Source organism: Mesorhizobium sp. B4-1-4 (assembly GCF_006439395.2).
GTDB lineage: Bacteria > Pseudomonadota > Alphaproteobacteria > Rhizobiales > Rhizobiaceae > Mesorhizobium.
The window spans coordinates 3,111,689-3,169,359 of the sequence record NZ_CP083950.1 but is presented as its reverse complement, the minus strand read 5'-3'; the positions used below and the strand labels follow the sequence as shown (position 1 = coordinate 3,169,359).

Annotated in this window: 49 protein-coding genes and 1 pseudogene (2 of these 50 running past the window's edge); 35 read left to right on the top strand and 15 right to left on the bottom strand. The window is 62.0% G+C overall.

Features of this window, described 5'->3' with window-relative positions; genetic code table 11:
* Nucleotides 1-674 carry the 5' portion of a FadR/GntR family transcriptional regulator gene (locus tag FJW03_RS15220; protein WP_140766235.1) on the bottom strand. 130 nt of this gene lie to the left of the window's left edge, so only the first 674 of its 804 coding nucleotides appear in the window; the start codon lies at nucleotides 672-674; the stop codon falls past the left edge of the window.
* A 209-nt stretch (nucleotides 675-883) separates the two neighbouring features.
* Here FJW03_RS15220 and FJW03_RS15215 point away from each other — a divergent pair, with 209 nt between their 5' ends.
* From FJW03_RS15215 to glcF, 5 genes are all read left to right on the top strand, one after another.
* Nucleotides 884-2,206, top strand: a complete 1,323-nt coding sequence (locus FJW03_RS15215) for a DUF3422 family protein (RefSeq protein WP_140610931.1) — start codon at nucleotides 884-886, stop codon at nucleotides 2,204-2,206.
* Nucleotides 2,207-2,491: 285 nt separating this feature from the next.
* Entirely contained in the window at nucleotides 2,492-3,988 is a 1,497-nt protein-coding gene (locus tag FJW03_RS15210; RefSeq protein WP_140766234.1) for an FAD-linked oxidase C-terminal domain-containing protein, read from the top strand.
* Nucleotides 3,989-4,040: 52 nt separating this feature from the next.
* A complete protein-coding gene (locus tag FJW03_RS15205) occupies nucleotides 4,041-4,502 on the top strand; it encodes an endonuclease domain-containing protein (RefSeq protein ID WP_226890360.1) in 462 nt (153 codons plus the stop codon).
* Between the two features lie 185 nt (nucleotides 4,503-4,687).
* Nucleotides 4,688-5,893 (top strand): glycolate oxidase subunit GlcE, encoded by a 1,206-nt coding sequence (gene glcE / locus FJW03_RS15200; protein ID WP_140766232.1) that lies wholly within the window; start codon nucleotides 4,688-4,690, stop codon nucleotides 5,891-5,893.
* Between the two features lie 10 nt (nucleotides 5,894-5,903).
* Entirely contained in the window at nucleotides 5,904-7,229 is a 1,326-nt protein-coding gene (glcF, locus tag FJW03_RS15195) for a glycolate oxidase subunit GlcF (protein WP_140766231.1), read from the top strand.
* Between the two features lie 11 nt (nucleotides 7,230-7,240).
* Here glcF and FJW03_RS15190 read toward each other — a convergent pair whose 3' ends face one another.
* Nucleotides 7,241-8,161 (bottom strand): bifunctional 5,10-methylenetetrahydrofolate dehydrogenase/5,10-methenyltetrahydrofolate cyclohydrolase, encoded by a 921-nt coding sequence (locus tag FJW03_RS15190; RefSeq protein WP_140766230.1) that lies wholly within the window; start codon nucleotides 8,159-8,161, stop codon nucleotides 7,241-7,243.
* 249 nt (nucleotides 8,162-8,410) lie between these two features.
* Nucleotides 8,411-9,160 carry a L,D-transpeptidase gene (locus FJW03_RS15185; protein ID WP_140766229.1) on the bottom strand — a complete coding sequence of 250 codons (750 nt, stop codon included), beginning with the start codon at nucleotides 9,158-9,160 and terminating at the stop codon, nucleotides 8,411-8,413.
* Nucleotides 9,161-9,372: 212 nt separating this feature from the next.
* On the opposite strand from FJW03_RS15185, the gene FJW03_RS15180 reads away from it, so the two are divergent.
* Entirely contained in the window at nucleotides 9,373-10,011 is a 639-nt protein-coding gene (locus FJW03_RS15180) for a DNA-3-methyladenine glycosylase I (RefSeq protein WP_140766228.1), read from the top strand.
* A gap of 30 nt (nucleotides 10,012-10,041) precedes the next feature.
* Here the strand turns inward: FJW03_RS15180 and FJW03_RS15175 are convergent, their stop codons facing one another.
* Complete coding sequence (locus tag FJW03_RS15175) at nucleotides 10,042-10,329, bottom strand: hypothetical protein (protein WP_140766227.1); 288 nt, start codon at nucleotides 10,327-10,329, stop codon at nucleotides 10,042-10,044.
* A gap of 24 nt (nucleotides 10,330-10,353) precedes the next feature.
* Between FJW03_RS15175 and hisS the strand changes: the two genes are divergently transcribed.
* The 3 genes from hisS to hisG all read left to right on the top strand — a co-directional run bounded on the left by hisS (nucleotide 10,354) and on the right by hisG (nucleotide 13,854).
* Nucleotides 10,354-11,856 (top strand): histidine--tRNA ligase, encoded by a 1,503-nt coding sequence (hisS, locus tag FJW03_RS15170; RefSeq protein ID WP_140766226.1) that lies wholly within the window; start codon nucleotides 10,354-10,356, stop codon nucleotides 11,854-11,856.
* Between the two features lie 178 nt (nucleotides 11,857-12,034).
* Nucleotides 12,035-13,156 carry an ATP phosphoribosyltransferase regulatory subunit gene (locus tag FJW03_RS15165; RefSeq protein WP_140767515.1) on the top strand — a complete coding sequence of 374 codons (1,122 nt, stop codon included), beginning with the start codon at nucleotides 12,035-12,037 and terminating at the stop codon, nucleotides 13,154-13,156.
* Complete coding sequence (gene hisG / locus FJW03_RS15160; protein ID WP_140767516.1) at nucleotides 13,153-13,854, top strand: ATP phosphoribosyltransferase; 702 nt, start codon at nucleotides 13,153-13,155, stop codon at nucleotides 13,852-13,854. The genes FJW03_RS15165 and hisG overlap by 4 nt, the downstream gene beginning before the upstream one ends.
* Nucleotides 13,855-13,888: 34 nt before the next feature.
* Here hisG and FJW03_RS15155 read toward each other — a convergent pair whose 3' ends face one another.
* Nucleotides 13,889-15,172, bottom strand: coding sequence for an IS4 family transposase (locus FJW03_RS15155; protein ID WP_181168954.1), 1,284 nt, complete (start codon nucleotides 15,170-15,172; stop codon nucleotides 13,889-13,891).
* Between the two features lie 384 nt (nucleotides 15,173-15,556).
* Here FJW03_RS15155 and FJW03_RS15150 point away from each other — a divergent pair, with 384 nt between their 5' ends.
* A complete protein-coding gene (locus tag FJW03_RS15150; protein WP_140761838.1) occupies nucleotides 15,557-17,329 on the top strand; it encodes an AMP-binding protein in 1,773 nt (590 codons plus the stop codon).
* A 27-nt stretch (nucleotides 17,330-17,356) separates the two neighbouring features.
* Here the strand turns inward: FJW03_RS15150 and FJW03_RS15145 are convergent, their stop codons facing one another.
* The 3 genes from FJW03_RS15145 to FJW03_RS15135 form a co-directional block, all read right to left on the bottom strand.
* The gene (locus tag FJW03_RS15145; RefSeq protein ID WP_140761835.1) at nucleotides 17,357-17,587 is read right to left on the bottom strand and encodes a hypothetical protein; all 231 of its coding nucleotides are present in this window, start codon (nucleotides 17,585-17,587) and stop codon (nucleotides 17,357-17,359) included.
* A gap of 179 nt (nucleotides 17,588-17,766) precedes the next feature.
* Nucleotides 17,767-18,441, bottom strand: coding sequence for a TetR/AcrR family transcriptional regulator (locus FJW03_RS15140; RefSeq protein WP_140761880.1), 675 nt, complete (start codon nucleotides 18,439-18,441; stop codon nucleotides 17,767-17,769).
* Between the two features lie 166 nt (nucleotides 18,442-18,607).
* A complete protein-coding gene (locus tag FJW03_RS15135) occupies nucleotides 18,608-19,552 on the bottom strand; it encodes a nucleoside hydrolase (protein ID WP_140761832.1) in 945 nt (314 codons plus the stop codon).
* Between the two features lie 103 nt (nucleotides 19,553-19,655).
* Here FJW03_RS15135 and FJW03_RS15130 point away from each other — a divergent pair, with 103 nt between their 5' ends.
* The 4 genes from FJW03_RS15130 (at nucleotide 19,656) to FJW03_RS15115 (ending at nucleotide 23,431) form a co-directional block, all read left to right on the top strand.
* Nucleotides 19,656-20,669, top strand: coding sequence for an isopenicillin N synthase family dioxygenase (locus tag FJW03_RS15130; RefSeq protein WP_140761829.1), 1,014 nt, complete (start codon nucleotides 19,656-19,658; stop codon nucleotides 20,667-20,669).
* Nucleotides 20,670-20,771: 102 nt separating this feature from the next.
* Complete coding sequence (locus tag FJW03_RS15125; RefSeq protein ID WP_140699486.1) at nucleotides 20,772-21,629, top strand: ABC transporter substrate-binding protein; 858 nt, start codon at nucleotides 20,772-20,774, stop codon at nucleotides 21,627-21,629.
* Between the two features lie 57 nt (nucleotides 21,630-21,686).
* Complete coding sequence (locus tag FJW03_RS15120; RefSeq protein WP_140761826.1) at nucleotides 21,687-22,628, top strand: amino acid ABC transporter permease; 942 nt, start codon at nucleotides 21,687-21,689, stop codon at nucleotides 22,626-22,628.
* Entirely contained in the window at nucleotides 22,625-23,431 is an 807-nt protein-coding gene (locus FJW03_RS15115) for an amino acid ABC transporter ATP-binding protein (protein WP_140699492.1), read from the top strand. Before FJW03_RS15120 ends, FJW03_RS15115 begins: the two co-directional genes overlap by 4 nt.
* A 19-nt stretch (nucleotides 23,432-23,450) precedes the next feature.
* On the opposite strand, the gene FJW03_RS15110 is transcribed toward FJW03_RS15115, so the two are convergent.
* On the bottom strand, nucleotides 23,451-24,359 hold the full coding sequence (locus tag FJW03_RS15110) for a hydrogen peroxide-inducible genes activator (RefSeq protein ID WP_140761823.1): 909 nt from the start codon (nucleotides 24,357-24,359) through the stop codon (nucleotides 23,451-23,453).
* A gap of 127 nt (nucleotides 24,360-24,486) precedes the next feature.
* Here FJW03_RS15110 and katG point away from each other — a divergent pair, with 127 nt between their 5' ends.
* Nucleotides 24,487-26,688 (top strand): catalase/peroxidase HPI, encoded by a 2,202-nt coding sequence (gene katG / locus FJW03_RS15105; RefSeq protein WP_140761820.1) that lies wholly within the window; start codon nucleotides 24,487-24,489, stop codon nucleotides 26,686-26,688.
* Nucleotides 26,689-26,760: 72 nt separating this feature from the next.
* On the opposite strand, the gene FJW03_RS15100 is transcribed toward katG, so the two are convergent.
* Nucleotides 26,761-27,438 carry an MIP family channel protein gene (locus FJW03_RS15100; RefSeq protein WP_140761817.1) on the bottom strand — a complete coding sequence of 226 codons (678 nt, stop codon included), beginning with the start codon at nucleotides 27,436-27,438 and terminating at the stop codon, nucleotides 26,761-26,763.
* A gap of 325 nt (nucleotides 27,439-27,763) precedes the next feature.
* On the opposite strand from FJW03_RS15100, the gene FJW03_RS15095 reads away from it, so the two are divergent.
* From FJW03_RS15095 to FJW03_RS15075, 5 genes are all read left to right on the top strand, one after another.
* Nucleotides 27,764-29,053 (top strand): RsmB/NOP family class I SAM-dependent RNA methyltransferase, encoded by a 1,290-nt coding sequence (locus tag FJW03_RS15095; RefSeq protein WP_140761814.1) that lies wholly within the window; start codon nucleotides 27,764-27,766, stop codon nucleotides 29,051-29,053.
* 134 nt (nucleotides 29,054-29,187) lie between these two features.
* The gene (locus tag FJW03_RS15090) at nucleotides 29,188-29,646 is read left to right on the top strand and encodes a PaaI family thioesterase (RefSeq protein ID WP_027146613.1); all 459 of its coding nucleotides are present in this window, start codon (nucleotides 29,188-29,190) and stop codon (nucleotides 29,644-29,646) included.
* 4 nt (nucleotides 29,647-29,650) lie between these two features.
* Nucleotides 29,651-30,316: a 5'-methylthioadenosine/S-adenosylhomocysteine nucleosidase gene (locus FJW03_RS15085; RefSeq protein WP_140761811.1), complete on the top strand. Its 666-nt coding sequence runs from the start codon at nucleotides 29,651-29,653 to the stop codon at nucleotides 30,314-30,316.
* Between the two features lie 55 nt (nucleotides 30,317-30,371).
* Nucleotides 30,372-31,934, top strand: a complete 1,563-nt coding sequence (guaA, locus tag FJW03_RS15080) for a glutamine-hydrolyzing GMP synthase (RefSeq protein ID WP_140761808.1) — start codon at nucleotides 30,372-30,374, stop codon at nucleotides 31,932-31,934.
* A 307-nt stretch (nucleotides 31,935-32,241) separates the two neighbouring features.
* Entirely contained in the window at nucleotides 32,242-33,495 is a 1,254-nt protein-coding gene (locus FJW03_RS15075; RefSeq protein WP_140761805.1) for a tyrosine-type recombinase/integrase, read from the top strand.
* Here the strand turns inward: FJW03_RS15075 and FJW03_RS15070 are convergent.
* Nucleotides 33,476-33,730: a helix-turn-helix transcriptional regulator gene (locus FJW03_RS15070; RefSeq protein WP_140761877.1), complete on the bottom strand. Its 255-nt coding sequence runs from the start codon at nucleotides 33,728-33,730 to the stop codon at nucleotides 33,476-33,478. The genes FJW03_RS15075 and FJW03_RS15070 overlap by 20 nt on opposite strands.
* Before the next feature lie 514 nt (nucleotides 33,731-34,244).
* Entirely contained in the window at nucleotides 34,245-35,147 is a 903-nt protein-coding gene (locus FJW03_RS15065) for a LysR family transcriptional regulator (RefSeq protein WP_140761802.1), read from the bottom strand.
* Nucleotides 35,148-35,256: 109 nt separating this feature from the next.
* On the opposite strand from FJW03_RS15065, the gene FJW03_RS15060 reads away from it, so the two are divergent.
* The 5 genes from FJW03_RS15060 to FJW03_RS15040 are packed head-to-tail and all read left to right on the top strand — an operon-like array spanning nucleotide 35,257 to nucleotide 42,203.
* Nucleotides 35,257-36,657 (top strand): VOC family protein, encoded by a 1,401-nt coding sequence (locus FJW03_RS15060; protein ID WP_140761799.1) that lies wholly within the window; start codon nucleotides 35,257-35,259, stop codon nucleotides 36,655-36,657.
* Between the two features lie 9 nt (nucleotides 36,658-36,666).
* Nucleotides 36,667-38,082 carry an FAD-binding oxidoreductase gene (locus FJW03_RS15055; RefSeq protein WP_140761796.1) on the top strand — a complete coding sequence of 472 codons (1,416 nt, stop codon included), beginning with the start codon at nucleotides 36,667-36,669 and terminating at the stop codon, nucleotides 38,080-38,082.
* 21 nt (nucleotides 38,083-38,103) lie between these two features.
* Nucleotides 38,104-39,639, top strand: coding sequence for an aldehyde dehydrogenase family protein (locus FJW03_RS15050; protein ID WP_140761793.1), 1,536 nt, complete (start codon nucleotides 38,104-38,106; stop codon nucleotides 39,637-39,639).
* Between the two features lie 10 nt (nucleotides 39,640-39,649).
* Nucleotides 39,650-40,882 (top strand): pyridoxal phosphate-dependent aminotransferase, encoded by a 1,233-nt coding sequence (locus tag FJW03_RS15045; RefSeq protein WP_140761791.1) that lies wholly within the window; start codon nucleotides 39,650-39,652, stop codon nucleotides 40,880-40,882.
* Between the two features lie 37 nt (nucleotides 40,883-40,919).
* Complete coding sequence (locus tag FJW03_RS15040) at nucleotides 40,920-42,203, top strand: NAD(P)/FAD-dependent oxidoreductase (RefSeq protein WP_140761788.1); 1,284 nt, start codon at nucleotides 40,920-40,922, stop codon at nucleotides 42,201-42,203.
* 124 nt (nucleotides 42,204-42,327) lie between these two features.
* Here FJW03_RS15040 and FJW03_RS15035 read toward each other — a convergent pair.
* Nucleotides 42,328-43,051 (bottom strand): annotated as a pseudogene (locus FJW03_RS15035) (pyrroline-5-carboxylate reductase).
* Nucleotides 43,052-43,107: 56 nt separating this feature from the next.
* Nucleotides 43,108-43,827: a GntR family transcriptional regulator gene (locus tag FJW03_RS15030; RefSeq protein ID WP_140761785.1), complete on the bottom strand. Its 720-nt coding sequence runs from the start codon at nucleotides 43,825-43,827 to the stop codon at nucleotides 43,108-43,110.
* Nucleotides 43,828-44,265: 438 nt separating this feature from the next.
* Here FJW03_RS15030 and FJW03_RS15025 point away from each other — a divergent pair, with 438 nt between their 5' ends.
* From FJW03_RS15025 to FJW03_RS15015, 3 genes are all read left to right on the top strand, one after another.
* Nucleotides 44,266-45,300, top strand: a complete 1,035-nt coding sequence (locus tag FJW03_RS15025) for a transporter substrate-binding domain-containing protein (protein WP_140761782.1) — start codon at nucleotides 44,266-44,268, stop codon at nucleotides 45,298-45,300.
* A gap of 79 nt (nucleotides 45,301-45,379) precedes the next feature.
* Nucleotides 45,380-46,516, top strand: coding sequence for an ABC transporter permease subunit (locus FJW03_RS15020; RefSeq protein ID WP_181173186.1), 1,137 nt, complete (start codon nucleotides 45,380-45,382; stop codon nucleotides 46,514-46,516).
* The gene (locus tag FJW03_RS15015; protein WP_226890676.1) at nucleotides 46,513-47,610 is read left to right on the top strand and encodes an amino acid ABC transporter permease; all 1,098 of its coding nucleotides are present in this window, start codon (nucleotides 46,513-46,515) and stop codon (nucleotides 47,608-47,610) included. Before FJW03_RS15020 ends, FJW03_RS15015 begins: the two co-directional genes overlap by 4 nt.
* Before the next feature lie 26 nt (nucleotides 47,611-47,636).
* Here the strand turns inward: FJW03_RS15015 and FJW03_RS15010 are convergent, their stop codons facing one another.
* Nucleotides 47,637-48,161: a hypothetical protein gene (locus tag FJW03_RS15010; protein WP_226890675.1), complete on the bottom strand. Its 525-nt coding sequence runs from the start codon at nucleotides 48,159-48,161 to the stop codon at nucleotides 47,637-47,639.
* 72 nt (nucleotides 48,162-48,233) lie between these two features.
* Here FJW03_RS15010 and FJW03_RS15005 point away from each other — a divergent pair, with 72 nt between their 5' ends.
* The 7 genes from FJW03_RS15005 to FJW03_RS14975 all read left to right on the top strand — a co-directional run.
* Nucleotides 48,234-49,799 carry a N,N-dimethylformamidase beta subunit family domain-containing protein gene (locus tag FJW03_RS15005; RefSeq protein WP_226890674.1) on the top strand — a complete coding sequence of 522 codons (1,566 nt, stop codon included), beginning with the start codon at nucleotides 48,234-48,236 and terminating at the stop codon, nucleotides 49,797-49,799.
* A gap of 100 nt (nucleotides 49,800-49,899) precedes the next feature.
* Nucleotides 49,900-51,279, top strand: coding sequence for an aspartate aminotransferase family protein (locus FJW03_RS15000; RefSeq protein ID WP_140761774.1), 1,380 nt, complete (start codon nucleotides 49,900-49,902; stop codon nucleotides 51,277-51,279).
* Between the two features lie 130 nt (nucleotides 51,280-51,409).
* Entirely contained in the window at nucleotides 51,410-52,156 is a 747-nt protein-coding gene (locus FJW03_RS14995; protein WP_140761771.1) for an amino acid ABC transporter ATP-binding protein, read from the top strand.
* 9 nt (nucleotides 52,157-52,165) lie between these two features.
* Nucleotides 52,166-53,722 (top strand): choline-sulfatase, encoded by a 1,557-nt coding sequence (gene betC / locus FJW03_RS14990; protein WP_140761768.1) that lies wholly within the window; start codon nucleotides 52,166-52,168, stop codon nucleotides 53,720-53,722.
* 191 nt (nucleotides 53,723-53,913) lie between these two features.
* Nucleotides 53,914-54,792 (top strand): 4-hydroxy-tetrahydrodipicolinate synthase, encoded by an 879-nt coding sequence (gene dapA / locus FJW03_RS14985; protein ID WP_140761765.1) that lies wholly within the window; start codon nucleotides 53,914-53,916, stop codon nucleotides 54,790-54,792.
* A gap of 255 nt (nucleotides 54,793-55,047) precedes the next feature.
* Nucleotides 55,048-56,568: an aldehyde dehydrogenase family protein gene (locus FJW03_RS14980; RefSeq protein WP_140761763.1), complete on the top strand. Its 1,521-nt coding sequence runs from the start codon at nucleotides 55,048-55,050 to the stop codon at nucleotides 56,566-56,568.
* Between the two features lie 14 nt (nucleotides 56,569-56,582).
* Nucleotides 56,583-57,671: the 5' portion of an NAD(P)/FAD-dependent oxidoreductase gene (locus FJW03_RS14975; RefSeq protein ID WP_140761760.1), read on the top strand. It continues 165 nt past the right edge of the window; 1,089 of the gene's 1,254 nt are visible here — the first part of the coding sequence; it begins with the start codon at nucleotides 56,583-56,585; its stop codon lies off the right edge, out of view.

Genomic DNA, 57,671 nt, shown 5'->3' with positions numbered 1-57,671 from the left:
TCCATCGCCGCTTGCCGGGCTCCGGCCGGATCGCCGGCTTTCACCGCGGCGTGGATCGCCTGGTGTTGGGCAAGCAGCGCCTCGCGCGCGCCGGGCACGGTGAACACCAGCAGCCGGTTCTGGAACACGCCTTCCGACAGCAGCCGGTAGCAGGAGCGCAGCGTGTGCAGGAGCAGGATGTTGTGCGCGCATTCGCAGATCGCGTGATGGAATTCGACGTCGATTTCGGCCTCGTCGTCGAAATCGCCGGTGCGATGCGCCTCATCCATGCGCGCCATGATGCGGTCGAGCAGCGCAAGATCCTCGGGGGTGGCGCGCCGCGCCGCATATTCGGCGGCTATGCCTTCGATCTCGCGGCGGTATTCCAGATAGTCGGTCACCGCCTTGCGATGCATCGAGATCAGGTCCGCCACCGGTTTGGTGAACAGCTGGCCGATGATGTCGGCGACATGCGTGCCGCCGCCTGGGCGCGTGGTCAGCAGGCCGCGCCCTTCGAGCGCCTTCAGCGCATCGCGCAGGATCGGCCGCGACACGTCGAACTGGCGTGCCAACTCGCGCTCGCCCGGCAACCGGTCACCCGTGCGCAGCACGCCTTCGAGGATGAGGCTCTCGATCTGCTGCACCACCTCGTCGGCGGTGCGCGAATGCTCGATCCTGGAAAAAATATCGCTCAACAGATTGCCTGGAAGGTGAACCGGTGTCACGCACGATAAAGCCTGCGTCGCCAACTGGTCAAATTATTTATCCAATTGGTCAGGGTGGGCCGGCATTGCCGCGCGCTGTTCCATCACCTTCGGCTAAACTTTGCTGTTTGCGTCATCAGGCGATTGGCCCTAGAGGGACGCGACTGCAAGAGGGTCAAGGAAACCCCGGGGGACCAGCCGTGTCAGACGACCCGTCCAATCTCGAATTCCAGCCGCGTGCCAAGGGCAGCGTCATGGGCTTCCCCGCGCATGAGGGCCGGCCCGGCGCACTGGGGGAGGTGCATGCCCGGCCGCATCCGCTGATCGAAAAGCCGCGCGTCCTGGTGCAACTCGCCTTCATGACCGAAGGCGGTTCCAGCGTCGATCATGCCGTGCTTTCCGAACTGTCGCGGCGCCTTGGCATTGCCGCGCCCGACCGCCAGGCGCGTCACCACGCCATGAAGTGGGGCAAGGGCTCGCTGCGCTGGGAGCGGCATACGGAATTCTCGACCTATCTGTGGGAAGGGCCGCTTTCCGAAAACGGCAGGGGGCAGGAGGATTCGCCGTTCGGCAACGGCTTTTCGCCGCCGGGCACCGTCATTTCGGGCATCCGGCTCGAGATCCGCAAATGGACACAGGTGAGCGAGCGGTTGATCGCCGATTTCGACCCTACCAGCCTGTGCTACTCGCTGGTCGAGCGCGGCAACGCGGCAATCGTCACCGATTTCCGCCAGGATGGTGACGGCATGACCCGCATACTGGTGCTCGATCGCGGCCTGACGCCGGCGCGCACCGGGGCGCTGTCGCAGCGGCTGATCGACATCGAAACCTACCGCACGCTCGCCATGCTCGGCCTGCCGCTGGCGCTGACCTTGTCGGGTCGCGCCCGTCGTATCGAGGACAGGCTGGCTCTGACCACGCTGGAAATGAAGGTCGCCGAGACCCGCGACAGCCAGACGCTGCTCGCCGACCTGACCGAACTTGCCGCGGAACTGGAGGCGGACGCGGCCTCGAGTCTTTACCGCTTCGGCGCCAGCCGCGCCTATGATGGCATCGTCGTCGAGCGGCTGGAGGCACTCGAAGAGGAAGCCGTGCCCGGCTACGACACCTGGGAAGGGTTCCTGCAGCGTCGCGTCGCGCCGGCGATGCGGACCTGCCGCTCGGTGGAAGAACGGCAAGCCAACCTGTCGCGAAAACTCACCCGCGCCACCACGCTGCTGCGCACCTGGGTCGATGTCGAGGTCGAGAAGCAAAACCGCGACCTGCTCGCTTCGATGAACAACCGCGCCCGCCTGCAACTGCGGCTCCAGCAGACCGTCGAAGGCCTCTCGGTCGCCGCCGTCTCCTATTATGTCGTCGGCCTGATCGGCTATGTCGCCAAGGGCGCCTCGATCTTCGGTCATGCCTTCGCGCCGGAGATCGTCACCGCCGCCTCGGTGCCGGTCGCCATCCTGCTGGTCTGGTGGGGCGTGCGCCGTGTGCGCCGGATGCATTCCGAGCCCGGCAAGCACGCCGGCGAATAGGCTCGCAATCTCCCCCCTCAAGGTCGCCGAAGGCGACAGAGGGGGTCGCCTCGGGTAGAGCGCCAGCGCTCGTTTCGCGCCAGAGATGAAGTCGGCGATCTAGGTGAGACGACCCCCTCCGGACGCTTCGCGGCCACCTCCCCCTCAAGGGGGGAGGGTAGCGGCAGATTGCCGCTGCGGAAGCTCGTCTCGGCCTCGACTTGCGGTCTCAACCAAAGCAGGATTTGCAACGGGCGTGCCGGACTGGTAAAAGATTTTGACCAGTGAACCAGAATGAGGCTGCTGATGTCCGGCCTGGCCATGCCGCAACCTGACGACGCCACGATGCGCCATCGCGACCAGATCATCGCCGACATGCGCATCATCGTGCCGGGCGAGGGCGTGGTCGATGCTGCCAACGCCATGCGGGCCTTCGAGAGCGATGGCCTGACCGCCTATCGGCAATTGCCGCTGGTCGTGGTGCTGCCTGAAACGGTGGCGCAGGTGTCCCGCGTATTGAAATACTGCAACGACCGCAACATCCGCGTCGTGCCGCGCGGCTCGGGCACGTCCCTGTCGGGCGGCGCGTTGCCGCTGCAAGACGCCGTTCTGCTCGTCATGAGCCGCTTCAACCGCATCCTCCAAGTCGACTATCCCAATCGCATCGTCGTTGCCCAGCCGGGCGTTACCAATCTCGGCATCACCACCGCCGTCGAGCAGGAGGGCTTTTACTACGCCCCCGATCCATCCTCCCAGATCGCCTGCTCGATCGGCGGCAATGTCGCGGAAAACTCCGGCGGCGTGCATTGCCTGAAATACGGCCTCACCGCCAACAATGTGCTCGGCATCGAGATGGTGCTGATGAATGGCGAGGTGGTGCGGCTCGGCGGCAGCCATCTCGACGCGGAAGGCTATGATCTGCTTGGCGTCATGACCGGTTCCGAAGGCCTGCTCGGCGTCGTCACCGAGGTCACCGTGCGCATCCTGAAGAAGCCTGAGACGGCGCGCGCCCTGCTGATCGGCTTTCCGACCAGCGAGCAGGGTGGCCAGTGCGTCGCCGACATTATCGGCGCCGGCATCATTCCAGGCGGCATGGAAATGATGGACCGTCCCGCGATCCACGCTGCGGAGGATTTCGTCCATGCCGGCTATCCCCTGGATGTCGAGGCGTTGCTGATCGTCGAGCTCGACGGGCCTGTCGTCGAGGTCGACCATCTCATCACCGCGGTCGAGGCGATCGCCATCCGCAACGGCTCGACCACCTGCCGCATTTCGCAGTCCGAGCAGGAGCGCTTGAGCTTCTGGGCCGGCCGCAAGGCAGCCTTTCCGGCGGTCGGCCGCATCTCGCCCGACTATTACTGCATGGACGGCACCATCCCGCGCAAGGAACTGCCGCGCGTGCTGCACGGCATGCGCGAGTTGTCGCAGAAATATGGGCTCGGCGTTGCCAATGTCTTTCACGCCGGCGATGGCAATCTGCACCCGCTGATCCTCTATGATGCCAACGTGCCGGGTGAACTCGACAAGGCCGAAAGCTTCGGCGCCGACATTTTGCGGCTCTGCGTCAAGGTCGGCGGCGTCCTCACTGGCGAACATGGCGTGGGCGTCGAGAAGCGCGACCTGATGCCGGAAATGTTCAACCAGATCGACCTCGACCAGCAGATGCGCGTGAAATGCGCCTTCGACCCCAACCACCTGCTCAATCCGGGAAAAGTCTTCCCGCAGCTCCGCCGCTGCGCCGAACTCGGCCGCATGCATGTGCATCGCGGGCAGGTGGCGTTTCCCGACATTCCGAGGTTTTGAGGTGATGGCGTCTCAGAATAGGGGTTCCTCGCCCCCGCAAAGCGGGGGAGAGGTGGCTCGGGCGCAGCCCGAGTCGGAGAGGGGGACGCCCGCACCAAGCCGCCGCTCGCCTGAGAAGATTGCGCGTGCTCGCACACTTCGTCACGGCGACAATCAGGCTGAAGCGTTACTCTGGACCGAGCTAAAGGCCAGAAGGCTCGGCGGGTACAAATTCGTACGGCAGATGCCGATCGGACCATACTTCGCCGATTTTACCTGTCGTAGCGAAAAGCTGGTCGTCGAACTTGACGGAAGTCAGCACTCCGAGAATTCCTATGACCGGCGACGCGACGAGTTCATGCGCGGTGAGGGATTTTCGGTGCTGCGTTTCTGGAATGTCGACATTCTCAAAACTCGCCGGATTGTCTGCGAGACCATTCTCGCGGCACTGGAGGGGCGAATAGCCGAAGACGTGGTCGCCACAGATCTGAGGTTTGTTTTCGCGCCCAAGAAGATTGGGGGCGACGTTCTATGATTGCCCCCTCTCCGTCTCGGGCTCCGCCCGAGCCACCTCTCCCCCGCCTTGCGGGGGCGAGGAACCCAAGCTCTGCCGAGGTCTGATTTGCTGTTCAAACAATTCTCGCTCGACAGGATCGCGCGCAAGGAAGTGATGCTCGCTTTTCGCCGCTGGAAGCGGCTGGGTTTCGGGGAGCACAGGCTTTGACCACCTTCACCCCCTCCACCTCAGACGAAGTCCTCTCCACCGTCGCCTGGGCGGCCGCGGAAGAGTCGCCGCTCGAAATCCTGGGCCATGGCTCCAAGCGGGGCGTCGGCCGTCCGCTGCAGACGGAGCACACGCTCGACCTGTCGAGGCTCACTGGCGTGACACTTTATGAACCCGCCGAACTGGTGCTGTCGGCGAAGGCCGGCACGCCGCTGGCCGAGATCGAGAAACTGCTGGCGGAAAACGGCCAGCAACTTGCCTTTGAGCCGATGGACTACGGCCCGCTGCTCGGCGGCGAGCCAGGCAAAGGCACAATCGGCGGCGTGCTCGGCGCGAACCTGTCCGGTCCGAGGCGGCTGAAGGCCGGCGCGGCACGCGATCATATCCTCGGCATCAATGTGATCTCCGGCCGGGGCGAAGCCTTCAAGTCCGGCGGCCGCGTGGTCAAGAACGTCACCGGTTACGACCTGTCGAAGCTGATGGCCAACAGTTGGGGTACCTTGGCCGTTTTCACCGATGTCACTTTCAAGGTGCTGCCGGCGGCGGAAACCGAGGTCACCCTGGCGATCAGGGGACTGCTTGATGATGCCGCTTCCACCGCGATGGCATTGGCGCTCGGCTCCAGCGCGGAAGTGTCTAGCGCTGCCCATCTGCCGGAGCGCATTGCCGCGCGCGTCGCCGGCGCCGCGCTCGGCAGTGATGCCGCCACGTTGCTGCGCGTCGAGGGCTTTGGCCCGTCCGTTGCCTACCGTATTGCAGCGCTGAAGACGCTGCTCGGCAAGGCTGGGCCGCTGGAGGAAATTTCCGGTGAGGCCTCGCGGCTGATCTGGCGCGACATACGCGATATCAGGCCCTTCGCCGATGGCGGCGAGAAGCCGGTCTGGCGCGTGTCGATGGCGCCCTCGCAGGCGCACCAGATGGTTCTGACGCTGCGTATGCAGGCCGCCGTCAGCGCCTTCTATGACTGGCAGGGCGGACTGGTGTGGCTGCGCATGGAAGAGGGCGACCCGGAAGCGGCACTGCTGCGCGGACTGTTGCGTAAACATGGTGGCGGCCATGCGACGTTGGCGCGCGCCGCGCCCGCCCATCGCACGGCGCTGCCGGTGTTCGAGCCGCAGGCGCCGGCGCTTGCCGCGCTCAGCCAGCGCCTGAAGCAGGAATTCGACCCGAAGAACATCCTCAATCCCGGCCGCATGGCCTAGGACATCAGCGATGCAGACGAATTTCTCATCCGCCCAGCTTGCCGATCCGCATGTCGCTGAATCGGAAAAGATCCTGCGCAAATGCGTGCATTGCGGCTTCTGCACCGCCACCTGTCCGACCTATGTGACGCTTGGCAACGAGCTCGACTCGCCGCGCGGCCGCATCTACCTGATCAAGGACATGCTGGAGAACGGCCGTCCCGCCGACAAGGAGATCGTCACCCATATCGACCGCTGCCTCTCCTGCCTCGCCTGCATGACGACATGCCCGTCGGGCGTCAACTATATGCATCTTGTCGACCACGCCCGCGCCCATATCCAGGAGACCTACAAGCGGCCGCTGCTCGACCGGCTGACCCGTTCCATGCTGGCCTTCGTCTTGCCTTATCCCCAACGCTTTCGCACCGCGCTCAAACTGGCAAAACTGGGCAAGCCGTTCATCGGCCTGTTCGAGAAGGTCCCGTCGCTGAAGCCGCTCGGCGCGATGCTTAGGCTCGCGCCTGCATCGATCCCAGAGGCTTCGCCGCTGGCGTCGCCGGGCATTCATGCCGGGCAGGGCACGAAAAAAGGGCGCGTCGCCATCCTCACCGGCTGCGCGCAATCGGTACTCGACCCCGCCATCAACGATACGACCATCTCGCTGCTGACACGACTCGGCATCGAGGTGGTGGTGCCGCCCGGCGAGGGCTGCTGCGGCGCGCTGGTTCATCATATGGGGCGTGAGGAAGCAGCCCTTGCTTCGGCACGGCAGAATGTCGACGCCTGGACACGCGCCATCGACCAGGGCGGTCTCGATGCCATCATCATCACCGCGTCGGGCTGCGGCACGACGATCAAGGACTATGGCTTCATGCTGCGGCTGGATCCGGTCTACGCCAACAAGGCTGCACGCGTGTCGGCGCTGGCCAAGGACATCACCGAGTATCTCACCGCCATCGACCTGCCCGAGCCGGTGCGCAGGCCCGGCACCGTCGTCGCCTATCACTCGGCCTGCTCGATGCAGCACGGCCAGAAGATCACCCGCGAGCCGAAGGAGCTGCTGGCCAGGGCGGGCTTCGTCGTGCGCGAGCCGCGGGAAGGGCATCTCTGCTGCGGCTCGGCCGGCACCTACAACATCCTGCAGCCCGAGATTTCGGCAAAACTGCGCGACCGCAAGGTGAAGAACATCGAGGCGACCGGTGCCGAGATCGTCGCCACGGGAAACATCGGCTGCATCACCCAGATCGCGTCCGCCGCGAAGCTTCCGGTGGTGCATACGATCAAGCTGCTCGACTGGGCCTATGGGGGGCCAAAGCCGGAAGGCGTTCTTGAAGAGAGGCTCGTCGCGGCGGAATAGTCGGCTTGGCGCTATTCGGCCGCCAACCTATCCGCCGTGCCATATGTCGCCTCGTAGAGCGCGCGCTGCCGGCTGAGTGCCACCATCGTGTTGCGCAGCAGGATCGCCACCGTGATCGGGCCGACGCCGCCCGGCACCGGCGTGATCCAGGAGGCGACCTCGCGCACGCTTTCGGTATCGACGTCGCCGACAATGCGGCTCGCCCCATCCGGCCCGATTTCGGAATTGATGCCGATGTCAATAACGGCAGCCCCTGGTTTCACCATGTCGGCCTTGATCAGCCGCGGCTTGCCGACGGCGACGAACAGCGCATCGGCGCGGCGCGCATGGGCGGCGACCGAGCGCGTCATGTGGTGGCAGACCGTGACGGTCGCGCCTTCGCTCATCAACAGGAAGGCGATCGGCTTGCCGACGATTTCCGAATGGCCGACGACCACGACTTCCAGGCCCTTGAGATCGAGGCCTGTCTCCTTCAGCAACTCGACCGAGGCGGCCGCCGTGCAGGGCGCGAGATCGAGCTGGTTGTAGACGATGTTGCCGATCGAGGCCGGGTGCATGCCCTCGACGTCCTTCAGCGGATGCACGGCCGCCTGCAGCGTCTTGATCGGGATATGCGCGGGAACCGGCCGCTGGATGATGATGCCGGTAACGCGCGGATCGGCGTTCAGGCCATGGATTGCCGCTTCCAGCTCGCCCGAAGTGATGGTGGCGGGAAAACGCCGTTCCTCGAAATCGATGCCGGCAAGCTCAGCCTTGGCGCGCTGGTTGCGCACATAGACATCGACGGCATCAGTGTCACCGACGGTGATGGAGATCAGCTTGGGCGGAAAACCCTCGGCTTTGGCAATGGCCGCATCCTGACGCACGGCGGCGATGATGCGCTGGGCAACCGGGCCGCCCTTGAGATAGCGGCTGTCGTCGGACAGGGACATGGGTGGACTCTTTCTCTCGTTGGCGCCGACATAGCAAAAGAACATCGGAAATGTCAGCACGAAAGCGAACCGCGATGCCTTTTTGCGCGACGCAACGCGGCGGAACGCCTCCTACCCAACCAAAAAGGAAAGGGCAGCGCGGTTCCCCGCACTGCCCTTCCTGACCGACCGCATCCCCATACGGCCCGTCCCCCTTATTTCTTCCGACCCCGGAAAACGATGCGTCTCCGGATCAGGTGATTCGCGAAATTATATCACCTCGACCGTGGTTCCGACATTGACCCGTTCATAAAGGTCGACGACGTCCTCGTTGCGCATGCGGATGCAGCCCGACGACACCGCGCCACCGATCGTCCATGGCTGGTTGGTGCCGTGGATGCGATACTCGGTGGTGCCGAGATAGAGCGCGCGGGCGCCGAGCGGGTTCTCGATGCCGCCAGCCAGATAGGTCGGCAGGTAGCGGCCTTTGGCCGCTTCGCGCTTGATCATCTGCGCCGGCGGGCGCCAGTCCGGCCAGACGCGCTTGTTGGTGATCTTGTGCGTGCCCGACCATTCGAAGCCCGGCTTGCCGGTGCCGACGCCGTAGCGCCGGGCCTTGCCGTTCTTCTCGACCAGATAGAGGAAATTCTGCGTCGTATCGATCACGATCGTGCCTGGCTTCTGCCCACCGTCATAGTCGACTTCCTGCGGCAGGTAGATCGGGTTGATCTGTGGGCGCATCACCATGCGCTTGGCCGGCATCTGCACGGCGGCCGTCTGTACGCGGTCGGGCTGTGCTTGCGGCTGCGCATAGCGCAGGCGCGGCTGCTGCTGCGCGACCGAACGGTTCTGCCGCACGATGCCGGGCGCATGGCCAAGCTGCAGCACCCACGGGGCAGAAAGGTCGGGGCTCACCATCACGGGCGGCCTGTCGGCATAGCGGTCGCCGGCGGTGGACGGCGTGACGCCGGCGGCAAACACAGCCACGGCGCCGAGCAAGGGAAACAGGACTCTCTTCATCGGGAACGCACCTTGATCGTCTGATACAACCGGGTGGAAACGCTCCCCGGTTCGGCGATCATTGGCGCGCCAGCAGCAACCGAAACATGAATCGGAATGCGTAAAATGCCGAACTGTCAGTAAACCTTTTGGTGTGGTTACCGCCGCGTTCAGGAATCTGGTAAAGCCACGGTAAAGCAGCGCAAAAGCGCGTTAAGGAATGGATTTCAGCCATGCAACAAGAAAACACCGGCCTGCTCGCCGGTCCCGACGGTGTCGCGCGCTGCTTCTGGCATGGCAATCTGCCCGACTATCTGCACTATCACGATCATGAATGGGGCCGGCCGGTGGCCGATGACCGCAGGCTGTTCGAAAAGATCTGTCTCGAGGGCTTCCAGTCGGGCCTGTCGTGGCTGACCATCCTGCGCAAGCGCGAGAATTTTCGCGAGGCCTTCGCCGGCTTCGACTTCGACAAGGTCGCTGCCTTCACCGACAAGGATGTCGAGCGCCTGCTCGGCAATGCCGGCATCATCCGCCATCGCGGCAAGATCGTCTCGACCATCAACAACGCCAAGCGCGCTCGCGAAATGGCCGACGAATTCGGCTCGCTGGCCGCCTGGTTCTGGAAGTTCGAACCCGGCAAGGAGGAGCGGCCCGAGATCGTCGACCTCGCCCATCTGCGCGCCAACCCGACCACGGCGGTCTCGGTACGGATTTCGAAGGAACTGAAGAAGCGCGGCTGGAGCTTCGTCGGCCCGACCACGGTCTACGCCTTCATGCAGGCCATGGGCCTCGTCAACGACCATCTCGAAGGCTGCGTCTGCCGCAAGGAGGTCGAGAAGGAACGGAAGGCTTTCAAGCGGCCGAAATAGCGGCGGCGCCTACGCCCCGGCGCCGGCCTGTCAGGCGCCGATGGTTCTGGACATGTAAAGCCCGGCGAAAATGGCCGCCACGATGGCAAGGGCAGGGTAGATCACCAGCAGTCCTGTCACTAGCGCATCGCGCATGGTGGGCCCGGCGACTTCACCGGATGTCGGCTCGAATGGGCCCGCCGCATGGCTTGTCATCTTGTGAATATGGGTGTTGGCAGGGCGTAGATGCGCACATACGTCGCCAGCCTTGCCGCACCAATCAGCATCGGTTAGGACACGCGCATTGCGAAAATCGCAACATTGTTGACCTGCAAACATCACGAAACACCGGGCAAACATCTCATGGCCGACAAATCGGAAAAGACGAAAGCGCGGCTGCCGCGCGGGTTTGCCGACCGCAGCGCCGAGGACATCCGCGCCGTAGAGAAGATGATGGCGACGATCCGCTCGGTCTATGAGCTTTATGGTTTCGAACCCGCCGACCAGCCGCTGATCGAATATACGGATGCGCTGGGAAAATTCCTGCCCGACCAGGACCGGCCGAACGAAGGCGTGTTCTCCTTCCAGGACGATGACGATCAGTGGCTGTCTCTGCGCTACGACCTGACCGCGCCGACCGCGCGTTTCGTCGCCGAGAATTTCGAGCGCCTGCCCAAACCCTACCGCAGCTACCGCTCCGGCTGGGTGTTCCGCAACGAGAAGCCCGGCCCCGGCCGCTTCCGCCAGTTCATGCAGTTCGACGCCGACACGATCGGCACGCCGGGCGTCGCCGCCGACGCCGAAATGGCGATGATGATGGCCGACGTGATGGAAGCGCTCGGCATCAAGCGCGGCGACTACGTCATCCGCGTCAACAACCGCAAGGTACTCGACGGCGTGCTGGAGGCGATCGGGCTTGGTGGCGACGAGAATACGGGACGCCGGTTGACGGTGCTGCGCGCCATCGACAAGCTGGACAAGTTGGGGCCGGAAGGCGTGCGGCTCCTGCTTGGCCCGGGGCGCTGGGATGGCGGCAAGGAAGGCGAAGGCGACTTCGCCAAGGGCGCTGGGTTGAACGACGCACAGGCCGAAGCCGTTCTTCTTGCGACAGCAAAGGGCCAGGCTCGCCAGGATTCCAATGTCGGCGCGAACACGACCTACCAGGAGGGCGTTGGCGAACTCGCGACGATTGAAGCCCTGGTCAGGGCCGCGGGATATGGCGAGGACCGTATCGCCATGGACCGCTCGATTGTGCGTGGCCTCGAATATTACACCGGCCCCGTCTTCGAGGCCGAACTGCTGGCGGAAATCCCCAATGAGGACGGCCAGATCGTGCGCTTCGGTTCGGTCGGCGGCGGCGGGCGCTATGACGGTCTGGTCTCGCGCTTCCGTGGCGAGCCGGTGCCGGCGACCGGCTTCTCCATCGGCGTTTCGCGGCTGATGACGGCGCTGAAGAACCTCGGCAAGCTCGACAGCACCGATGTGATCGCGCCGGTGGTCGTGCTGGTCATGGACAAGGACACGGAAAGCCTCGGCCGCTATCAGAAAATGGTGGCCGAGCTGCGCGCCGCCGGCATCCGCTCCGAAATGTATCTCGGCGGCGCTGGCATGAAGGCGCAGCTCAAATATGCCGACCGGCGCGGCTGCCCGGTCGCAATCATCCAGGGCGGCGACGAGCGCGCCAAGGGTGAATTGCAGATCAAGGACCTGATCGAAGGCGCGCGCATGTCGGCCGAGATTACCGATAATGCCGAATGGCGCGCGGCGCGGCCGGCGCAGGTGACTGTGGCGGAGGGTGAGTTGGTTGCGGAGGTGAAGAAGATTTTGGCGGCGCAGGCATCCGATCGCGCCAAGGATGGCGCTTGAACACCCCCCTCTGGCCTGCCGGCCATCTCCCCCGCAAGGGGGGAGATCGGCAGCTTGAGACTCGGCGTCGCTTGTTCATCGCTGGGAATTGGCGAAAGCCCGCGCGACATCCAATCTTCCCTCTTGCGGGGGAGATGGCCGGCAGGCCAGAGGGGGGTGCCTCGCGCCCAACCTTTCCATGACCTCCCGCTACCCCGCCATTTCAACCGACATCACCAACCTCTTCGCCGCTCGTGACACCCATGCGGTCGAGGTCGCCGTCCTCCAACCGGCGGACCCCTTCCTCGACATGGCCGGCGAGGATTTGCGCCGCCGCATCTTCCTCACCGAAAGCGAGACCGGCCAGACATTGTGCCTGCGGCCGGAATTCACCATTCCTGTCTGCCTTGACCATATCCGCTCGCAGGCCGGCACGCCGCGCCGCTATTCCTATCTGGGCGAAGTGTTTCGCCAGCGCCGCGAAGGCGGCAACGAGTTCTTCCAGGCCGGCATCGAGGATCTCGGCGACCGCGACACGGCGCAAGCCGACGCCCGCTCGGTGGCCGACGCGCACGCACTGCTCTCACTGGTCCTGCCCGGACAGTCGCTAGCGGTCACGCTCGGCGACCAAGGCATTTTCGAGGCGGTGCTCGCCGCCCTCGGGCTGCCGCGCGGCTGGCGCATGCGGCTGGCCCGTGCCTTCGGCTCGGCGCCGATGTTGCAGGCAGCCCTTGCCGATCTCGCCAACCCGCCACGCAACGGCCAGCTTTCCGGTCCGGTCGCCGCACTTGTCCTCGACGGTGATCTCGAGGGCCTCTCGGCGCACATTGCCGGTGGCATGGAGGAGGCCGGCCTATCGGCCTCGGCCGGACGCGCGCCATCGGACATCGCGCGGCGGCTGATCGAGAAAGCCGAATTGCGCAGTGTGCGGCTCTCGAACGAGGCCTTCGCGGCGCTGAAGAGCTTTCTGGCGATCGACGTGCCGCTCGATGGCGCGGCGCGAGCGCTGGAGACCTTCGCCGACGGCGCCGGGCTTTCGCTGGGCGCCGCGCTTGAAAAGTTTGCTGCCCGCGCCAGGGCGATCGAGGCGCATGGCTTGCCTGCGGGAAAAATCCGCTACGACGCCGCCTTCGGCCGTCCGCTGGACTACTACACCGGTGTGGTCTTCGAGATCGCGGCGCACGACGGCGAGCGTCCCCTGGCCGGTGGCGGCCGCTACGACCGGTTGCTGACGCTGCTTGGCGCCAGGACCGCGATACCCGGTGTCGGCTTTTCCGTCTGGCTCGACCGCATCGAAGCGTTGCGGGAGACGGCACGATGATCACACTGGCGATCCCGTCGAAGGGCCGGCTGAAAGAGCAGGCGCTGGAGGTGCTGGCCAAGGCCGGCCTCGCCGTCAGCCTGCCCGGTGACGAGCGCAAATATCACGCCCGCGTCGAGGGCCTGGACAATGTCGAGGTCGCCTTTCTGTCGGCTTCCGAGATAGCCGGCGAGATCGGCCAGGGCGCGGTCGATCTCGGCATCACCGGCGAGGACCTGGTGCGGGAAAATCTCGGCGATTGGGAGGTCCGCGCCGAGATCGTGGCCCGCCTCGGCTTCGGCCATGCCGATGTCGTGGTGGCGGTGCCCGAAATCTGGCTCGATGTCGACACCATGGCCGATCTCGACGACGTCGCCGCCGATTTCCGCCAGCGCCATGGCCGACGCCTGAGGATCGCCACCAAATACTGGCGGCTGACGCAGCAGTTCTTCTCGCAGAAACACGGGATCCAGGTCTATCGCATCGTCGAGAGCCTCGGCGCCACCGAAGGCGCGCCGGCCGCCGGGCTTGCCGATGTCATCGTCGACATCACCACCACAGGCTCGACGCTGCGTGCCAACCATCTCAAGGTGTTGAGCGACGGCGTCGTCCTCAAATCGCAGGCCTGTCTGGTGGCATCGAAGAAGGCCCGCGCCGCCAGCGATGAAGCCATCCTGCGCGACATCGTCACGAAAATGAGCGCTCTCCCTCCCCCTTGAGGCTAGCGTGCGCACACATTTGATTTGGCGGTGGTCAGTATGGGTTTGCAAGGACGAAGCCCTCAACAATGGCGTGGAAGCGTTTGAGGCCGTTGCTGAAGGTGACCGGGCCCGGCGGGCGCTCCTTTGGATAGCCGTTCCAGCCGCCGAGCCGGGCAATGCACCAGGCCGCCCAAGCGAGCGTGTGTGGCGGATGCGGGTTCTTCTGCGTTTGGGTCTTGCCTTCCAGCCTGGCGACCAGCGCGTCCAGAACGGCGATCTCGGCGGGATTGAAGAGGCGTGTGGCCCTGAGGGTCTGGCCGGCCGCGTCGCGCCCGTGCACGAGTTGCATAACCCTGGTGGCCACGATCAGCGCGGTTGCAGCCAGACGTTCGAGTGCATCGCCATCGGCGATGAGGCTTTCCTCCAGATCGATGGCCTGCGACTTCAAGGTCCGGAACAACTGCTCGATGGTCCAGCGCGACCGGTAGAGATCGACGATGGCGATGGCATCGGCGAGTGTCTTGACGGTGTGGGTTGTCAACAGCCGCCAGATCACCGCGTCCTTGGGCGAAGGCGGATCGATCTCGCGCACTTCCACGATATTGAGCCTGACCGCGCGCGGATCGCGGCGGTCGGCCCCAAGGCGCGGCTGGCGCAAGGTGACCTCGGCGAAGCGAACGGCCAGGTGCACCTTGCGTCCCGGCCGGCCGGGACGCGCCTGCAGATCGAAGGCGATGCGGCCGGCTTCCGGCGTCTTGGCTATCTCGCCGAACAAGCGGCCGCCCTCTTCCCCCAGCGCCCGATCGCGCACAGCGCGCATGAGCACATGCGTGCGCTCGTCAGGCAGCCTTGCCAGCACCTCGTAGATGTCGGCCTCGCGGTCGCCGATCACGGTGAGGAGCGGCGTGTCGGTCAGCGCCTGGCGGGCCGCCGTGGCGGTGGCGATCCATTTGTAGCTTTCCTTGGCTTCGATCGGCAGGGCCTGGTAGTCGTCCGCCTTCTGCCCCCGGCGCCGCCAGATCGTGGCCGCCGCAAGGCCCAGCACCGACCCGTCGCCGGCATCCACGGCCAGAGCCGGGTGTACGAACAGCCCGATATCCTTGCCGTTGCCGACACATCCGAGGCCGCGCTTGCGCGAGGCCTTGGCCTGATAGTTGATCTCGCTGCTGTCCTCGATGATCAGCACATGACGGCCGGCCGCCGCCTTGGCCGTTTGCGCCGCCGCCGTGCGCACGATCTCCTGCACCGTCACGTTGGGATTGCCAAACAGCCGCGTGAACGCAACCTGTTCCGCGCGTGTATCGGCCAGCCGACGCATGCCCGCGCTGATGCGCATGCACATGCGCTCCAGCACCATGCTCCCCTTTTTTGCAAGCGCAGGTCGCCGAAGTATCCAAGCAGCGGTGCCATCGTCGAAATCTCCCGAATCAACAATGGCAGCTACAGAATCACACACGATTCCAACCCTTCAAGCCCCATCTGCCGCCCGGCCAATACGTCCCTTGACACCCCTCCGAAGCAGATGTGTGCGCACGCTAGCCCCCCTTGAGGGGAGGGTGGACAGCCGCCGAAGGCGGATGGACGGGTGGGGTCCTTGCGGCAGTGCTCGACGTGAGACGACCCCGCTGCGCTCGGCACCCTCCCCTCAAGGGCAGGGAATAACCCAGTTTCCACCGTCCCGGCAGGCTGATAGGCTTGGTCCGAGCTGGAGGACACAGCGATGCCGGTCAATCTCGACGAACTGAAGAACGCCACCAATCTGCGCGGACGCGGTGCGCGCGCCGGCAGCGTCTTCATCGAACCCATTGACGGCAGGGCGCATGTCTCGGGCGAGCGCAAGGTGCCGCTGCTCGACAAGACGATCCCTGAGCTTTTCTCCGACACGGTCAGCAAATACGGCACGCTCGATGCCGCCGTCTTCGTCGGCCAGGACAAGCGCTTCACCTGGAGCGAACTGTCGGACACGGTGGATGCGCTGGCCGCCGGCTTCCTGGCGCTGGGCCTGGAAAAGGGCGATCGTGTCGGTATCTGGTCGCCCAACCGTTGGGAATGGCTGGTGACGCAATTCGCCACCGCCCGCATCGGCCTGATCCTGGTCAACATCAACCCGGCCTACCGGTTGATCGAGCTGGAATATGCGCTCAACAAGGTCGGCTGCAAGGCGCTCGTCACCGCCGCCAGCTTCAAGACGTCGGACTATCTCGGCATGATCGAGACGCTGGCGCCGGAGATCGCCACGGCGGCACCGGGTCAGCTGAAGGCCGAGAAATTGCCGGCGCTCAGGATCATCATCCGCATGGGCGAGGACAATTCGCCAGGCATGTTCAATTTCGGCGACGTACTGGCCATGGCCGGCCGCGATGAGCACGACAGCCTCGACCGTCTCTCCGAGGGGCTGAAGCCGAACGAGGCGATCAACATCCAGTTCACCTCAGGCACGACGGGCGCACCCAAGGGCGCGACACTCACCCATTCGAACATCGTCAACAATGGCAACTTCGTCACCTCGGCGATCAAGCTCACCGTTGACGACCGGCTCTGCATCCCGGTGCCGCTCTATCATTGCTTCGGCATGTCGATGGGCACGATGGGCTGCGTCTCCAAGGGCGCGACCATGGTTTTCCCGAGCGAGGGCTTCGATCCCGGCCTGACGCTGAATGCCGTTTCGCAGGAGCGCTGCACCGGCCTCTATGGCGTGCCGACCATGTTCGTCGGCATGCTCGACCACGCGGATTTCGACACATTCGATCTTACCAGCCTGCGCACCGGCATCATGGCCGGTTCGCCATGTCCGATCGAGGTGATGAAGAAGGTGGTGTCGCTGATGCATATGTCGGAGGTGACCATCGCCTACGGCATGACTGAGACCAGTCCGGTGTCCTTCCAGAGCGGCGTCGACGATCCGCTGGAAAAGCGCGTCTCCACCGTCGGGCGCGTCCACCCCCATGTCGAGGTCAAGGCGGTCGATGCCGACGGCGCCACCGTTGCGGTCGGGGCACCGGGTGAACTGTGCACGCGCGGCTATTCGGTGATGAAGGGCTATTGGGACGACGAGGCAAAGACCCGCGAGGCGATCGATAGCGATGGCTGGATGCATACCGGCGACCTCGCCACGATAGACGCCGAGGGCTATTGCAACATCGTCGGCCGGGTCAAGGACATGGTCATACGCGGCGGCGAGAACGTCTATCCGCGCGAGGTCGAGGAGTTCCTCTACCGGCATCCCAAGGTCCGGGAGGTGCAGGTGTTCGGCATTCCCGACGCCAAATATGGCGAGGAGCTGTGCGCCTGGATCGTGTTGAAACCAGGCCAGATCGCCACCGAGCAGGAGATCAAGGCCTTCTGCGCCGGCCAGATCGCCCACTATAAGGTGCCGCGCCACATCCGCTTCCGCACCGAATTGCCGATGACGGTGACCGGCAAGCCGCAAAAATTCCTGATGCGTCAGGCGATGGTGGAAGAACTGGGGCTGGTGACGCAGAAGACGGCTTGAGTGCCAATCTTCAGATGATGCCTACACCTAGTCCGAAAATCTCACGTTCACTCCGCGCTGCCGAAAATAAGCCTGCATCAACTTGCGGCCCGAGCGGTTGTTCTGCGCCAACCTGGTCGGATCGAACACTGCCTGCTTTATCCCCTCTCGTGTCAGCGCTGCCTTGAGCGTCGCGATATGTGCGTCTATGTCGGCATTGTCCGCTCGCAGTGAGGCATAGATACTTTCGGTCGCCTCGGCCACGGTCAATTCGCTCATGGGTGTCGTCCTTTGATTGGTTGGGCCGCTGCCTAGCACAGATCCGCGGCTTAGCCGATACCGATGAGGCCATCAGTCCACAGCGTCCCGGTGGTCAGCGGCAATCCATCGATGAGGCACAAAGCCGCCCCACCGTTGTCGCCTCGAAGTTGGTCGTGTCCAATCCGAAGGCCGCCTCCCTACCGCCGTCCGCCCTTCATCTCCGACGGCCGTGGCGCTGTCCCCGGCTCCTGCACAAGCGGCCCGAGCAGCACTTCACCGAACAGCGGCTGGTAGCTCCTGCGCACCGCCGGGTCCTCCTTGAAGGACAGCGCGTACTGGCCGATCTGGTGGAAATATGTGATGCGGGCCCTGACCAGGCTTTCGTCCGGGGGATAACCCATGGCGCGGAACGAGCGGATCAGCAGCTCGATGCGCAGGTTGTCCATGTCTTTGACTTCCTGCGTCAGTTTCTTCGACGTTCGCGACCAGTCGCGCACCGCCAGATCCAGCAATGGGCTGAACGGTGCTTCATCCACCCAGACATGCACGATGTCGGTGAAGAACTGCAGGCCATCGATATCGTGCGTGTCGCGCATCGCCCAGAAGGGCGCGCAATTGATGTTGCGCCATTCCTGCAGCAGCCCGTCGCGGAGGTCGGCTAGACTGGCAAAGTGGAAGTAGAAGGAGCCGCGCGTCACCTTGAACTGTTGGGCGAGACGGTCGATCTTGACCTCTGCGATGCCGCGCTTCTCCAGCACCTTTCGCGCCGCAGCGATCCACGCCTCGCGGCTGAGCGTCTGCCTTGCCGCCTTAGGGCGCGGGGCGGCCTTGGAAGGTTTCTTGCCTCTGGCCGGGGCGCTGTCCGCTTTCATATGGTCAAGACCTTCATCGCCATGCGCGACGCCTCCAACCCGTTCGCCGGCTTCGATGCGCTCCGCGATTCTCCAGGAGTCCATCTATCGCGGAAGGCCAGGGCAATTCCAGGAAAAGTGTGTAACGGTTTTCCGTCCGGAACTGCACAGAAATAACGCTCTTAGCTCAGGGTAATGCGCTGATCCGCTCCAGCATAAGTTCGAAGAACGGCGCCGGATCGATGCGCCGCAGGACGTTGCAGTTTTTGCGCCGGCCGGTCACGTGCCACCAATCGACCACGGTCATGCCGATCGTCTCCGGCGAGACGATGTCGACGGTCACCGCGCACTGGCGCTGCTCATAGATCTGTGGCGCCAGCAGATAGCCGGTGACACAGGCATCGTGGATGGGGCGCGCCGGCGTCTCGAATTTGTGCGTGCCATACTGGCTGTAGAAGTCCGCGAGGTTCGCGGCCTCGATCGCGGCGCGACTGCCGGTTGCGCGCAGGCGCTCCAGCCACTCGGGCGTCATAAGCGCGGTGTATGTGCAGTCTATGCCCGCCATGGTCACGGGCACGCCGCTATCGAACACCTTGTGCGCGGCATGCGGGTCGACGAAGATGTTGAACTCGGCGGCAGGCGTGGCGTTGCCGCCCTGGAAGAAGCCGCCGCCCATCAGCACGATTTCGCGCAGGCGCGGCACGATTCTCGGCTCCATGGTCATGGCCATGGCAAGGTTGGTCATCGGCCCGAGCGTGCAGACGGTCAGCTCGCCCTCCGGCGCATCCATGATCGTGCGCACCATGTAATTGACGGCGTGTTCGCTCTTGAGCGGCGTCACCGGTTCGGGCAGGTCGGCACCGTCGAGGCCGGTTTCGCCATGCACATATTCGGCCGTGATCAGCTTGCGCACCATCGGCGCCGCGCATCCGGCATAGACCGGCACATCCGGTCGCCCGGCAAGCTCGACCACCTTCAGCGCGTTCTTCGACGTCAGGGCAAGCGGCACGTTGCCGCCGACCGTGGTGATGCCGACCACCTCGAGCTCGGACGGGGATCCCAGCGCGAAGAGGATCGCGAACGCGTCGTCCTGGCCCGGATCGGTGTCGATGATGATCTTACGTGGTGCCATGATGCCGCGTCCTTCCTTTTGCGATCGAAAGCCTATTGATGAGGCCGCTCGGATGTGTAGAAATACAGTACTGTATCTTATGTTCAAGACAGGGTGTTCGAAAATGGATGCACAAGAGCGCGGCGATTTTTCCGAAATTCCAATCCTCGACGTCTCCGCGCTCTATGGCGACGACGAGGGCGCGATCCGGGCCACGGCGGCGACGCTGCGCCGCTATCTCGAGACGATCGGCTTCCTCTATGTCACGGGTCATCCGATTCCGCGCGCCGATGTCGAAGCCGTCCGCGAAGCCAGCAAGCGCTTCTTTGCCTTGCCTGAAGAGGAAAAGGCGAAGCTGAAGATCGACAAGAATTTCCGCGGCTACCTGCCCTTTGCCGGCTCGACCATCGTGACCTCGTCGGTGGCGACCGTCAGCAAGCCCAACCAGAGCGAATCGATCTTCTTCATGCACGAGGTCGGCGCCGAAGACCCCAGGGCCCTGGCCGAAAAGCCGCTGCAAGGCCCCAACCAGTGGCCGGACGAGGCTGCCGTTGCGGGCTTCAGGCAGACGATCGAGCGCTATGTCGACGAGATGGACACGCTGGCGCGCAAGATGGTCCGCGCCATCGCGCTCTCGCTCGGATTGCCCTCCGACAGCCTCGACCGCTATTTCGAGCAGCCGACGACCTTCCTGCGGCTGCTGCATTATCCGACGCAGCCGCAGGAAGAGGGGCTCTTCGGTTCGGCGCCGCACACCGATTATGGTTTCATCACCTTGCTGGCGCAGGACGATGTCGGCGGCCTCGAGGTCAAGAACAAGGCCGGCGACTGGGTGCCTGCACCGCCGGTCCCGGATTCCTTCGTCATGAATGTCGGCGACATCCTGGCGCGCTGGTCGAACGACCAGTTCGTCTCGACGCCGCACCGCGTCATCAACCGCTCGGGACGCGAGCGTTATTCGCAGCCCTTCTTCTTCGATCCGTCCATGGACGAGACGATCGAGGCGCTGCCGGTCTGCGTGCCGGCCGGCACGCAGCCGAAATACGAGCCGGTGCTCTACGGTGACTACCTGATGGAGCGCATCGACAAGAATTACCATTACCGCAAGAAGAAGGCGGCGGAAGCGGCCAACGCGTAAGCGAATGCCGAGCCCGGGCCGGTTCCGAACGGAGACCGGCCCGGACTTTGCGTGGTTTTGCCTGATGAAGACTGCAAACAAGCAAAAGAAGGGGGAACAGCAATGAATGCATATCTGCGAATGACCGGCCTTGCGCTGGCGATCTCCGTGACAGCCTGGGGTGGGATTTCCAAGGCCGCCGACGTGCCGAAATCGGCCGACGTCAAGCAGAGCGGAACGCTTGCCGTCGCCAACACGCTGGACTTCGCGCCGTTCGAATATCTCGATGCCGACGGCAAGCAGACCGGCATCATCATCGAACTGGCCGGCGAGGTGGCCAAGCTCGTCGACGCCAAGCTCGACGTGCAGCGCACGCCGTTTCCTTCCATGATACCCGGGCTTGCCGCCGGCCGCTTCAAGATCGCCTGGGAGACGTTCTCGGCCACGCCCGAGCGGTTGAAGCAGGTCGATTTCGTCATGTTCCTGAAGGCTGGGCTGGCCGTCTCGACGTCGCCCGACAAGAAGGCGAGCTTCAGCGGCGACACCCCGCTCTGCGGCAAGCGCATCGGCGTCTCGGCCGGCAGCGCCTCGGATTTCCTGGTCGACAAGCTTGGCAAGGAGTGCACCGACAAGGGTCAGGCAGCCATCGAGAAGTCTGTCTTCAACTCCTCGACCGATATCGTCCAGGCCGTACTGTCCGATCGCGTCGACGCCCGTATGGACGATGCGACCGCGTCGAGCTATTTCGAGGTGACGAGCAAGGGGCAACTGGTGGTGCTGCCGACGCTTTACGAGGTTGCGCCCCTCGGCATGGCGATCGCCAAGGGCGACAAGGAGACCGCCGACATGATGGTGGCAGCACTTGCCGAACTGTTCAAGAATGGCACCTACAAGGCTATCCTCGAGAAGTACGGCATGGGCGCCTACGCCATCAAGGAACCTTACTTCGTCGGGTCCATGGACGCGCTCCGCGCCGAATGAAAATTACCCGGCGCCTGATCCTCAATCAGGCGCCGGCCAGCAACCAGGAGACTGTTGATGGGCGTGGCCCACCAGACCGATATTGGTGTCGAGCCGGGCGCTGCCGCTGCCGTGTCGCGATTGACCGTCGTGCCGCAGCGCCGCTACGGCATCTGGGTAGGCACGGCGTTCGCCCTGCTGCTGGCCTTCCTGATCATCCGCGCCTTCGCTAGCAATCCCGCCTTCGCCTGGGGCACGGCGGCCGGCTACCTGTTCCATCCCTCGATCATGCGCGGTCTCGGCAACACGCTGATGCTGACCGTCATCATCATGGTGCTGGGCATCGTGGTCGGCACCGTCATTGCCATCATGCGGGTGTCGCCGAGTCCGGTGCTGCGTGGCTTCGCGGGCATCTATGTCTGGTTCTTCCGGGGTGTCCCGGCCTTGATCCAGCTGATCTTCTGGTTCAACCTCTCGCTGCTGGTGCGCGAGATTTCGCTCAGCCTGCCTTTCCTGGGCACGCTTTTCTCCGTGCGCACCAATGATTTCATGACCCCATTCCTTTCCGCCGTCGTCGCGCTTTCGCTCTGCGAGGCCGGTTACATGGCCGAGATCATCCGTGCCGGCATCAAATCGGTGCCGTCAGGCCAGTCGGAGGCTGCGAGCGCGCTCGGCATGCCTTACCGCATGATCCTGAAGCGCATCACCCTGCCGCAAGCCATGCGTTTCGTGCTGCCGCCGACCGGCAATGAGGCGATCAATCTCCTGAAGATGACCTCGCTGGTGACGTTCATCGCCGTCGACGACCTGTTCTACACAGCGCAAAGCATCTATGCGCGCACCTTCGAGACGATCCCGCTGCTGATCGTGGTCGCCTTCTGGTATCTCGCGGTGGTCAGCATCATGTCGGTGGGACAGCATTTCCTCGAACGCCATTTCGGCCGCAGCGACACGCGCCGAGATCCCCTGACGATGCGCGCCCTGCGCAACGCCATCAGCCTGCGCGGCGTTGCCCGATGAGTGATGTGAAGTCCGAAAATCGTGCCCGCTTCGGCGTGCCGGCCAACTCCATGGTGTTCGCGCGCGGCGTGCGAAAATCCTATGGTCCGCTAGAGGTGCTGAAGGGCGTCGACCTCGATGTCTCCGAGGGATCGGTGGCCTGCATCATCGGCCCGTCGGGATCCGGCAAGAGCACGTTCCTGCGCTGCATCAACCATCTGGAGAAGCTCAGCGCCGGCATTCTGTTGGTGGACAGCCAGTTCGTCGGCTACGACCTCCAGGGCGAGAAGCTCTACGAGGTCAAGGACGATCTCCTGTGCCGGCGCCGGGCCGAAATCGGCATGCTGTTCCAGTCCTTCAACCTGTTCTCGCACATGACGGTGATGGAGAACCTGATCGAGGCGCCGACGCAGGTGCGGCGCATCCCGGCCGACCAGGCCAAGGCAGAGGCCGAAGTCCTGCTGCGGCGCGTCGGCCTCGCCGACAAGGTCGACCGCTATCCGCGGGAGCTTTCCGGCGGCCAGCAGCAGCGCGTGGCGATCGCCCGCGCCATGGCCATGAAGCCGAAGGTGCTGCTCTTCGACGAGCCGACATCGGCGCTCGATCCGGAACTGGTCGGCGAGGTGCTGCAGGTAATGCGCGATCTCGCCGAAAGCGGCATGACGATGGTCGTTGTCACCCATGAGATCGGCTTTGCCCGCGAGATCGGCGATCAGCTCGTCTTCATGGACGGTGGCGTGATCGTCGAACGTGGCGCGCCGCGCGAGATGATCGCCAACCCGCAATCGCCGCGCACTCGCGAGTTCCTGTCCCGGGTTTTGTGAGGGCCGGTCTGACCGCTCCTCAGGCTGCCAGCACCGCCGCGCCGAGGCTTCGGATGATCTTGGCGAGTTCCACGCATTCGCCGTGGCGGGCATTGTTGCGCCGCCAGGCAAGGCAGATCATCCGTTGCGGCATCGGCTCCTGGAACGGCACGATCTTGAGGTCGGGGATGGCGCCGGCCGGTCCAGCCGCCATTTCGGGAATGAGCGTGACGCCGAGCCCGTGCGCCACCATCTGCAGAAGCGTGGTCAGGCTGGTAGCGCCATAGCTTGCCATCGCCACCGGCCGCACATTGCCGCAGACCGCCAACGCCTGTTCACGCAGGCAATGCCCTTCCTCGAGCAGCATCAGCCTCTCCAGTGCCGGGCTTTCGGGCGGAACCGGCGGCGAGGCAAAGGCCGGATCGCCTGATGGCACGGCCAGGAAGAACCGGTCGGAAAACAGCGCTTCGGTGATCAGCCCAGGATGGTCGAGCGGAAGTGCCGCGATGAAGGCGTCGAGCTTGCGCGATGCGGTGTCCTCGACCAAAGAGGTGGTGACCGCCTCGCGCAGTTCGAGCAGCAAGGCCGGGAAATGCTTCTTCAGTTCGGGCAGGGCGCGCGGCAGAAGATAGGGCGCGACGGTTGGGATGATACCCAGCCGGAAACGCCCCTCCATGGCCGTGCGGCCGTGCCGCGCCGTCGTCTCGACGTCACGTATGTCGGCCAGGATGCGCTCGATGCGCGGCAAGAGCGCGATGGCTTCGTCGGTCATGCGGACCGACCTGCCGCCGCGTTCGAACAGCCGGCAGTTCAGGCGCTGCTCCATTTCCGCGATCTGCGAGGAGAGCGCCGGCTGGCTGACGCCAGCGAGTTTCGCCGCGCGTCCGAAATGCAGCGTCTGCGCCAACGCGTCGAAATAATGCATCTGCCGGACGGTCAAGCCTATCATAAGAAAATCCTATTGAAATGAACAGGAAAGGCAATTTGTTTTTATCGCGAATGCGGCCTAGTCTGGAATCATTCCAGAATGGTGTGCCTCGGCTGCCTGGGAACCTCGGCAAAAATTGGAGAATAAGATGGACGCGAAAACCGACGACAACAGCGCTGGCAAATGCCCCGTGGCGCATGGATCCGCCGGCAGGACCAACCGTGACTGGTGGCCGAACCAGCTCGATCTTGCCGTTCTTCATCAGCAGTCCAACCTGTCGGACCCGATGGGTGAGGACTTCGACTATGCAAAGGAATTCAAGAGCCTCGATCTCGATGCGGTGATCAAGGATCTCCGCCACGTCATGACGAATTCGCAGGATTGGTGGCCGGCCGACTTTGGCCATTACGGCCCTTTGTTCATCCGCATGGCCTGGCACAGCGCAGGCACCTATCGCATCGGTGACGGCCGTGGTGGAGCCGGAGCTGGCCAGCAGCGTTTCGCGCCGCTCAACAGCTGGCCGGACAACGCCAATCTCGACAAGGCCCGCCGCCTGCTGTGGCCGGTCAAGCAGAAATATGGCCGCAAGATCTCCTGGGCTGACCTGTTGATCCTCACCGGCAATGTCGCGCTGGAATCGATGGGCTTCAAGACTTTCGGTTTTGCCGGTGGGCGCGCCGACGTGTGGGAGCCCGAACAGGATGTGGACTGGGGTTCGGAGACCAAGTGGCTCGGTGACGAGCGTTACTCCGGCGACCGCGAGCTTCAGGGCCATCTCGGCGCCGTACAGATGGGCCTGATCTACGTCAATCCGGAAGGCCCGAACGGCAAGCCCGATCCGCTGGCCGCGGCGCGCGACATCAGGGAAACCTTCGCCCGCATGGCGATGAACGACGAGGAAACCGTGGCGCTGATCGCCGGTGGCCATACCTTCGGCAAGACCCATGGCGCCGGCGACGCCTCGCTGGTGGGGGCAGAGCCGGAAGGCGCCGGCATCGAGGCGCAGGGCCTCGGCTGGTCGAGCAAGTATGCCACCGGCATTGCCGGCGACGCCATCACTTCGGGTCTCGAGGTCACCTGGACCACGACGCCGACCAAATGGAGCAACAACTTTTTCGACAACCTCTTCAACTACGAATGGGAACTGACGAAGAGCCCGGCCGGTGCCCATCAGTGGACGCCGAAGGGCGGCGCCGGCGCCGGCACGGTGCCGGATGCGCATAATCCCTCCAAGCGTCGTGCGCCAGCGATGCTGACCACCGACCTCGCGCTGCGTTTCGACCCGGCCTATGAGAAGATCTCGCGGCGTTTCCACGAGCATCCGGATCAGTTCGCCGATGCCTTCGCCCGCGCCTGGTTCAAGCTGACCCATCGCGACATGGGTCCGGTCGCGCGCTATCTCGGCCCGTTGGTGCCGAAGGAAGAACTGATCTGGCAGGATCCGATTCCGGCGATCGATCATGAACTGGTCGGCGAGCAGGACATTGCATCGCTGAAGGCGAAGATCCTTGCATCGGGTCTGTCGGTTTCCGAGTTGGTCTCGACCGCCTGGGCCTCAGCCTCCACGTTCCGCAATTCCGACAAGCGCGGCGGCGCCAACGGCGCCCGCATCCGCCTGGCGCCGCAGAAGGACTGGGACGTCAACCAGCCGGCTGAACTGGCGAAGGTGCTTGCCAAGCTTGACGGCATCCAGAGGGAATTCAACACCGGCGGCAAGAAGGTTTCGCTCGCCGACCTGATCGTGCTTGGCGGCGTCGCCGCGGTCGAAAAAGCCGCCAAGGACGGCGGCCATGAGGTGAAGGTGCCGTTCACGCCCGGCCGCATGGACGCCTCGCAGGAGCAGACGGACGTGCACTCCTTTGCCGCGCTCGAGCCGAAGGTCGACGGCTTCCGCAACTATGTCAGGGGCAAGCAGCCCATGTCGGTTGAAGCGATGCTGGTTGACCGGGCACAGTTGCTGGCGCTGACGGCGCCGGAATTGACGGTGCTCGTCGGCGGTCTGCGGGTGCTCGGCGCCAACACCGGCAAGTCGAAGCACGGCGTGTTCACCGATAGGCCGGGCACGCTGACCAACGACTTCTTCGTCAATCTGCTCAGCATGAACACGGTCTGGGAGCCGGCTGCCGGCTCCGTCCCAGGCTCGGAGGAGGTGTATGAGGCTCGCGACCGCAAGACCAAGGCGTTCAAATGGACCGGCACCCGTGCCGACCTGATCTTCGGTTCGCATGCGCAACTGCGTGCGCTGGCAGAGGTCTATGGATCGGGAGACGCCGGGCAGAAATTCGTCCAAGATTTCGTTGCGGCATGGACCAAGGTGATGAACGCCGACCGCTTCGACATCGCGCGCTGATCGAGGCGGATATTCACTCAACAAAAGGCGCGGGCCACGGTCCGCGCCTTTTCTTCATTCAGGCTTTCGAGATCAATCCTTTTCGAAGACACGCGCCTTGGCCACGACGCCGGCGACGGCGCCGCCGATCAGCGGCGCGACGATGAACAGCCAGAGCTGGCTGATCGCTGCACCGCCCGAGAACAGCGCCGGGCCGATGGAGCGGGCTGGATTGACCGAGGTCCCGGTGACCGGGATCATGGCGAAGTGAATGCCCGCCAGCGTCAGGCCGATGACCAATCCGGCAAATGCCGTCGAGTGCTTTTCAGCGGTAACACCGAGGATCACCGTGACGAAGGTGAAGGTGCCGATCAACTCCCACAGGAACGCGGAGCTCATGCCCCATTTTGTCTCATCCCAGCCATTGGCGCCGAAGCCGCCGGTGTGGCCGCCGGCCTGGCCGGAAACGATGATCCACAGCGCCAGCGAAGCCAGAATGGCGCCGATGATCTGCGCGATCCAGTAGGGGATGATGTCTTTGGCCGGCAGCCGGCCGGCAAGGAAGACGCCGAGCGTGACCGCCGGATTGAGATGCGCGCCCGAAATTGGACCGATCGCATAGGCCGCCGCGATGAGACCGATGCCGAATGCCAGGCCAATGCCTTCCTGACCAAGAGGCAGCGCGCCGCCGAAGCCGCCCGTCACCACCGACGCCGTGCCGATGAACACCAACAGAAATGTGCCTAGAACTTCCGCCAGATAAGTCTTCATTGCCCTCTCCCTCGTGACGATCCGCCTGTCCACGTTTTTTCGCGCCGCGAATCATGATTGGAAGAGTATTCCCAACCGAAAAACTTGGAAAGAAGAGCTGTCGCGCCCCATGCCGTGCTTGCGATCGCCAGTTACGAACATTAGAGACCTTTCATTTATTGATCACTCTGCTGTTGCCGACCCGGATGAGTTATTGATCGGATAGATTTGGCAGGGAACGGTCCGGCTGCTGTCTCGTCGCGCGTCGGAGCGGGGTTCAATCCGGACGTGAAAGGCTCTAAGAGCAGGCCGAGAGATGAATGTGCTCGATTTGATGGAATGACGAATGCGACTGGGCGGACGGCTGGCTGCGGCCATCGAAGTGCTGGAGGACATTGGCCGGCGTCACCGGCCGGTGGCCGATGCGCTGAAGGATTGGGGGCTCTCACACCGTTTCGCTGGCGGCGGGGATCGGGCCGCGATCGGCAACATCGTCTACGACGCGCTGCGCCACAAACGCTCCGCCGGCTGGCTGCTCGGCGAGGACACGCCGCGTGCCATCGGCTTCGGGGCGCTGCTGCTCGAATGGGTCCAGACGGCGCAATCACTGAACACCGCGCTCGAAGGCGACAAGTTCGCGCCGCCGCTGCTCAGCGCCACGGAACTCCAGGCAATCGCACAACGCCGGCTTGCCGACGCGCCGCCCGCGGTTCGCGCCGACATACCCGATTGGTGCGAACCGCTTTTCGAACGGGCCTTCGGCGGGACGTGGGTCGAGGAGGGCGCCGCGCTTGCCACCCGCCCGCCGCTCGACATCCGGGTCAACACGCTGCAGGCCGACCGCGCCAAAGTGCTGGCCGAGCTGGCGCAGACCGGCGCCAGCGCCGCGCGGATCGCGCCACAGGGCATCCGCATCCCGCCCATCGACGGCGACGGCAGGCACCCTAACGTGCAGGCCGAGCCGGCTTTCCAGAAAGGCTGGTTCGAGGTCCAGGACGAGGGGTCGCAAATCGCGGCCACGCTTGCCGGCGCGACGGCCGGCATGCAGGTGCTCGACTTCTGCGCCGGCGCCGGCGGCAAGACGCTGGCGCTGTCGGCCGCGATGGAAAATCGGGGCCAGATCTTTGCCCATGATGCCGAAAAAGCGCGGCTGGCGCCGATCTTCGACCGCATCCGCCGCTCGGAAAACCGCAATGTGCAGGTCGTCACCAAGCCGGCCGAACTCGCTCCGCTCGCCAACCATATGGACATTGTGCTGGTCGACGCGCCCTGTACCGGCAGCGGCACCTGGCGGCGCCGTCCCGATGCCAAATGGCGGCTGACGCAAAGACAGCTCGACGCCCGCAAAGGTGAGCAGTCGGCGATCCTCGACGCGGCACGCGCCTATGTCAAACCCGGCGGCCTGCTGGTCTATATCACCTGCTCGGTGTTCGACGAGGAGAATGGCCAACAGGTCGCGGCATTCCGCAAGCGCAACAGCGGCTTTGCTCCGGTCGATCACCGTGCGCTCTGGAACAGCTGTTTTCCAGGCCATGAGGCGGCCGCGCGGATCGGCGCTGGCGGGGATGTTTCGCTGTCGCCGGCGCTGAGCGGCACTGACGGATTCTATTTCTGTGCCATGCGCAGGGCCAGTTGAACCGCACGGAGTGCCCTCATTCCGAAAGGAGTTTCCCTGCTCGGCCGAGGCCTAATGCTGCAGTGCAGCAAAAGCATTTGCTTGCCGCACATGCCTCTGCGATAAGTTTCCCGGCAAACCTGAAGGCAATCGTGATGGCGGCAAAGATCGTACCGGCTCCAGACTATGAGGATCGCGTCAGGGCGTCCTTCGCGCGCCAGCAGGCGATGGCGACCATCGGCGCCGAACTGACGCTTGTGACGCCTGGCATCATCGAGATCGAGATGCCCTATTCGGCAGCACTGACCCAGCAGCATGGGTTCTTGCATGCGGGTGTCATTTCGACCGCGCTGGACTCGGCTTGCGGCTATGCGGCGTTCTCGCTGATGCCGGAGAATTCCGGCGTGCTGACCATCGAGTTCAAGGTCAATCTTTTGGCGCCGGGCAGGGGTGAGCGCTTTCTCTTCCGTGGCTCGGTGACCAAGCCCGGTCGCACCATTATCGTTGCCGACGGCCAGGCCTATGCCTTCGCCGCCGACGGCGAGGCCAAGCTGATCGCCACCATGACGGGGACGATGATGACGATGGTTGGGCGCGACGGGATTGCAGGGTGATACGATGGGTAACATTGTGCGGATCGGTGGCAAGGACGTCCTTTTCATCATGGCGGCACAGGCCGAATACGGGCCGCATTTGCAACGGTTGTTCACGCCACTGATGACGGGTGTCGGCCCGGTTGAAGCGGGCGTCAGGCTTGGCGCCGAACTGTCCTGGCTGAAGTCGGAAAAGGCGCTGCCCGATCTGGTGGTTTCACTGGGGTCTGCGGGAAGCCGGAGCCTGGAACAGACGGAAATTTATCAGGTCATCTCCGTCAGCTATCGGGACATCGATGCGTCGCCGCTCGGTTTCGAGAAGGGCGCGACGCCGTTCCTCGACCTGCCGGTGACCGTGCCGCTGCCGTTCCGCATTCCGGATATAAAGGAGGCCACGCTGTCGACCGGTGGGGCGATCATCACAGGCGCGGCCTACGACTCGATCGCGGCCGACATGGTCGACATGGAAACCTTCGCCTGCCTGCGCGCCTGCCAGCTGTTCGATGTGCCTTTGATCGGGTTGCGCGGCATTTCCGACGGGGCGGCTGATCTCAGGCATGTTGGGGACTGGACCGAATACCTCCATGTCATCGACGAGAAGCTGGCCGACGCCGTGACGCGCCTCGAACAGGCGATCGGGTCGGGCACGCTGCGGACGGATTCGCCCCGTGACGAGCCGAGACCGCTCTGAACGTCAGGCTACGCAACCCATTGCGCAGACTCATTTCTTTCTCTAAACGCTCGCCATGACAACAGCCAATCATCCCGACACCGTCCTGATTGTCGATTTCGGCAGCCAGTTTACGCAGCTCATTGCCCGCCGCATCCGCGAGGCGGGGGTGTTTTCCGAGATCGTGCCGTTCCAGTCGGCCGAGGCGGCGTTCAAGCGCATCAATCCGAAAGCCGTCATCCTGTCAGGCGGCCCTGCGTCGACCAGCGATATCGGCAGCCCGCGCGCGCCGCAGATCGTCTTCGATGCCGGCGTACCGGTGCTCGGCATCTGCTACGGCCAGATGGCGATGTGCGTGCAGATGGGCGGTGTCGCCGAAAGCTCCAACCACCGTGAATTCGGCCGCGCCTTCGTCGAGATCGAAAAGGATAGCCCGCTGTTCGAGGGCCTGTGGGCCACCGGCCAGCGCCATCAGGTGTGGATGAGCCATGGCGACCGCGTCATCGCGCTGCCGCCGGGCTTCGAGGTCTTCGGCAAGTCGGAAAGCTCGCCCTTCGCCATCTTCGGCAATGTCGAGCGCAGGATGTACGGCATCATGTTCCACCCCGAGGTGGTGCACACGCCCGACGGCGCAAGGCTGCTCAGGAACTTCGTCCACAACATCGCCGGCATCGAGGGCGACTGGACAATGCGCGCCTATCGTGAGCATGCGGTCGAGGCGATCCGCAAGCAGGTCGGCAAGGGCAAGGTCATCTGCGCGCTGTCGGGCGGCGTGGACTCCTCGGTCGCCGCGCTGCTGATCCACGAGGCGGTCGGCGACCAGCTGACCTGCATCCTCGTCGACCACGGCCTGATGCGCAAGGACGAGGCGGCGGGCGTGGTTTCGATGTTCCGCCAGCATTACAATCTGCCGCTGATCCTGGTCGATGCCTCCGACAAGTTCATCTCGGCGCTGGAAGGCGAGTCGGACCCGGAGAAGAAGCGCAAGACCATCGGCCGGCTGTTTATCGAAGTGTTCGAGGAAGAGGCGCAGAAACTGGGCGGCGCCGATTTCCTGGCGCAGGGCACGCTCTATCCCGACGTCATCGAGAGCGTCTCCTTCACCGGCGGTCCGTCGGTGACCATCAAGTCCCACCACAATGTCGGCGGCCTGCCCGAGCGCATGAACATGAAGCTGGTCGAGCCGCTGCGCGAACTGTTCAAGGACGAGGTGAGGGCGCTGGGCAAGGAACTCGGCCTGCCCGAAAGCTTCATCGGCCGCCATCCGTTCCCCGGCCCCGGCCTCGCCATCCGCTGCCCGGGCGGCATCACGCGCGAGAAGCTGGAGATCCTGCGCGAGGCCGACGCGATCTACCTCGACGAGATCCGCAAGGCCGGTCTCTACGACGCCATCTGGCAGGCCTTCGCCGTGCTGCTGCCGGTGCAGACCGTTGGCGTGATGGGCGACGGGCGCACGTACGAATTCGTCTGCGCCCTGCGCGCCGTCACGTCGGTCGACGGCATGACGGCCGATTTCTACCACTACGACATGAATTTCCTGGGTGCCGCCGCCACACGCATCATCAATGAGGTGCGCGGCATCAACCGCGTCGTCTACGACGTGACGTCAAAGCCGCCAGGCACGATCGAGTGGGAATAAAGCGGCGTCGTTCGGCAGCGTTCGGCGACTATCGAAGATATCTCATTAAACGCCTGAAATACAAGAAATTCCACCCCTAAGTCTATTGCTGACTATCGCCCCTAAGCGAAATCATTTGGCGGTAGATCTGACGGCACGCCTTTTTGCGGCATCGTCGCTGCGGACTGATACCGTCACAACGCCAATTCCAAGAGGATGCAGGTAAATCATTGAATATCCTACGGAAATGTCTTCTCTTGACGGTAAAAACAGTGACGGTAAAATTCGGCGTCTATCAGTCTAAGAAGCGGATTGGGACCTCCACGTCATGCTCACCGACATCGCACTCAAGAAGCTGAAATCAAAAGATAAAATTTACAAGGTCGCTGATCGTGACGGTATGTACGCGACCGTGGCTCCCACAGGGCAGATATCGTTCCGATACGACTACCGAATGAATGGTCGGCGAGAGACAGTGACGCTCGGCCGCTATGGTGATGGAGGCATCTCGCTAGCAGAGGCGCGTGACCGCTGTCTTGCCGCACGAAAAATGGTGGCAGCCGGAAAATCGCCGGCGCAGGAAAAGCAGCGTGACAAGCGGCGCCTGTCTGTGATGGCCACCTTGGGTGATGCCGGCAGGGGCTGGTTTAAGGAGGCCAAGATGGCGGACAGCACACGCTCAATGCGCAAGTCCATCTTCGATCGAGACATCTTGCCGATTTGGGATAAGAGGCTGCTCACAGAAATAACCGCTGACGACTTGCGGGCGCTCTGCGCAAAGGTGAGGGACCGCGGCGCGCCAGCAACCGCCATCCATGTCCGGGATATCGTCAAGCAGGTCTATGGTTATGCCATTCTGCAGGGCGAGAAGATTGCCAATCCAGCGGACGAGGTAGGACCGGCCTCGATAGCCACATTCGAGGCGAAAGACCGGGCTTTGTCACCTGCAGAAATGCGAATCATGCTGAAAGAGTTGGAAAACGTTCCGACGCTGCCAACTATTCGGCTCGGCCTAAGGCTGATCCTGCTCACGATGGTTCGAAAAGGTGAGTTGCTGGACGCGACGTGGGATGAGGTCGATTTCGAGAACGCTGTTTGGAGAATTCCCAAAGAGCGAATGAAGCGGAAGAAGCCGCATAACGTCTACCTGTCCCGCCAGTCCCTCGATATCATGATTGCGCTCAAGACTTGCGCAGCGAACTCGCGATACGTGCTGCCGTCTCGCTACGACGCCGACGAACCCATGTCGCGAGCGACCTTCAATCGGATTACCATGGCAATCGTCGACCGCGCTAAGAAGCAAGATCTGCCGCTTGCACCGTTTACAGTGCACGACCTGCGGCGGACCGGTTCGACACTGCTGAACGAGATCGGATTTAATCGCGACTGGATCGAGAAATGTCTTGCCCACGAAGACAACCGCTCCTCGCGCGGTGTCTATAACAAGGCTGAATATGAGCCGCAGCGTCGTCACATGCTGCAAGAATGGGCCGATATGGTCGAAGCGTGGGCGGCGGGCAAGAAGCACACCCCCATACTCCAGCCGACCTCAGGAGCAGCGATCATCCTCGATCCGATTTGACGGGTCTCGTCTTCCGCGATCGAACGTCTGGGCCCGAGGCAAGTTCGATCGCGCCAGCAGAGGACGCGTTTCGCCTTTCCTGAATCCAGGCCTCGACTTCTCCCAAATCCCAAACGACGCAGCGGGGGGTCAGATTGAAGCGCCGCGGGAACTCGCCACGCTGCTCCATTTCATAAATAGTCGTATCCGATAAGGGGACAATTTCTCGCAATCGTGATCGGCGGATAGTTCGCACGACCTGGCGCGACTCAATGTGCGGCAGAACCGGAAGGAACCGATCTGCTGGCGCGCCTTCTATGCTTTCGCAGATTTTCGGTTGAGTAGGATTCTGCCATTTTACCATGTGTATGACCGCGAAGGCTCCTTGGGGGCAATCATCGCGTCGTATTCCCAATTCCGGTATAGCCCTCAATTACGATCATATCGTCGCCTGTGGCCAGAAGGCGCACCTCGCCAACGAGCATTCCGTTGGGAAAGCCGGTATTGGTGCGCATTTCTGCGGACGCCAGTTAATAACACGTCAGGAGTATTGGAGCCTGCGACACACAGAGATCTTCGAGTCTCTTGCATTTCCCGTAGGAGTATTGGTGCCTGCGGCACACAGAGATCTTCGAGTCTCTTGCATTTCCCGTCACGCTGAAGGTGCGGTTTCAGAGAGCATGATCCAATGTGACCTATTATCCCGCATGGAAGCAGCGCAACGCTCTAATCGATCTGACGAGGTGCAGCAGCGCTTCAACAAGCTTACATCACATCGCATTGGTGACTTGTCCCAGCAGCCATGCGGTGAGATCTTGCACCAGTGGATTCGTCTTTTTTGATTCCGGGACGACGACGTAGTAGCTGTTCTCGGTCGTCATTGGCACGTCGAGGATCACGGCGAGTTCGCCGGACACCAGCTCGCGCTCGATCAGATAGCGCGGCAGAAGCGCGTAGCCCATCCCGCCTATCACGGCTTCTATGATCATCGAAAACTGATCGAAACGGTGGCCTCGGTAAGCCAATTCCGCCGGCAGGCCAGCCTGCTCGAACCACTGTGACCATAGCTTGGGGCGTGTGGCCAGATGGAGCAAGGACTCACCAAGAAGGTCAGCCGGAGCCTTGTTCTCCGCGGAAGTTGCCATCGCTTCGTTTGCAACCGGAACGATGGCTTCGCTGCAAAGATAAGTGCAGGTGCCGCGCGCCCAGACCGGCTGACCATAGTGGATCGCGAGGTCGAAATTCTCCTCCCCGAAATCGAACGGCGCCGATCTGGATCCGACATTCAGGATCGTCCCCGGGTGCTGGCTGAGGAAATCAGGCAGGCGCGGGCTGAGCCAGCGGCTGCCGAATGTCGGCAAGGTTGCGATGCTGAGACTTACCCTGGCCTCGGCAGAGGACATCGCCCGCAACATCGTCTCTTCGGTCTGCTGCAACAGCTTTCGCGCCTCCGGCAAAAAGCGCTGTCCATCCTCCGAAAGCACCACCCGTTGGCGGATCCGCTCAAACAGCCGCGTGCCGAGATGGTTCTCGAGATCCTTGACTTGTCGGCTGACCGCGCTCTGCGTCAGGTTCAATTCGCCAGCTGCACGGGTGAAGTTGGCATGCCGCGCGGCACACTCAAAGGCTTGGATCGCCACCAGATCCGGTATCAGTCGCCTGTTGAGTGTCATGCGTAACTCGCATCAACCTAGTCGAAATCATCGCGATCGTTGGCACCAGAAATGCAGTATCAGCTTTTTCAGGAATGATCTGCCCTTTTTTTGAGCGGGGTCGCGCATCATGGACAACGGTGCATTTGTTACACCCGATCGCATCCGTTCAGCCTTTTCGGCGGCGATGTCGGCCATGTACAGGACCGAAGTCCCCGCCTACGGCACGCTGATGGACCTGGTCGCCTCGGTGAACGACGAAACCCTACGGTCTGATCCCGCGCTTCTACAGCGCCTGGAAGCAATGGACTCACTCGACCGAATTTCGGAGGAACGGCACGGTGCGATCCGGCTCGGAACACCGGCCGAGCTCTCGATGATGCGGCGCGTGTTCGCCGTGATGGGCATGTTCCCGGTAGGGTACTATGATTTGAGCCCGGCCGGTGTGCCGGTACACTCCACCGCCTTCCGCCCCGTCGGAGCCGAGGCGCTAAGCCGCAATCCGTTTCGCGTCTTCACTTCGCTGCTCAGGATCGACCTCATCGACGACGAGACCCTGCGCGCCGAGGCCGAGCGCATCCTGTCGGAGCGCAGGATTTTCACGGGCGCAGCAGTGGCGCTGACCGAAAAGGCCGAACGGCAAGGTGGCCTGCACGAAGGAGATGCGGATCGCTTTGTCGCCGAAATCCTCGAAACCTTCCGGTGGCACGATCAGGCCTGCGTCAGTCTCGATATGTATGACAGCTTGCATCGGGCGCATCGGTTAATCGCGGATGTAGTCTCGTTCCGGGGGCCGCACATCAATCATCTCACACCGCGCACCCTGGATATCGACGCCGTTCAGGTTGGCATGCCGGCGCGCGGCATAGTGCCGAAGGCAATCGTGGAAGGCCCGCCGTCTCGGCTTTGCCCGATTCTGCTCAGGCAGACTTCGTTCAAGGCTTTGGACGAGTCGGTGTCGTTCAAGTCGGGCGACGGCGCCTGGGTGGCCGGCTCGCATGCGGCACGCTTTGGCGAGATCGAGCAGCGCGGCATTGCGCTCACACCCAAGGGGCGCGCACTTTACGACGGCCTGCTGGAGGCCACGCGCGCAATCATCCGACCGGCAGCCGACGGATCGAACGCAGCCGACTACGCGCAAACACTTTCACGGACATTCGAGGCGTTCCCCGATACATGGGAAGGCATCCGGGCCGCGAAGCTGGGATACTTCAGATACTCACTGACGGAGCGCGGGCGGCATGCCGGCAGGGTTCTGACTGGTGATTTCGAGCACCTTGTCGCGGAAGGTTTTGTCCGTTTCGATCCGATCGTCTACGAGGATTTCCTGCCCGTAAGCGCCGCCGGCATTTTCCAGTCGAATCTCGGCGACGAAGCCACCCAGGAATTTGTCGCCAGTCCCAACCAGAAGCGCTTCGAAGCCGATCTCGGCGTGGGTGTGCTGAACGAGTTCGAGCATTACGCGGCCATCGAACAGGCATCAATCGAGACTTGTTGCCAAGTGCTCGGCGGCCTGCGGGCTGCGGTATAGGCGACCTGGATGATCGACGAAAGACACAAGTCGGCCTTGATTGAGATCCTTGGCGAGAAGGGCGTCGTCACGGATCAGGCTGGCATGGCAGCCTACGAGATCGGCGCGCGCTACGATCGCGGTCGCGCGGCGGCGGTGCTCCGCCCTGGCACTACGGCGGAAGTGTCCGCATGCGTCGCCTATTGCGTGCGGGAGCATATCGCGCTCGTGCCGCAATCGGGCAACACAGGACTTGTGTCGGGCTCGACGCCGGATGCCAGCGGATCGCAGGTCGTCGTCAGTCTGGACCGAATGACGCGCCTTTTCGATCTCGATATCGACGATCGATCGTTGCGTGTCGATGCCGGTACCAGGCTGTCGGACATCAATGGGCGGCTGGAGCAGAGCGGGCTTTTCTTTCCGATCGACCTTGGCGCCGATCCGCGCATTGGGGGCATGCTGGCGACCAATACTGGCGGCTCGCGCTTTCTCCGGTATGGCGATGTGCGCATGAACACGCTTGGCGTGAAGGTCGTCCTGGCGGACGAGCCCGGCACGGTTGTCGACCTGATGTCCGGACTGCGCAAGAACAACACCGGCGTCGACTGGAAGCAGCTTTTCGTTGGGACCTCCGGCGCTTTTGGCATCGTCACCGAATGTGTGCTCAACTTGGAACGGCTGCCGAGGCAGGTCTCGACCGCCTATCTGGTACCGCGAGCCGGCGCCGCCGTCATGCCGCTGCTGCGGATGATGGAGCAGCGTCTCGGGTCCTATCTCTCGGCTTTCGAGGGCATGTCCGGCAATGCGGTAGCTGCCGCACTCGCGCACGTTCCATCGCTGCGCAACCCGTTCCAGAATGGCGATATTCCCGCCTATGTCATCCTGACGGAGATTTCGCGCAGCTGGGCGCCGCGCGAGGGCGAGCAGCCGCTCGATGCCGTACTCGAAACGGTCCTGGCTGAAATATGGGAAGACGACGGTGCGCCGCTTGCAAATGCCTTTGTCGGTCCCGCACATGAAATGTGGGCGCTGCGCCACGCCCTGTCAGAAGGCGTCAAGCACGCGGGACGGCTGTTGGCTTTCGATCTGTCGTTCCGCAGAGCCGACGTTCTGGCCTTCTGCGAGTGGATGAAGGCCGAGCTGCCTCATAAATGTGCCGGTGTCGACAGTTTCGACTTCGGCCACATCGGCGATGGCGGCGTGCATTTCAATCTGGTGGTCCGCAACGCCGATCAGGTCGACGATGCGTTTGAAAAGTGGCTGCGCGACTGGGTCTATTCTGTCGCCGTTGACCGCTTCGGCGGCAGTTTCAGCGCCGAGCATGGCGTCGGCCGCAAGAACCAAGCCTATTACGATCGCTATACCCCGCAGGAGAGCAAGAATCTTGCCGCGGGCCTGAAGCGACTGACGTCGCCAGGCAGTCTCGGCTCGGTGTGTTTTGGATAATCAGGAACAGGAGTTCGTTGGATGAACATTGCAGTGAAGTCGATCGATGTCGCGAAGGAAACAGCCGAACTGCTGGAGAAACTAGGTGTTGCCAAGGACGCGCTTGTCGGCGGCGACCTCATCGTGCGCAGCCCGGTGACCGGTGAGCAGATCGCGGCGCTGAAGTCGATTTCGCCGGCCGATGCGGGCAAGGTGATCGACGCCGCGCACCAGGCATTCCAGGCATGGAGGCTGGTGCCAGGCCCGAAGCGCGGCGAGCTGGTGCGGCTGCTCGGCGAGGAACTGCGCGCGCACAAGGCCGAGCTCGGCCGATTGGTCTCGATCGAAGTCGGCAAGATCCCGTCCGAGGGCCTCGGCGAGGTGCAGGAGATGATCGACATCTGCGATTTCGCCGTCGGCCTTTCGCGCCAGCTCTATGGTCTCACCATCGCCACCGAACGGCCGGGTCATCGCATGATGGAAACCTGGCATCCGCTCGGCGTCGTCGGCGTCATTTCCGCCTTCAACTTCCCGGTCGCGGTGTGGTCGTGGAATGCGGCACTTGCCCTGATCTGCGGCGATGCAGTGGTATGGAAACCTTCCGAAAAGACGCCGCTGACGGCGCTTGCCTGCGAGGCGATCTTCAAGCGTGCCGTCAAGCGTTTCGGCGCCGACGCACCGCAAGGCCTGGCACCGGTGCTGATCGGCGATCGCGCCGTTGGCGAAATCCTGGTCGACCATCCCAAGGTGCCGCTGGTTTCAGCCACAGGCTCGACCCGCATGGGCAGGGATGTCGGGCCGCGCCTGGCCAAGCGCTTCGCGCGCGCCGTGCTTGAACTCGGCGGCAACAATGCCGGCATCGTCTGCCCGACCGCCGACCTCGACATGGCGCTGCGCGCCATTGCGTTTGGCGCCATGGGCACGGCCGGGCAGCGCTGCACGACGCTGCGGCGCCTGTTCGTGCATGACAGCGTCTACGACGCCTTGGTTCCGCGGCTGAAGAAAGCCTATCAGAGCGTTTCGGTCGGCAATCCGCTGGAGACCTCGTCGCTGGTCGGTCCGCTGATCGACAAGGCCGCCTTCGACGCCATGCAGAAGGCGCTGCGGGAAGCCACCGCCCAGGGCGGTAAGGTGACCGGCGGCACGCGGGTCGAGAACGGCCACCCGGATGCCTATTACGTGCATCCGGCGCTGGTCGAGATGCCGAAGCAGGTTTCGCCGGTGACCGAAGAGACCTTCGCGCCGATCCTCTATGTGATGAAATACTCGGATTTCGACGCCGTGCTCGACGAGCACAACGCGGTCGGCGCCGGCCTGTCGTCGTCGATCTTCACCCGCGACCTGCAGGAATCCGAGCGTTTCCTCGGCGTCGACGGTTCGGACTGCGGCATCGCCAATGTCAATATCGGCACGTCGGGGGCCGAGATCGGCGGCGCTTTCGGCGGTGAAAAGGAAACAGGCGGCGGCCGCGAGAGCGGCTCCGATGCATGGAAGGCCTATATGCGGCGCGCCACCAACACGGTGAACTATTCCAAGGCGCTGCCGCTGGCCCAGGGCGTCTCGTTCGACATCGATTGAGGATCAACCGATGACCGTCAGCACAAGGATCGATGATGCCGGCTTCGTGCCCGCTTCGCGTATATTGAGTATCGGCGTTTCGCAGATCCTGAGGATCGGCGCCCGCGCGCAAGGTATGAAGCGTGACGGGGCGCCGATAATCATCCTGGGAGCGGGCGAGCCGGATTTCGACACCCCCGACAATGTGAAGCAGGCGGCCTGCAATGCCATCCAACGCGGCGAGACCAAATACACCGCGCTCGATGGCACGCCTGAACTCAAGCGGGCGATCCGGGAAAAATTCCGCCGCGAGAATGATCTCGACTATGCGGTAGACGAGATCACGGTGGCCGCCGGAGCCAAGCAGATACTGTTCAATGCGATGATGGCGACGGTGAACTGCGGCGATGAGGTCATCATCCCGACGCCCGCATGGACCTCCTATGCCGATATCGTCGCCATCGCCGAGGGCAGCCCCATCTTCGTCGCGTGTGAAGCCGAAGCTGGGTTCCGGCTGAGGGGAAATCAGCTGGAGGCAGCGATTACGCCGAGAACAAAATGGCTGATACTGAATTCACCTTCCAATCCGTCCGGCGCTGCCTATGGCGAGGCCGACTATCGGCCACTGATCGAGGTCCTGCTGCGGCATCCGCACGTCCGCCTGCTGGTCGACGATATGTACGAGCATATTGTCTATGACAGTTTTCGTTTCGTCACGCCGGTGGCGCTGGAACCGCGCCTGAAGGCGCGGTCGCTGACCGTAAACGGCGTTTCGAAAGCCTATGCCATGACAGGATGGCGGATCGGCTACGCCGGCGGGTCGCGAGAGCTGGTCAAGGCGATGGCGGTGGTGCAGAGCCAGTCGACCTCTTGTCCGTCATCTGTCAGCCAGGCCGCCGCTGTCGAGGCACTGTCTGGCCCACAAGACTTCCTGACGGAAAGAACCGAGAGTTTTCGTCGGCGGCGCGATCTCACCGTTGACGGATTGAACGCGATCGAAGGCATCGACTGTCGCAAGCCGGAAGGGGCCTTCTACACCTTTGCCGGTTGCGCAGACCTGATCGGCAAATCGACGCCTGCCGGCGGACGGATCGAAACCGACAGTGATTTCTGCGACTACCTGCTTGAGGAGGCCGGTGTCGCGGTTGTCCCGGGCACTGCCTTCGGCCTGTCGCCGTTCTTCCGTATTTCCTATGCGACATCCGAAGGCGAGTTGAGAGAAGCTATCCAGCGCATTTCCGCAGCATGCGCGCGACTTGCCTAGGCGTCCAATCTGCAAAAAATGCCTAGGAACCCGTTCGATGCTGAATGATCCCCGCTCTCACGGCCTTTGGGAAGCGACCGCGCCGAAGGCTCCGATAACGGCTGCCCTCGACCGCCAGATTTCCGCCGACGTGGTCGTCGTCGGCGGTGGGTATACCGGTATGTCATGCGCGCTGCATCTGGCAGAGGCCGGACGCCAGGTGGTTCTGCTGGAAGGGCGTGAGATCGGGTTCGGCGGTGCCGGGCGCAATGTCGGATTGATCAACGCCGGGCCATGGTTGATGCCAGACGATCTTACCGCCAGGCTCGGATCTCTCCACGGCGAGCGCCTGCTGCGGCTGCTCGGCGAGGGCCCGGCAATGGTCACGGATCTAATCGATAGGCATCGCATCGACTGTGAATTGGAGCGAAACGGTACGCTTCACTGCGCGGTAGGCGCAGCCGGGTTGACGGAGATTCGGGAGCGCGAGGCGCAGTGGCAACGACGAGGCGCGCCGGTGGAGGTCCTAGACGCCGACGAAACGGAAAAAAGGCTGGGTACCCGGGCCTTTGCGGCTTCACTGCTCGATCGGCGTGCCGGCACGCTACAGCCGCTCGCCTACGCGCGTGGCCTCGCCCAGGCGTGCCTGCGCGCCGGGGCGATGATCTGCACTTCCAGTCCAGTTGTAGCGGCTGGCAAGAAGAACGGTCGACAGATAGTCACCACCCCGGGCGGCACGGTCGAGGCCGAATGGGTGGTGGTCGCCACCGATGCCTACAGCACCGGACCATGGATAGGCGTCCGTAATGAGCAGGTGCATCTACCCTACTTCAACCTGGCGACCCCGCCGCTTGGGGCCGAGCTGTTACAATCCATCCTGCCAGGACGAGAAGGCGCGTGGGACACCAACACGATCCTCTCTTCGTTCAGGCTGGACAGAGCGGGGCGGTTGGTGCTCGGCAGCGTCGGCGCGCTGCGCAACACCGGCACCGCCATCCATAAGGCTTGGGCGCGCCGTGCCTTGTCGAAACTCTATCCGCACCTTGTCGATATAGGGTTCGAGTATGAGTGGTACGGACAGATCGGCATGACGAAGGATGCAATGCCGAGATTCCACAAGTTCGCCCAGAACGTCATTGGTTTCTCAGGCTACAACGGTCGCGGGATTTCGCCCGGCACGGTGTTCGGTCGAGAGTTGGCACTTCTGATCCTTGGCGAAAAGACCGAGACTGACCTGGCCTTGCCACAATCTGAACTGCAAGAAATCTCCTCACTTGGTCTCAGGGAAGCGTATTACGAGACGGGCGCGCAAATCGCCCATCTGACGTCGGCATGGTATTAAAGCGCGACACGTTGCGTTCCGTCCCGCCGGAGACATTGCGAGGCAGCGACAAGGCCGATTTCACGGCTCGCGAGATCGGCGCCTCGATATCCGACACGAGCGCCGTGGCTGGCTAGCGGAAGGGCTACCGTTGAATACGTTCCAGCACACGTCGAGCGCTGCAACCAATGCAGCTGATCCGCCGGCTTTTTGAAAGTCCGACAAGACCTGCTCGTTCAGCCCGCCCTTGGTCGCGAATTCCTGGCTTAGCCGACCAAGGTTTGTCGACTCTTCCTTGACGGCAGAGCGTGTCAGCTCCGCGAAAAGAGGTGCCAGGTAGGCGCGCGCCTTAGGTTCGGACAGGCCCTTGGCACATAACCATTGCGTCGCATCGTCCAAAATGCCGAAATAGGTGGCCATCAAAGAACTGGCCGCGGCAAGAAGATCGTATTCTTCCTTTGTGGCGCATTCGACGGCGGTCCCAATCGCGGCAAAGAGCAATGCAACGTCCTCGTTCGGTGGAAAGAGGCCGGTTACGCCTCGGCGTTCCGCGACGAAGGGTAGGGGATTGCCTGGACAAGCACTACCTCTGCGCCTATCCAGCGCAAAAGCATCGGCCGATCCAACGTGGCGATTACACTGATAACCGTTGCTTCTGGGCGAAACCGGAGCGTCGTGATGACCTCTTCGGCAATCTGGGGACGGACTGCGAGAAAGACCGTATCGCAGGCGTCGACCACCGCTTGATTGTCGGAAGCGATACGCACAACGGAAAAATCCCGTTTAAGCCGTTCGGCAATGCCGGCATTGCGCGGCGAAACGACAATTTCAGGCGCCAGAGGAGGCGAGGCCAAGAGTCCTCGGACCATGGCGTCCGTGATCGCGCCGGTTCCGACGAACCCGGTAACGGTGGGCGTTGCCACGTCTACTCCGCGGCTTTGAGCGGGCCGAGTGCCACGTCCGTTGTGTAGTTCTCGCGCAGAAAATTGATGAAATTGGCTTGAAACTGGCGGGTGTGAGCGTGCGCCAGATCATCGGCGCGATCTGCATTCTTTTCCCGGATCGCCTCCAGCATCAGGTCGTGTTCGTCCGTCAGCAGATAGCCATCATGGGTTCGCTCGAGATACTCGAAATGCAAGTGGAGCATCCTCTGCCCCTGGTTGAGCAGACGCTCGTAAAAGGAGGCAAGATACGGATTCTTTCCGGCATGAGCGATCGCCATGTGGAACTGCTTGTTGGCTTCCGACATCTTGAGATGGACGCCGGTCTTGACCGCGCCTTCGAACTCCTTCTGCCGGCGTGCGATGATCTTGAGATCCGCGTCGCTGCGCAGCTGAGCCGCAAGGCGGGTGCACATGCGCTGAGCGATGTCGAGCGCCTCGACATATTTGGGAAAGTTTCCCACCTCGATGGGCGCCACGATCGTGCTTCGATTGGAGAGTGTCACGACCAATTCTTCGCCCGCGAGCCGAATAAGGGCTTCCCGCACTGGGGAGCGTGACATGTCGAAGCGTTCGGCCAAGCTCATTTCGTCCAGCAATTGGCCCGGCCGCAGCGTCAACGCCAAAATCTCGTTTCGCAGGGTCTCATAGACGTTTTTCCAGCCGGTGCCGCGGATGCGTTTTGATTCAGAATCGTCAGACACTTGAGCTCTTTCCTACGGTTTTGTGCAGTGGGCCAGAAAAACAGCGTGTCGGCAACGTAAACTTTTTTCTTGACTTTGTCGACACGAAGCCGACAATGCAACAGTCGACACGTAGACGACAGAACAGACCGGCGGACACGCTGGCAACGGGAACTGCGCGCAAGCGTGAAACTGGGAGATCGCTGATGAACACGGTCATCCGCAAACGGCACCGTGGTACGGCTAGGGCGCTGCCATGCCTCAAGCTGGAACCGATGGTCAGCTTTTTCCCACCGTTTCGCGTCTCAGGCGCGGTTACTTGGGAAGGGCTCGTCCTCTAAAATGCAGGAACCAGTTCTGGCCACGTTCAGGCAAACGTCCGGCTAAGCGCTAAGACTTGCCAAAGGCAGCTCTCATCGAAGTTTGTGATCAGGCATTACCAACAGAGGATGGAGACTAATGAAAACCGTATTTGGTCTGGCTTTTGCTGCTGCTGCGTTCGCATCGGCAATCGGTAGTTCAGCTCATGCAGCGCAGGGCGATACGCTGAAGGCTGTCCAGCAACGAGGCGCGCTCAATTGCACGTCCGGCGACGGCAATTTCGAAGGCTTCTTTGAAGTCGACGCCCAGGGCAAATGGCATGGCGTGGACATCGACTATTGCCGGGCAGTCGCCACGGCAATCTTCGGATCCGACGACAAGCTCAAACTCATTCCGATCAGCTGGGCGCAGCGTTTTCCGTCGTTGCAATCCGGCGACCTGGATCTGGTGATCAAGGCAACCGGCTGGACGATGAGCCGCGACACTGAGCTCGGTATCCAGTTCAGCATGCCTTACTTTGTGGGTGCAACGTCGTTCATGGCCCACAAGGATCTGAACGTCAAATCCCTTGCTGAGATGAGCGGCGGCACCATTTGCGTCGCCGGCGGCACCAGCACCGAGAAGCTGATCAGTGACTACCTCAAGCAGAACAAATTAGACATCAAGCTGATCACGTACGAAAAGAACGACGAAGCGACGGCCGCCTATTATGCAAACCGTTGCGATTCCTATGCCGAGTGGGCTCCGGTCCTCGCTGCTTCGCGCGCGGCAGCGGCCAACCCCGATGATCACGTTATCCTGACCGATACGCTGGCGCTGGAGCCGGAATCTGCCGCGATGCGTCAAGGGGACGACGCCTGGGTTGACCTCGTGAACTGGGTCATTGCCGTCGGGCTCATTGCCGAAGAAAACGGTGTCAACAGCAAGAACGTCGATGAAATGAAGGCCAACCCGCCGAACACGACCGTCGGCAAGCTGCTCGGCGTAACTCCGGGTATCGGCAAGCGAGTCGGATTGGCGGATGACTGGGCCTACAAAGTCATCAAGACCGTCGGCAACGCCGGAGAGATCTACGACAGGAATATCGGCAAGGACTCGCGCTACAAACTTCCTCGTGGCCTAAATGCGCCATGGCAAAAGGGCGGCGTCCTTTATCCGCCTATTCTCGACTAATTGCGATTGGACCTCGCCAGCAATCCGCTGGCGAGGCCCCGTTTCCGACTGCGAAAAAACGGAACGCTGGGAAGAAGCTATGGCGACTTTGCTTGGAAATCGCAGACACCGGGATCAAGCGCTGCAGGCAGCCTTCGTAGCGGTGATCGGCGCCATTGTGGTGACCGGCATTTTGACCGCGCGCCGGAATATGCAAATTCAAGGCGTTACATTTGGTTGGGATTTTCTGGACTACGCGACGGGGTCAACCATCCCCTTCACCCTGATCGACTATGACATTAGCTCGACCTATGCCCGCGCTCTCCTTGTCGGCTTCGTCAATACGCTTCTGCTTGGCGCGATTTCGATTTCGCTGTCTTTTATACTCGGCATGTTGATCGGAACCGCACGGCTTGCCAGCAACAAAATGCTGAGATGGATCGCAAGCTGGTACGTTCAGCTTTTTCGAAACCTTCCACTCATCCTGCAAGCCTTCTTCTGGTATTCACTCATCTCGCATCTGCCGCCGCCGAGGACGGCGATTGCGTTGCCCGGAAGCATCTTTATTTCGAACCGGGGCGTCTTCCTGCCTGCGCTGAACATCGATGCGATGCATGTCGTCATGGGCCTTGCAGCCGTGCTGGCCTTTCTCCTCGCAGCACTTCCACTTTCTCGGCGATACGGAAAAGCTGCGTTCGGCGTTGCTGTTGCTATTGGGCTTGCACTTGCAGCGCTGTCATTTGCCCTCGGCCGGCAAGTCGATGCTCCTTTGTTGAGCCTGCCGCAATTGCAGGGTCTCCGTTTCAGAGGCGGCGGGACGATCGTGCCAGAACTCACAGCGGTGATCATCGCCATCTCTCTGTTTGGCGCTTCGTATGTTGCCGAAATCGTCCGCGGTGGCTTCTTGGCCATTCCGACCGGGCAAACCGAAGCGGCGCAAGCGCTTGGATTGCGCAATTGGCAAATCTTCTCGCGAATCCGGCTGCCCCTGATGATCCGGATTGTGCTGCCGACGATGACCAATCAGATCATTTGGCTGATGAAGGCAACCACGATCGGTATTGCGATTGGCTACACGGATTTCTTTGCCGTCGTTGCCAATTCCATCAATCACTCTGGCCAGACTCTGACTTTGATTTTCATTCTGATCCTGGGCTTCTGGGCGATCAACATGTCGATCTCGGTGGTCATGAACGCCATCAACCGTGCGATTGCCCTGCCGGGTCATAAGAAATGAGCAAGGAGAAGGTTGTGGCTGAAATCGCGACCATCCAGCCCATGAAATCCGAGAGCCTGCTGAAAGGCTTTCAACGAGATTTCTTCTCCACATTTGGCCAATCGCTGCTGACGCTTGTTTGTCTGGCATTCGTCCTTTGGGCTGCGTGGACAATTGTCGACTGGGCTTTCATCAAAGCTGTCTGGACGGGTACGCCGGAGGATTGTCGCAATGTAGCGGGGGCTTGCTGGGCTGTCGTTGCGGACCGCTACAGGCTGATCCTGTTCGGCCTCTATCCCTATGCTGAACAATGGCGCTCGGCTCTCGCGTGCCTTGCGATCCTGCTGACAGCAATTTTGTCTTGCGTGCCTCTCTTCTGGTCAGCCAAGCGATTGCCTGCCGTGTGGATCGCCGGGTACGGCGCTTTCTACATTCTCATGAAAGGGGGAGTGTTTGGCATGCCGCTCGTGCTGGAAACGCAATGGGGCGGCCTTGCTCTGACAACGTTCGTTTTTGCATCCACCGTCGTCATCGGCATGCCGTTGGCGATTGTTCTCGCGCTTCTGCGGCGTTCGCGGCTACCAGTAATTTCATCCGTGACCGCGCTGTTTATCGATGGCATCCGGTCGCTGCCGCTCATTGCGATCCTGTTCACGGCCGCGATCGTGCTGCCGTTCACGCTTCCTGACTTTCTGGTCGGCGACAAGCTCTATCGTGTCATCCTCGGCGCCGCTGTGTTCTTCGCCGTCTATCAGGCTGAGATCATTCGCGGAGGCATCCAAGCGCTTGCGGCGGGTCAAGAGGAGGCTTCCGTCGCGCTTGGGCTGAACTACTGGCAGACGATCACTCGGATCATCCTGCCGCAAGCATTCCGCTACGCGCTGCCGGCCACGATCAATCAGGTGGTCATCGCTTTCATGGAAACCTCCCTGATCGTGATTCTTGGCTTCTTCGAGGTCACGGCGTCCGGCAATGCAGCCTTTTCCGCGGGAGGATGGAATTCCTTCTACGTCGAGGTCTACGTCTTCGTTGCATTGATCTATTTCACCTTCACGTTCTCGCTGTCGCGGTATGGCGCCTATCTCGAAAAATCGCTGAAGACGTCATCGCGGTAAGTTTGAATGTTTGAACGCTCATGAGGTTAACTGGCTATACCGACCGATTGTCCGTCCGTGCAGGCGAGACGATCGATATGAAGGTCTCCAGCCATTTCGGCGCTGACTATTTCGCCGATCTGGTTCGGATCTATTCGGCCGATCCGAACCCGGTCGGTGCGGGTATCGACATGCGTCCTGTTGCGGCCCATTTCCAAGGCCGGTACAGATCGGTGGCTAAGCCATCGTCTCCCGGCTCCTACGCCGTCATTCCACTTGGCGGGCTTCAGCGCTCCGACGACCTCACCTTTGCGATCCGCTTTCAACCGCGGTTCGTCAGGGATGAGCCTCAAACCCTCTTTTCGCTGATCTCCGCCGGTGGCAGCACGCTTAGCGCCGATATCGACGCGGCCGGGTTTTCCGTCATAGTCGATGCAACCTGGGAACGCCTGTCCGTCGTGCCGCAAACTGGCTGCTGGTACGAATTGCGCCTGCATTGGCTGGCCGGTCGCATCCGCGCGTCCTGCTACGACGTCTCTGCCGGCACGAGAATATCCGATCTCGATCGCCATCTGCCGTGGCCAGCGGGCGGGCTCTCAAGAATCATCCTTGCCGCCGGACGTGCGCCGGCTGACTGCTCGGATATGACGTCGTTCTTCAACGGCCGGCTTGAAAACCCCGCATTTTTTGTGGGCATGGAGGTTCCCGAGCACTTGGATCGCGGCAGGTCGGAACAACAAAAGATCGCGGCGCTTTGGGACTTCGGTCAGGGCATCGACACCGACAAGATCATTGATATCGGCCCGAACGGCCTTGAAGGGCGCACCCACAATTTGCCGGCGCGCGGCGTCCGCGGTTCGCGCTGGACGGGACGGGAAATGTCCTGGCAGCATGCGCCGGACGACTATGCGGCAATCCACTTCCATGAGGGCGACCTTCATGATTGCGGATGGGAAACCGACTTCACGTTCGATGTTCCACGCGATTTGCCAAGCGGCGTCTACGGGATAAGGCTCCGTTGCGAGGATGCCGAGGATATCATCCCGTTCTTCGTCCGCCCGAATTCAGATGGGCACAAGGCCCGCGTGGCCGTCCTCTTCTCGACGTTGACCTATCAGGCCTACTGCAATTATCCGCGCACGAATTACGGCGCGGCCTATGAGTCAAGGCGCGATGCCTGGGGAAGCAATCCGCATCATCCAGCACTTTATCCGGAATTCGGCCGCTCGCTTTACGATGTCCACGCCGATGGTAGCGGGGTCATGTTCAGTTCGCTCCTGCGCCCGCAACTGCTGATGCGGCCAGGCCTCTTCGCCTATCTCGACGAGAAAGGGTCCGGCCTTCGTCATTTCGCGGCCGACATGCATTTGATTGCGTGGCTGGACGCCAAAGGAATCGAGATCGACGTCGTCACGGATCACGATCTTGATGCAGAAGGTCTTTTCGCGCTCGAGGGCTATGCGCTGCTTTTGACCGTGACCCATCCTGAATATCACACATTGCGGTCTCTGGATGCACTCCAGCAGTTTGTCGATGCGGGCGGCAACCTTGCCTATCTTGGGGGCAACGGTTTTTACTGGCGTGTCGCGACAAGCGACATCTTTCCCGCCGCGATCGAGATCCGGCGCGGGGAAAGCGGCGTCAGAATGTGGGAAACCGAAACTGGCGAATGCTTCCATGCATTTGACGGCCAGTACGGCGGCTTGTGGTTGAAGAATGGCCGTCCTCCGCAAAAGCTGGTCGGTATCGGCATGTCGGCGCACGGGCCGTTCACGTCGTCCTACTATCGTCGGACTCAGATATCTAGAGAACCGGAGTTCGCCTGGCTCTTCGACGGGATAGATGACGAAATCATCGGCAATTTCGGCCTGTCCGGTGGCGGGGCTGCTGGGTTCGAACTCGATGTTGTAGATCCGTCGCTCGGCACGCCGGCTTCGGCGATCGTTCTGGCTTCCTCCGAACACCATCCAGTCGACTACGCCTGTGTACCGGAAAAAATCTGGAACCCGGACCTGCACTCGGCCGAGTGGCAGCGCAACCAGGTCAGGGCCGATCTTTGCCTCGTCACTCTGCCAAAAGGAAACTGCGTATTTTCCACAGGGTCGATCATGTTCTGCGGCAGTCTGCCGGTGAATGGTTTCAACAACAACATTTCACGACTGCTGGAGAATTTTGTCGCTGGTTGCCTGACCAAGGGGGAGGCGATCTGAATTTTGTCGGCATTGGGTCGACAGCCGTTTGACGAACCGCCGGTACCAATCAGTACTCGTCCGAATGCCACTCGAAAGATCAGCAAGAAATGAATTCAAGATGAGCATTTCAAATTCCATTGTGGAAAAGGATCTGGCATCTCACATCCATCCCTTCACCAATCTTGCCCGCCATCAGGAGATCGGCCCGTTCATCATCGGACGGGGCGACGGCGTTCGCGTGATCGACGATCAGGGACGCTCTTATATTGAGGCTATGTCCGGGCTTTGGAGCGTAGGCCTTGGATTCAGTGAGAAGCGGCTGGTCGAGGCAGCCACGCGACAGCTCGAAACGCTGCCTTACTATCACAGCTTCTCCCACAAGGCGCATGCACCCGGTGTGGAGCTTGCCGCAAAACTGGCGGAATTGGCGCCGGGCAATCTCAACCATGTTCACTTCACCAATTCCGGCTCTGAGGCCAACGACACCGTCGTCAAGATGGTCTGGTACCTCAACAATGCCCTTGGGCGGCCGGCGAAGAAGAAATTCCTGGCGCGCCAGCAGGGCTACCATGGATCAACGATCGCTTCGGCGAGCCTGACCGGTCTTCCGGCCAGCCATCGGGATTTCGACCTCCCGGCGATCCCCGTCAGGCATTTGACGTGCCCGCATTTCTATCGCTTCGGTTTGCCGGGAGAGACCGAGATCGAGTTCTCCTCGCGGCTTGCTCGCGAGATCGAAGACGTTATCCTCGCTGAGGGCCCCGAAACCATCGCCGCGTTTATCGGCGAGCCGCTGATTGCCGCCGGTGGCGTCATACCGGCACCTGAAGGTTACTGGCCACGGGTGCAGGATATTTGCCGTCGCTATGACATCCTTCTTGTGGTCGACGAGATTATCACTGCCTTTGGCAGGCTTGGTGCGATGTTCGGATCTGAATATTACGGGATTCAGCCTGACATCATGGTGCTCTCCAAGCAGTTGACCTCATCGTATCAGCCATTGGCGGCGATCGTCGTGTCGGAGCCTATCAACGAGATTCTGGTTGAGCACAGCGGCCGGTTGGGGAGTTTCGTCCACGGCTTTACCACGACCGGACACCCCGTCGCGACCGCGGTGGGGCTCGAAAACGTCCGGATCATCGAGGAACGTGGGCTGGTGGGACACGCGCGAGACATGGGCGTGCTCCTTCAGGAGGGGTTGCGGCAGTTTGGTTCCCACCCATTGGTGGGAAATGTGCGCGGGGCGGGTTTCGTCGGCGGCGTCGAGCTGGTGGCGGACAAGGCTACGAAGAAAACCTTCGATGACCGCGGAGCTCTTGGCGCCTATGTTTTCCGCCGCGCGCACGACCACGGGCTGATTATCCGTGCAATTTACGACACGATTGCTTTTTGCCCTCCACTGATCGCCAGCGAGGACGATCTCGCAGCCATCTTCACTGCGTTCGAACGAACGTTGCACGATGCAACCGAATGGGCAAAGGCAAACGGCATGAAATAGGCTTTCGGGGAGGCGGGCCTCGTCGAGGTGCGCCTCCCAAAGAGTGCAACGATTGCAGATTCTTGCCGACCGCGAGATCGATCGTTCCAGAATAGCGCATGGCGCCCGAACAGCGAAAGGATATTGTGACATGGCAGATCGGAAGGCCGCGGTCGAAGTGGACCGTCTTCACAAATCGTATGGGCATCACCAGGTGCTTTTCGATGTGAACCTGACCGTCAATGCGGGAGAAAGGATTGTCGTTTGCGGGCCATCAGGGTCAGGAAAGTCGACGCTCATCCGCTGCCTCAACAAGCTCGAAGACCACCAGAGCGGCACGATCCGGGTGCTCGGAACGGAACTCAACGACGACATAGAAAACATCAACGAGATCCGCCGCGAGGTTGGCATGGTGTTCCAGCATTTCAACCTGTTTCCGCATCTGTCGGTGCTGGAGAATTGTGTTCTCGCGCCCATGCTGGTGCGCAAACAGGATCGCAAGACCGCCGAGGCGCAAGCCATGACCTATCTCCAACGCGTCCGTATCCCTGAAAAGGCGAAGAGCTACCCAGGCGAGCTATCCGGCGGCCAGCAGCAACGCGTCGCCATTGCGCGAGCGCTCTGCATGAAACCGGAAATCATGCTCTTCGATGAGCCCACCTCTGCGCTCGATCCGGAAATGATCTCCGAAGTGCTCGACGTTATGACCGAACTCGCGGTGGGGGGTATGACCATGGTGTGTGTGACACATGAAATGGGTTTTGCGCGAAAGGTTGCGGACCGGGTCATATTCATGGACCAGGGCCGCATCGTCGAGGACGCACCCCCGGCCGAATTCTTCGACAATCCGCAGCATGAACGCTCGAAGCTCTTCCTGAGCCAGATCCTCGGACATTAGAGGCTATCCATGAGCCACAAGCAGCCTAACATTCTCCTCGTCATGTGCGATCAACTCACAGCGATCGCACTTTCGGTCTACGGGAACGCTGTTTGTAAGACGCCGAACATTGACAGGCTGGCGGCCGAGGGATCGGTCTTCGAGAATGCCTACTGCAATTATCCGCTTTGCGCGCCTTCCCGCTTTGCGCTTATGAGCGGGCGGTTGCCATCGCGGATCGGCGCTTACGACAACGCTGCTGAATTTCCGGCGGCCGTGCCGACGATCGCCCATTACTTGCGCGATGCCGGCTATTACACCTGCATCTCAGGCAAGATGCATTTTGTTGGGCCCGATCAGCATCACGGCTACGAGGACCGCTTGACGACGGAAATTTATCCAGCGGATTTCAGCTGGGTGCCGCCGAAGATCTATGACGAGTTGCAGGACGAGGAGGCAACCGGCAAGAGCAAAGTGCCATTCGGAGTTTCGAGCGTGGAGACGATTGCCGATGCCGCCCCGCTCGCGCGTTCCCAGCAGATCGACTACGATGACGAGGTGGCTAGGCGCGCCACGCAGCACATTTTCGACTGGCGACGCTATGGCGATGGACGGCCGCTGTTTATGACCGTCTCGTTCACCCAGCCGCACGATCCGTATGTGATCACGCGGGAATACTGGGATCTCTATTCTGACGAGTGCATCGACCCGCCGCGCACGCCGACGATCGCGCTTGAGGACATGGATCCCCACAGCCGGTCGCTACACTTCCACTACAGCCTCGATAAGTTCGAGGTGACGGATGAGATCTATCGGCGGGCGCGCCGGGGCTATTACGGCATGATCAGCTACGTCGATCAGAAGCTCGGCGAATTGCGCCGGACACTGGCGGATTCTGGCATCGCCAACGACACCGTGATCATTTTCACGTCGGATCACGGTGACATGATCGGTGAGCGGGGGCTTTGGTTCAAGAAGAACCTCTTCGATCCGGCAATCCGCGTGCCGTTGATCGTCTACCAACCGGGTGCGGCGGCACTTGCGAGGATTACGGCACCCGTCTCGCTGATCGACATTATGCCGACTCTTGTGGAAATCGCGACCGGTTCGACCGATGCCATCGTCACAGAACACGAGGGCGATAGCCTGCTGTCGTTGCTAGGCAAGGACCAGCCGGACCGTATCGTGATGGCCGAGCACATCGACGGCGGCACGAAGGCTCCGCGCGTCATGCTTCGGCAGGGGACAAGCAAGATCGTCGTCTCCGAAGCCTATCCTACCCAATTCTTTGACCTTGGCCTTGATGCAGGCGAGACGCGGAACCTGGCGGAAGACCCTGCATGGAGGGACAACGTCGCGGCGCTGATGGAAAGGGTCCAACAAACATGGGACCTTTCGCGTCTACGCGACGACGTCATGCAAAGTCAGCGCATCCGGCAATTTGTGAACCGGGCGATGCAGAAGGGCAAGTTGCGGGAATGGGAGCACTATCCCGACGCCATTCGGGAACACACTAAGTTCGTTCGTACCGGTGAGCGATTTCCGGAGGTGGAGCGTCGTTCGTACCTGCCATACGGTGACTACTAAACCATCAGCACAGTTACGATCAGGGAGTTTGCGGCGAGATGGCCCTTCCAGCAAGACCCCTATTCGCTCTTGACAATTGTCGACATGGAGACGACAAGATCATGTCGACACGCAGACGGCAGAAATCGAAGCTAATTTGACTGCAGGATCATCTCGATCGGCGGCCGCGGACCCAGCTCAGGGAGACAAAGATGAAACTTTCAGGTGTAATGCCAGCGCTCGTGACGCCGTTCGACGAGAACAACAAAATCGACTTCAAGGCTCTCGAAAAGCACATGACCGCCTTGCGCGCTGCAGGCGTAACCGGCTGGGTGCCGATGGGATCGACTGGCGAATATTTCTCGATGTCGAATGAAGAACGGGACGAAGTGCTGAAGTTCGTCAAGGGCTTCGCCAATGACGATGAAATTCTTATTGCCGGCACCAATGCGCCTGCCACGCGCGAGGTGATCGAGAACACAGCGCGCGCAAAGGAAATCGGTTACGACACGGTTCTGCTCGCCACGCCGTTCTACACGCGGCCCACCCAGGAAGAATTGTTGGCGCACTACCGTGCCGTGCTCGATGCGACGGAAGTCAGCCTCATCCTCTACAATTATCCGCCCAAGGACGGCATCGAAATTTCATTTGACCTGATGGATGCGCTGGCTGACGATCCGCGGGTAATTGGCATCAAGGAAAGCTCAGGCATTCTGCAGCGTGCCGTCGACATTCACGCCCGTTACAAGGGCCGTATCGACCTTGTCTCAGGATCGGATGACATCGCGCTCGACTTTATGTTCTGGGGCGCCGATAGCTGGATCTGTGGCCCGGCCAATTGCATGGCCAAGGCCTGCTGCGATCTCGACCGCACCTTCCGCGCCGGCAATCTCGAGAAGGCGCGTGACATGATGATGGTGCTTTATCGCGCCATGAACATCCTCGAAAGCGGCAAGTTCGTGCAGAAGATCAAGTACGGTTGCGAGCTTCAGGGCACGCCGGTCGGCAAGTGTCGCGCGCCGCTGGGCGAGCTGACGGCCGAGGAAAAGACCGCTTTCCGCGCGGCGATGGAGCCGATTCTGAACTGGTAGCGGCGGCATCGGCGCCGGCGTTGCGGTGATGATGGCAGACTTCGATCCTGCGCGGGACTTTGGTCGCGCTAGGGAGGTGCTGGACCTCCAACGGCGAAACGCTTTCTACGGCACCGGTCGCAGCCACCTTGGCTTGAACTACAGATCGGCCACCGGTCCAGGCCGACCCGATCACGGTGCGACACCGTCTTTGGACATGAAAGCTTCGTCGACCACTTTGGGAACGGGCGCAGGCGATAGGGAAAGGGAGCGAAGGTGCCGAGCGAACTCTATATTGATGGACAGTGGGTGAAGCCGGTCAAGGGTGGAAGCTCGGATGTGATCAATCCCGCGACCGAGGAGGTGATCCAAACGATTGCCAGCGCCTGCGCGGAGGATGTAGATATCGCCGTCAAAGCGGCTCGCCGAGCATTCGACCAGGACGGTTGGCCGAAGTTGAGCGGAGCACAACGGGCAAAGTATCTCAGGTCTATCGCTGAAGGCATTCGCGCTCGCCAGACCGAAATCGCGCGTCTCGAGGTACTGGACAATGGAAAGCCATTCCCGGAAGCCGACTGGGATGTCGCCGACGCCGCAGGCTGCTTCGATTTTTATGCAAGGTTGGCAGAGCAACTCGATAACAATCCGGAAGAGGTGGTTGAACTCTCTGATGCGCGGTTCAGCTGCAAAGCAATTCGTGAACCCCTGGGCGTCGCAGGTGCGATCATACCTTGGAATTTTCCGCTGTTGATGGCGGCGTGGAAGGTAGCGCCTGCGCTTGCTGCGGGATGTACCGTTGTTCTGAAACCAGCAGAGCTGACCTCGCTTACGGCTCTGGAACTGGCTGCAATTGCGCACGAAGTTGGGCTGCCGGCCGGGGTGCTCAACATCCTCACAGGCTCGGGCACCATCGCCGGTCAGGCAATTATCGACCACAAGGACGTCGACAAGCTGGCCTTCACCGGATCTGGACCGATAGGCTCCAAGATCATGGCCGCAGCGGCCCGGGACATAAAGCGCATAAGTCTCGAACTCGGCGGAAAGTCCCCATTCGTCGTCTTCGAGGACGCAGATATTGATGACGCCGTCGAATGGATCATGTTCGGCATCTTCTGGAACCAGGGGCAGGTTTGCTCGGCAACTTCGAGGGTTCTTGTCCACGAGCGGATATACGAGCCGCTGATGAAGCGGCTGGTTGAAGAAACGAACAAGATCAAGATTGGGGACGGCCGGGAGCAGGGGGTTCTTTTGGGGCCGCTGGTTTCCAAACGTCAGTACGAACAGGTCTTTGCTGCTATCGAGGCAGCGAGAGCCGCGGGCGCCACCGTTGCCTGCGGCGGTGAGCGTCCGGAAGGTTTCGACAAGGGCTACTACCTCCAGCCGACTATTCTCACGGACGTTCCCTTGGAAAGTGCCGCTTGGACCGAGGAAATCTTCGGCCCGGTGGTCTGCGTGCGCCCCTTCGAGACCGAAGAAGAGGCGATTGAGCTTGCCAACGATTCTCGCTTCGGGCTTGCCGCCGCTGTCATGTCGAAGGACGACGCCCGGGCTGAGCGCGTCGCCGCTGCTTTCCGCGCCGGCATTGTCTGGATCAACTGCTCGCAGCCAACTTTCACCGAGGCGCCGTGGGGCGGCTACAAGGAGTCGGGCATCGGACGGGAACTCGGACGTTGGGGCCTCGACAATTATCTCGAAACGAAGCAGGTCACCCGCTTCAGCGGCAAGGATCCGTGGGGCTGGTACCTCAAGCCGACGGGTGAGGAGAAATCCGCCTCCGCAAGGCCATCGAACTCATGATCGGCTGATCGGCGATGTCCAGCTCAGACACAGAGCAAATTGCGGTTGTCGGTGCCGGCATCATCGGCGTTGCGGTCGCCTTTGAGCTGCAGCGTCGCGGCAAGAGCGTGACGCTGATTGATCGAAGCGAGCCTGGTCTCGGCGCCTCTTTCGGCAATATGGCGAGCATAGCCGTCACCGAATTCATGCCGGCATCGCGACTTTCGGTATGGGCGCAGATGCCAAAATGGCTTCTCGATCCCGAGGGACCGGTGCGTGTACGGCCATCGTATCTGCCAAGGCTGACGCCCTGGTTCGTGCGTTTTCTCGAAGCGAGCCGTCCGTCACGTGTGCGCAAACTCGAGGCTGCCGGTGCCGCGCTCTGCAAGCGCGTCTACGACGACCTCCTGCCGCTGCTCGAAACGGCAGGGCTTTCCCACATGCTAACCGACGAAGGCTGCCTCAGCCTTTATACTGACGAGACCGAGTTCAAGGCTGACCGCGAGCACATCGAAGTCCTGGAACGATTTGGCTTCCCACATGAGGTGCTCGGCGGCAATGAACTCCGTGAGCTTGAGCCGGCGATTACGACCAAGATCGGTCGCGCGGTGCTCTTTCCGCAAAACCGCTCAGTGCGCGATCCTTACAATCTCGTCCTGTTGCTGGCGGAACGATTTATAGGTCTCGGCGGCCGGATGGAAACCGGCGAGGTCGTCGGCTTCGACCGCTCGGACCATGCGTTGGAAGCTATCCGACTCAAGGACGGACGCCGCGTCGTGGTCTCATCTGCTGTGCTGTGCGCCGGTGCCTATACCGGCCGTCTGTCCAGGCTGCTTGGCGAACACATTCCGCTGGAGACAGAGCGCGGCTATCATACACACATCATGGCGCCCGGAATTTCCATGCGGCACTCCATCATCTGGCCCGCACGCGCATTCATGGTGACGCCGACTGCCGGCGGCATCCGTGTCGGCGGAACCGTCGAAATGGCGGGTCTGGACGCTCCGCCCGACTACAGGCGCGCCAAAGTCTTGGTGAAGCGCGCATCGGAAGCATTGCCGGACCTGCAACCAAACGCCGCCACCGAGTGGATGGGCCATCGGCCGGCGCTGCCCGATACCGTG

Bases quoted from the DNA above. Each gene is read 5' to 3' on its own strand.
- FJW03_RS15210 (WP_140766234.1), top strand. From the start codon at position 2,492: ATGTCCGGCCTGGCCATGCCGCAACCTGACGACGCCACGATGCGCCAT.
- glcF (WP_140766231.1), top strand. From the start codon at position 5,904: ATGCAGACGAATTTCTCATCCGCCCAGCTTGCCGATCCGCATGTCGCT.
- FJW03_RS15190 (WP_140766230.1), bottom strand. From the start codon at position 8,161: ATGTCCCTGTCCGACGACAGCCGCTATCTCAAGGGCGGCCCGGTTGCC.
- FJW03_RS15185 (WP_140766229.1), bottom strand. From the start codon at position 9,160: ATGAAGAGAGTCCTGTTTCCCTTGCTCGGCGCCGTGGCTGTGTTTGCC.
- FJW03_RS15180 (WP_140766228.1), top strand. From the start codon at position 9,373: ATGCAACAAGAAAACACCGGCCTGCTCGCCGGTCCCGACGGTGTCGCG.
- FJW03_RS15175 (WP_140766227.1), bottom strand. From the start codon at position 10,329: ATGTTTGCAGGTCAACAATGTTGCGATTTTCGCAATGCGCGTGTCCTA.
- hisS (WP_140766226.1), top strand. From the start codon at position 10,354: ATGGCCGACAAATCGGAAAAGACGAAAGCGCGGCTGCCGCGCGGGTTT.
- FJW03_RS15165 (WP_140767515.1), top strand. From the start codon at position 12,035: ATGACCTCCCGCTACCCCGCCATTTCAACCGACATCACCAACCTCTTC.
- hisG (WP_140767516.1), top strand. From the start codon at position 13,153: ATGATCACACTGGCGATCCCGTCGAAGGGCCGGCTGAAAGAGCAGGCG.
- FJW03_RS15155 (WP_181168954.1), bottom strand. From the start codon at position 15,172: ATGCGCATCAGCGCGGGCATGCGTCGGCTGGCCGATACACGCGCGGAA.
- FJW03_RS15150 (WP_140761838.1), top strand. From the start codon at position 15,557: ATGCCGGTCAATCTCGACGAACTGAAGAACGCCACCAATCTGCGCGGA.
- FJW03_RS15145 (WP_140761835.1), bottom strand. From the start codon at position 17,587: ATGAGCGAATTGACCGTGGCCGAGGCGACCGAAAGTATCTATGCCTCA.
- FJW03_RS15140 (WP_140761880.1), bottom strand. From the start codon at position 18,441: ATGAAAGCGGACAGCGCCCCGGCCAGAGGCAAGAAACCTTCCAAGGCC.
- FJW03_RS15135 (WP_140761832.1), bottom strand. From the start codon at position 19,552: ATGGCACCACGTAAGATCATCATCGACACCGATCCGGGCCAGGACGAC.
- FJW03_RS15130 (WP_140761829.1), top strand. From the start codon at position 19,656: ATGGATGCACAAGAGCGCGGCGATTTTTCCGAAATTCCAATCCTCGAC.
- FJW03_RS15125 (WP_140699486.1), top strand. From the start codon at position 20,772: ATGAATGCATATCTGCGAATGACCGGCCTTGCGCTGGCGATCTCCGTG.
- FJW03_RS15120 (WP_140761826.1), top strand. From the start codon at position 21,687: ATGGGCGTGGCCCACCAGACCGATATTGGTGTCGAGCCGGGCGCTGCC.
- FJW03_RS15115 (WP_140699492.1), top strand. From the start codon at position 22,625: ATGAGTGATGTGAAGTCCGAAAATCGTGCCCGCTTCGGCGTGCCGGCC.
- FJW03_RS15110 (WP_140761823.1), bottom strand. From the start codon at position 24,359: ATGATAGGCTTGACCGTCCGGCAGATGCATTATTTCGACGCGTTGGCG.
- katG (WP_140761820.1), top strand. From the start codon at position 24,487: ATGGACGCGAAAACCGACGACAACAGCGCTGGCAAATGCCCCGTGGCG.
- FJW03_RS15100 (WP_140761817.1), bottom strand. From the start codon at position 27,438: ATGAAGACTTATCTGGCGGAAGTTCTAGGCACATTTCTGTTGGTGTTC.
- FJW03_RS15095 (WP_140761814.1), top strand. From the start codon at position 27,764: ATGCGACTGGGCGGACGGCTGGCTGCGGCCATCGAAGTGCTGGAGGAC.
- FJW03_RS15090 (WP_027146613.1), top strand. From the start codon at position 29,188: ATGGCGGCAAAGATCGTACCGGCTCCAGACTATGAGGATCGCGTCAGG.
- FJW03_RS15085 (WP_140761811.1), top strand. From the start codon at position 29,651: ATGGGTAACATTGTGCGGATCGGTGGCAAGGACGTCCTTTTCATCATG.
- guaA (WP_140761808.1), top strand. From the start codon at position 30,372: ATGACAACAGCCAATCATCCCGACACCGTCCTGATTGTCGATTTCGGC.
- FJW03_RS15075 (WP_140761805.1), top strand. From the start codon at position 32,242: ATGCTCACCGACATCGCACTCAAGAAGCTGAAATCAAAAGATAAAATT.
- FJW03_RS15065 (WP_140761802.1), bottom strand. From the start codon at position 35,147: ATGACACTCAACAGGCGACTGATACCGGATCTGGTGGCGATCCAAGCC.
- FJW03_RS15060 (WP_140761799.1), top strand. From the start codon at position 35,257: ATGGACAACGGTGCATTTGTTACACCCGATCGCATCCGTTCAGCCTTT.
- FJW03_RS15055 (WP_140761796.1), top strand. From the start codon at position 36,667: ATGATCGACGAAAGACACAAGTCGGCCTTGATTGAGATCCTTGGCGAG.
- FJW03_RS15050 (WP_140761793.1), top strand. From the start codon at position 38,104: ATGAACATTGCAGTGAAGTCGATCGATGTCGCGAAGGAAACAGCCGAA.
- FJW03_RS15045 (WP_140761791.1), top strand. From the start codon at position 39,650: ATGACCGTCAGCACAAGGATCGATGATGCCGGCTTCGTGCCCGCTTCG.
- FJW03_RS15040 (WP_140761788.1), top strand. From the start codon at position 40,920: ATGCTGAATGATCCCCGCTCTCACGGCCTTTGGGAAGCGACCGCGCCG.
- FJW03_RS15025 (WP_140761782.1), top strand. From the start codon at position 44,266: ATGAAAACCGTATTTGGTCTGGCTTTTGCTGCTGCTGCGTTCGCATCG.
- FJW03_RS15020 (WP_181173186.1), top strand. From the start codon at position 45,380: ATGGCGACTTTGCTTGGAAATCGCAGACACCGGGATCAAGCGCTGCAG.
- FJW03_RS15015 (WP_226890676.1), top strand. From the start codon at position 46,513: ATGAGCAAGGAGAAGGTTGTGGCTGAAATCGCGACCATCCAGCCCATG.
- FJW03_RS15010 (WP_226890675.1), bottom strand. From the start codon at position 48,161: ATGGCGATCGAGATCGGATATTCTCGTGCCGGCAGAGACGTCGTAGCA.
- FJW03_RS15005 (WP_226890674.1), top strand. From the start codon at position 48,234: ATGACGTCGTTCTTCAACGGCCGGCTTGAAAACCCCGCATTTTTTGTG.
- FJW03_RS15000 (WP_140761774.1), top strand. From the start codon at position 49,900: ATGAGCATTTCAAATTCCATTGTGGAAAAGGATCTGGCATCTCACATC.
- FJW03_RS14995 (WP_140761771.1), top strand. From the start codon at position 51,410: ATGGCAGATCGGAAGGCCGCGGTCGAAGTGGACCGTCTTCACAAATCG.
- betC (WP_140761768.1), top strand. From the start codon at position 52,166: ATGAGCCACAAGCAGCCTAACATTCTCCTCGTCATGTGCGATCAACTC.
- dapA (WP_140761765.1), top strand. From the start codon at position 53,914: ATGAAACTTTCAGGTGTAATGCCAGCGCTCGTGACGCCGTTCGACGAG.